53 protein-coding genes (1 of these 53 cut by a window edge) are annotated in these 56848 nt (G+C 67.5%); 21 read left to right on the top strand and 32 right to left on the bottom strand.

Annotation, left to right across the window (positions count from 1 at the left end; translation table 11 throughout):
- Positions 1–222: 222 nt before the first annotated feature.
- The 17 genes from LGM89_RS19025 to LGM89_RS19105 form a co-directional block, all read right to left on the bottom strand.
- Positions 223–870, bottom strand: coding sequence for a glutathione S-transferase family protein (locus LGM89_RS19025; RefSeq protein ID WP_226207722.1), 648 nt, complete (start codon positions 868–870; stop codon positions 223–225).
- Between the two features lie 100 nt (positions 871–970).
- Positions 971–4132: a multidrug efflux RND transporter permease subunit gene (locus LGM89_RS19030; RefSeq protein WP_226273654.1), complete on the bottom strand. Its 3162-nt coding sequence runs from the start codon at positions 4130–4132 to the stop codon at positions 971–973.
- 21 nt (positions 4133–4153) lie between these two features.
- The gene (locus LGM89_RS19035; protein ID WP_226273655.1) at positions 4154–5515 is read right to left on the bottom strand and encodes a metallopeptidase TldD-related protein; all 1362 of its coding nucleotides are present in this window, start codon (positions 5513–5515) and stop codon (positions 4154–4156) included.
- Entirely contained in the window at positions 5515–6966 is a 1452-nt protein-coding gene (locus LGM89_RS19040; RefSeq protein WP_226273656.1) for a TldD/PmbA family protein, read from the bottom strand. The genes LGM89_RS19035 and LGM89_RS19040 overlap by 1 nt, the downstream gene beginning before the upstream one ends.
- Complete coding sequence (locus tag LGM89_RS19045; RefSeq protein WP_226273657.1) at positions 6959–8602, bottom strand: ABC transporter ATP-binding protein; 1644 nt, start codon at positions 8600–8602, stop codon at positions 6959–6961. Before LGM89_RS19045 ends, LGM89_RS19040 begins: the two co-directional genes overlap by 8 nt.
- A complete protein-coding gene (locus LGM89_RS19050; RefSeq protein WP_226273658.1) occupies positions 8602–9714 on the bottom strand; it encodes an ABC transporter permease in 1113 nt (370 codons plus the stop codon). The genes LGM89_RS19045 and LGM89_RS19050 overlap by 1 nt, the downstream gene beginning before the upstream one ends.
- Positions 9668–10717, bottom strand: coding sequence for a microcin C ABC transporter permease YejB (locus LGM89_RS19055; protein ID WP_089494911.1), 1050 nt, complete (start codon positions 10715–10717; stop codon positions 9668–9670). Before LGM89_RS19055 ends, LGM89_RS19050 begins: the two co-directional genes overlap by 47 nt.
- 13 nt (positions 10718–10730) lie before the next feature.
- Positions 10731–12653 carry an extracellular solute-binding protein gene (locus LGM89_RS19060; protein ID WP_226273659.1) on the bottom strand — a complete coding sequence of 641 codons (1923 nt, stop codon included), beginning with the start codon at positions 12651–12653 and terminating at the stop codon, positions 10731–10733.
- A gap of 238 nt (positions 12654–12891) precedes the next feature.
- Positions 12892–15684, bottom strand: a complete 2793-nt coding sequence (locus LGM89_RS19065; protein WP_226273660.1) for a TonB-dependent receptor — start codon at positions 15682–15684, stop codon at positions 12892–12894.
- Between the two features lie 336 nt (positions 15685–16020).
- The gene (locus LGM89_RS19070; RefSeq protein WP_011352155.1) at positions 16021–16596 is read right to left on the bottom strand and encodes a helix-turn-helix domain-containing protein; all 576 of its coding nucleotides are present in this window, start codon (positions 16594–16596) and stop codon (positions 16021–16023) included.
- Positions 16597–16896: 300 nt separating this feature from the next.
- Positions 16897–18087: a tetratricopeptide repeat protein gene (locus tag LGM89_RS19075; protein ID WP_226273661.1), complete on the bottom strand. Its 1191-nt coding sequence runs from the start codon at positions 18085–18087 to the stop codon at positions 16897–16899.
- A gap of 16 nt (positions 18088–18103) precedes the next feature.
- Positions 18104–18535 (bottom strand): ExbD/TolR family protein, encoded by a 432-nt coding sequence (locus LGM89_RS19080; protein WP_089440151.1) that lies wholly within the window; start codon positions 18533–18535, stop codon positions 18104–18106.
- Positions 18536–18759: 224 nt separating this feature from the next.
- Positions 18760–19182, bottom strand: coding sequence for an ExbD/TolR family protein (locus tag LGM89_RS19085; RefSeq protein ID WP_021160935.1), 423 nt, complete (start codon positions 19180–19182; stop codon positions 18760–18762).
- 20 nt (positions 19183–19202) lie between these two features.
- Positions 19203–20117: a MotA/TolQ/ExbB proton channel family protein gene (locus tag LGM89_RS19090; protein ID WP_089456263.1), complete on the bottom strand. Its 915-nt coding sequence runs from the start codon at positions 20115–20117 to the stop codon at positions 19203–19205.
- A gap of 86 nt (positions 20118–20203) precedes the next feature.
- Positions 20204–20902 (bottom strand): energy transducer TonB, encoded by a 699-nt coding sequence (locus tag LGM89_RS19095; RefSeq protein ID WP_089425491.1) that lies wholly within the window; start codon positions 20900–20902, stop codon positions 20204–20206.
- An 823-nt stretch (positions 20903–21725) separates the two neighbouring features.
- Positions 21726–22211, bottom strand: coding sequence for an aminoacyl-tRNA deacylase (locus tag LGM89_RS19100; RefSeq protein WP_031401741.1), 486 nt, complete (start codon positions 22209–22211; stop codon positions 21726–21728).
- A gap of 124 nt (positions 22212–22335) precedes the next feature.
- Entirely contained in the window at positions 22336–23313 is a 978-nt protein-coding gene (locus tag LGM89_RS19105) for a cysteine synthase A (RefSeq protein WP_226273662.1), read from the bottom strand.
- A gap of 143 nt (positions 23314–23456) precedes the next feature.
- Here LGM89_RS19105 and LGM89_RS19110 point away from each other — a divergent pair, with 143 nt between their 5' ends.
- Positions 23457–23945, top strand: a complete 489-nt coding sequence (locus LGM89_RS19110) for an adenosine-specific kinase (protein WP_226207643.1) — start codon at positions 23457–23459, stop codon at positions 23943–23945.
- 223 nt (positions 23946–24168) lie between these two features.
- Positions 24169–24462 carry a YciI-like protein gene (locus tag LGM89_RS19115; RefSeq protein ID WP_089494917.1) on the top strand — a complete coding sequence of 98 codons (294 nt, stop codon included), beginning with the start codon at positions 24169–24171 and terminating at the stop codon, positions 24460–24462.
- Positions 24463–24469: 7 nt separating this feature from the next.
- Here LGM89_RS19115 and corA read toward each other — a convergent pair whose 3' ends face one another.
- Positions 24470–25447: a magnesium/cobalt transporter CorA gene (gene corA, locus LGM89_RS19120; RefSeq protein ID WP_089494918.1), complete on the bottom strand. Its 978-nt coding sequence runs from the start codon at positions 25445–25447 to the stop codon at positions 24470–24472.
- A gap of 178 nt (positions 25448–25625) precedes the next feature.
- Between corA and cydX the strand changes: the two genes are divergently transcribed.
- Positions 25626–25772 carry a cytochrome bd-I oxidase subunit CydX gene (cydX, locus tag LGM89_RS19125; RefSeq protein ID WP_043182986.1) on the top strand — a complete coding sequence of 49 codons (147 nt, stop codon included), beginning with the start codon at positions 25626–25628 and terminating at the stop codon, positions 25770–25772.
- The gene (locus LGM89_RS19130) at positions 25769–26386 is read left to right on the top strand and encodes an AAA family ATPase (protein ID WP_226207644.1); all 618 of its coding nucleotides are present in this window, start codon (positions 25769–25771) and stop codon (positions 26384–26386) included. The genes cydX and LGM89_RS19130 overlap by 4 nt, the downstream gene beginning before the upstream one ends.
- 96 nt (positions 26387–26482) lie before the next feature.
- Here LGM89_RS19130 and LGM89_RS19135 read toward each other — a convergent pair whose 3' ends face one another.
- Positions 26483–27583: a saccharopine dehydrogenase family protein gene (locus LGM89_RS19135; RefSeq protein ID WP_039357959.1), complete on the bottom strand. Its 1101-nt coding sequence runs from the start codon at positions 27581–27583 to the stop codon at positions 26483–26485.
- A gap of 247 nt (positions 27584–27830) precedes the next feature.
- Between LGM89_RS19135 and LGM89_RS19140 the strand changes: the two genes are divergently transcribed.
- The 4 genes from LGM89_RS19140 (at position 27831) to LGM89_RS19155 (ending at position 31260) form a co-directional block, all read left to right on the top strand.
- Entirely contained in the window at positions 27831–28613 is a 783-nt protein-coding gene (locus tag LGM89_RS19140) for a hypothetical protein (RefSeq protein ID WP_089494920.1), read from the top strand.
- Positions 28614–28660: 47 nt separating this feature from the next.
- On the top strand, positions 28661–29107 hold the full coding sequence (locus LGM89_RS19145) for a hypothetical protein (protein WP_226273663.1): 447 nt from the start codon (positions 28661–28663) through the stop codon (positions 29105–29107).
- Between the two features lie 81 nt (positions 29108–29188).
- On the top strand, positions 29189–29854 hold the full coding sequence (locus LGM89_RS19150; protein WP_226273664.1) for a response regulator transcription factor: 666 nt from the start codon (positions 29189–29191) through the stop codon (positions 29852–29854).
- Entirely contained in the window at positions 29830–31260 is a 1431-nt protein-coding gene (locus LGM89_RS19155) for a sensor histidine kinase (RefSeq protein WP_226273665.1), read from the top strand. Before LGM89_RS19150 ends, LGM89_RS19155 begins: the two co-directional genes overlap by 25 nt.
- A 3-nt stretch (positions 31261–31263) precedes the next feature.
- On the opposite strand, the gene LGM89_RS19160 is transcribed toward LGM89_RS19155, so the two are convergent.
- A complete protein-coding gene (locus LGM89_RS19160; protein ID WP_006481526.1) occupies positions 31264–31728 on the bottom strand; it encodes an Lrp/AsnC family transcriptional regulator in 465 nt (154 codons plus the stop codon).
- A gap of 254 nt (positions 31729–31982) precedes the next feature.
- Between LGM89_RS19160 and LGM89_RS19165 the strand changes: the two genes are divergently transcribed.
- Positions 31983–32534 (top strand): Spy/CpxP family protein refolding chaperone, encoded by a 552-nt coding sequence (locus LGM89_RS19165; protein WP_226273666.1) that lies wholly within the window; start codon positions 31983–31985, stop codon positions 32532–32534.
- 135 nt (positions 32535–32669) lie between these two features.
- Positions 32670–33101: a PGDYG domain-containing protein gene (locus LGM89_RS19170; protein ID WP_226273667.1), complete on the top strand. Its 432-nt coding sequence runs from the start codon at positions 32670–32672 to the stop codon at positions 33099–33101.
- A 33-nt stretch (positions 33102–33134) separates the two neighbouring features.
- Here the strand turns inward: LGM89_RS19170 and LGM89_RS19175 are convergent, their stop codons facing one another.
- From LGM89_RS19175 to LGM89_RS19220, 10 genes are all read right to left on the bottom strand, one after another.
- Positions 33135–33497 (bottom strand): DUF3022 domain-containing protein, encoded by a 363-nt coding sequence (locus LGM89_RS19175; RefSeq protein WP_047850836.1) that lies wholly within the window; start codon positions 33495–33497, stop codon positions 33135–33137.
- Positions 33498–33510: 13 nt separating this feature from the next.
- A complete protein-coding gene (locus tag LGM89_RS19180) occupies positions 33511–34302 on the bottom strand; it encodes a YhfC family intramembrane metalloprotease (protein ID WP_226273668.1) in 792 nt (263 codons plus the stop codon).
- Positions 34303–34356: 54 nt separating this feature from the next.
- Positions 34357–35400 (bottom strand): LacI family DNA-binding transcriptional regulator, encoded by a 1044-nt coding sequence (locus LGM89_RS19185; protein WP_226207649.1) that lies wholly within the window; start codon positions 35398–35400, stop codon positions 34357–34359.
- Between the two features lie 109 nt (positions 35401–35509).
- A complete protein-coding gene (locus LGM89_RS19190; RefSeq protein WP_226273669.1) occupies positions 35510–35725 on the bottom strand; it encodes a hypothetical protein in 216 nt (71 codons plus the stop codon).
- A gap of 98 nt (positions 35726–35823) precedes the next feature.
- Positions 35824–36789: an NAD(P)-dependent oxidoreductase gene (locus LGM89_RS19195; protein ID WP_226273670.1), complete on the bottom strand. Its 966-nt coding sequence runs from the start codon at positions 36787–36789 to the stop codon at positions 35824–35826.
- 5 nt (positions 36790–36794) lie between these two features.
- Positions 36795–38075: an MFS transporter gene (locus LGM89_RS19200; protein ID WP_089494927.1), complete on the bottom strand. Its 1281-nt coding sequence runs from the start codon at positions 38073–38075 to the stop codon at positions 36795–36797.
- 261 nt (positions 38076–38336) lie between these two features.
- On the bottom strand, positions 38337–39329 hold the full coding sequence (locus LGM89_RS19205; protein WP_226273671.1) for a sugar kinase: 993 nt from the start codon (positions 39327–39329) through the stop codon (positions 38337–38339).
- A gap of 28 nt (positions 39330–39357) precedes the next feature.
- Entirely contained in the window at positions 39358–40122 is a 765-nt protein-coding gene (locus tag LGM89_RS19210) for a sugar phosphate isomerase/epimerase (RefSeq protein ID WP_226207651.1), read from the bottom strand.
- A gap of 201 nt (positions 40123–40323) precedes the next feature.
- The gene (locus LGM89_RS19215) at positions 40324–40644 is read right to left on the bottom strand and encodes an aminotransferase class V-fold PLP-dependent enzyme (protein ID WP_089494930.1); all 321 of its coding nucleotides are present in this window, start codon (positions 40642–40644) and stop codon (positions 40324–40326) included.
- Positions 40641–41648 carry an iron-containing redox enzyme family protein gene (locus LGM89_RS19220; protein WP_226273672.1) on the bottom strand — a complete coding sequence of 336 codons (1008 nt, stop codon included), beginning with the start codon at positions 41646–41648 and terminating at the stop codon, positions 40641–40643. The genes LGM89_RS19215 and LGM89_RS19220 overlap by 4 nt, the downstream gene beginning before the upstream one ends.
- 350 nt (positions 41649–41998) lie before the next feature.
- On the opposite strand from LGM89_RS19220, the gene LGM89_RS19225 reads away from it, so the two are divergent.
- From LGM89_RS19225 to LGM89_RS19250, 6 genes are all read left to right on the top strand, one after another.
- The gene (locus LGM89_RS19225) at positions 41999–42205 is read left to right on the top strand and encodes a hypothetical protein (protein ID WP_226207652.1); all 207 of its coding nucleotides are present in this window, start codon (positions 41999–42001) and stop codon (positions 42203–42205) included.
- 144 nt (positions 42206–42349) lie between these two features.
- Positions 42350–42529, top strand: a complete 180-nt coding sequence (locus LGM89_RS19230; RefSeq protein ID WP_089494932.1) for a hypothetical protein — start codon at positions 42350–42352, stop codon at positions 42527–42529.
- A gap of 76 nt (positions 42530–42605) precedes the next feature.
- A complete protein-coding gene (locus LGM89_RS19235) occupies positions 42606–43571 on the top strand; it encodes an iron-containing redox enzyme family protein (protein WP_226207653.1) in 966 nt (321 codons plus the stop codon).
- Positions 43572–43608: 37 nt separating this feature from the next.
- A complete protein-coding gene (locus LGM89_RS19240; protein WP_226273673.1) occupies positions 43609–44577 on the top strand; it encodes a hypothetical protein in 969 nt (322 codons plus the stop codon).
- 8 nt (positions 44578–44585) lie between these two features.
- Positions 44586–46073 (top strand): hypothetical protein, encoded by a 1488-nt coding sequence (locus LGM89_RS19245; RefSeq protein WP_226273674.1) that lies wholly within the window; start codon positions 44586–44588, stop codon positions 46071–46073.
- Positions 46074–46110: 37 nt separating this feature from the next.
- On the top strand, positions 46111–47607 hold the full coding sequence (locus tag LGM89_RS19250) for a GMC family oxidoreductase (RefSeq protein ID WP_226273675.1): 1497 nt from the start codon (positions 46111–46113) through the stop codon (positions 47605–47607).
- A 16-nt stretch (positions 47608–47623) separates the two neighbouring features.
- Here the strand turns inward: LGM89_RS19250 and LGM89_RS19255 are convergent, their stop codons facing one another.
- Positions 47624–48517 carry a LysR family transcriptional regulator gene (locus tag LGM89_RS19255; protein ID WP_089494937.1) on the bottom strand — a complete coding sequence of 298 codons (894 nt, stop codon included), beginning with the start codon at positions 48515–48517 and terminating at the stop codon, positions 47624–47626.
- A gap of 112 nt (positions 48518–48629) precedes the next feature.
- Here LGM89_RS19255 and LGM89_RS19260 point away from each other — a divergent pair, with 112 nt between their 5' ends.
- Together LGM89_RS19260 and LGM89_RS19265 are read left to right on the top strand one after the other, a co-directional pair.
- The gene (locus tag LGM89_RS19260; protein WP_226273676.1) at positions 48630–49697 is read left to right on the top strand and encodes a YeiH family protein; all 1068 of its coding nucleotides are present in this window, start codon (positions 48630–48632) and stop codon (positions 49695–49697) included.
- A gap of 103 nt (positions 49698–49800) precedes the next feature.
- Positions 49801–51534: a ClcB-like voltage-gated chloride channel protein gene (locus LGM89_RS19265; protein ID WP_208450617.1), complete on the top strand. Its 1734-nt coding sequence runs from the start codon at positions 49801–49803 to the stop codon at positions 51532–51534.
- Positions 51535–51588: 54 nt separating this feature from the next.
- Here LGM89_RS19265 and LGM89_RS19270 read toward each other — a convergent pair whose 3' ends face one another.
- Positions 51589–52209, bottom strand: coding sequence for a TetR/AcrR family transcriptional regulator (locus tag LGM89_RS19270; RefSeq protein ID WP_089494940.1), 621 nt, complete (start codon positions 52207–52209; stop codon positions 51589–51591).
- Positions 52210–52395: 186 nt separating this feature from the next.
- Between LGM89_RS19270 and LGM89_RS19275 the strand changes: the two genes are divergently transcribed.
- The 3 genes in view from LGM89_RS19275 to LGM89_RS19285 are tightly spaced (at most 2 nt apart) and all read left to right on the top strand, a layout consistent with a single transcriptional unit that may run on beyond the window.
- Positions 52396–53505, top strand: coding sequence for an efflux RND transporter periplasmic adaptor subunit (locus LGM89_RS19275; RefSeq protein WP_089494941.1), 1110 nt, complete (start codon positions 52396–52398; stop codon positions 53503–53505).
- A complete protein-coding gene (locus LGM89_RS19280) occupies positions 53502–56648 on the top strand; it encodes an efflux RND transporter permease subunit (protein WP_226273677.1) in 3147 nt (1048 codons plus the stop codon). The genes LGM89_RS19275 and LGM89_RS19280 overlap by 4 nt, the downstream gene beginning before the upstream one ends.
- Positions 56649–56650: 2 nt before the next feature.
- A protein-coding gene (locus tag LGM89_RS19285; RefSeq protein WP_226273678.1) for an efflux transporter outer membrane subunit crosses the window boundary here: on the top strand, positions 56651–56848 show its 5' portion. Its footprint extends 1377 nt past the window's final position; the window shows 198 of its 1575 coding nt (coding positions 1–198); it begins with the start codon at positions 56651–56653; its stop codon lies beyond the right edge, outside the window.

Here is a 56848-nt window from a genome sequence, read left to right on the forward strand (position 1 = left end):
AGCCATCGCAGCCTCCGGCGCCGGACACCCGGCGACCGAACAGCTTACGCGGCCCGAAAGCGGACATTTCTATGTAGCCAAAAGCGGACATTTCAATCTAGCCACTACAAGCAAATCCGTCGATAATGTTGATTATGTCAAATACTATATTTCAGCCCCAAACCCCACGACAAGCAGCCTTCAACCGACCGCTGCCGCACTTTTGAGCGCGTTCGAAAACGCTCAGGCAACCGGATTCAACCACTCCGTCAGTCCTTCGCGCGCGTTCAACTCGATGAACGTCGGCAACGCGCGAAGCGCGTGGATATAGCGCGCCAGATTCACCCACGTCGTTGCCGGACGCGGCATGTTGCGCGTCCAGCGCATGAGCATCAGCGCCAGGAAGTCGACCGTGCTCAACCGATCGTCGATCAAATACGAGCGGCCATCGGACAGCAGATCGTCGAGATGCGCCATCGCCCCCTCGACTTGCCCCTGCGAAAAAACTTTCACCATGTCAGCGCATCGCGGATCGCCATCCGTCTCCGCATAAAACCAGTTTCGCATCGCCGGCAAGACGGAATTGGCGAGATAGATCATCATCTCCAACCACGCGGCACGTTCAGGCGAGCCCGGATCCGGAGCCAGGCGCGGCTCCGGATGGCGTTCGGCGAGCAGCATCAGCAACGCGGCCGATTCGGTCCGCGGTTTGCCATCGACGACCAGCGTCGGCACTCGGCCCGCGGGATTCAACCGCAGGTACTCGGGCGTATGCTGCGCCCCCGTATCGATATCGACGAGGCGCGTTTCGAACGGCACGCCGAGTTCGATCAACATCCAGTGCACGGCCATGCTTGCCGCGCCGGGCGAGTAATACAGAACGTAGGACATGGTCTGAATTCGTCTCCTTGAATTGAAATGTCGGTGAACCGTCTGCACGGTAATCGCATTTAATCAACACAACGCTCGAAAATCACCTGTCGAAGCGACCTCACTCCCCCACCACCTCCGCCTGACGATCGTCCCGCTTCGCCACCGCCACCCGCCGTCCGCGTCGCCCGACCGACGCCACGACCCGAAACGCCACCGGCGCGAACACGAGCCCGAACACCGTCGCCGCCAGCACACCGCCGAACGCGCCCGTGCCGATCGACCGCCGGCTTTCCGCCCCCGCGCCCGTTGCCAGCACGAGCGGCACGACGCCCAGAAGGAACGCCATCGACGTCATCACGATCGGCCGGAATCGCGCGGCGGCCGCGTCGACCACCGCCTGCCGCAACGGCACGCCCTGCACGACCAGGTCACGCGCGTATTGCACGATCAGGATCGCGTTCTTCGCCGCCAGCCCGACCACGGTAATCATCCCGACCTTGAAATACACGTCGTTCGGCATCCCGCGCGCGAGCGCCGCCGCGATCGCACCCATCATGCCGAGCGGCACGATCGTCAGCACGGACAGCGGAATCGTCCAGCTTTCGTACAGCGCGGCCAGCGCCATGAAAACCGCGAGCACCGACAACCCGACGAGCAGCGGCGTCTGCCGCGCGGCAACCTGCTCCTCGCGCGCCGCATCGACCCAGTCGAAGCCGATCCCGGCCGGCAGCGCAGCGGCAAGCCGCTCCATCTCCGCCATCGCCGCGCCCGAACTCGTGCCGGTCGCCGCCCGGCCGCTGATGTCGAGCGACGGATAGCCGTTGTACCGGTTCAGCATCACCGGCCCGATCGTCCAGTGCGGCGCGGCAATGGCCGACAGCGGCACCATGTCGCCGGTACGGTTCGGCACGGTCAGCGCCATCAGCTGCGTATCGGTCGCGCGTGCAACCGGATCGGCCTCGATGATCACCCGTCGCATCCGGCCCGACGCCGGAAAGTCGTTGATGTAGTTCGAGCCGAACGTGCCGCCCAAGAGCCCCGCGATCCGCTCGAACGGCACGCCGAGCGCGTACGCCTTCGCGCGGTCGACATCGAGCTCGATACGCGGTGCATCCGGCAGGTCTTCGAAATGCACGGCCGAGAGCAATGGACTCGCCTTCGCACGCTCGGCAAGCTGCTCGCGGGCCGCCTTCAACGCATCGAGCCCGACCCCGCCTCGATCCTCGAGCCGGAACGTGAAGCCGTCCGAATGCCCGATGCCGCGCACCGAAGGCGGCAGCGCCGCCTCGACGTCGCCGTCGAGGATCGCACTGAAGCGCCCGTTGAGCCGGTCGCGCAACGCCATCGCATCGACGTCGCGCTTCGCCCAGTCCTTCAGTTCCACGAACGCCATCCCGACGTTCTGTCCGCTACCCACGAAGCTCCAGCCGATCACGCTCGTCACGTTCGCGATCGCCGGCTCCCCGTGCAAGATGGCCTCCACCCGCTCGACGACCGCGAGCGTGCGCGCCTGCGTGGCGCCCGCCGGCAACTGGATCATCACCTGCAGTTGCCCCTGGTCCTCGGTCGGCAGGAAACCGCCCGGCATCATCCAGTACAGCAGCCCGCACCCGATCACGAGCACCACATAGACGGCCACGACCATGCCGGTGCGGCGCACCGCAAACACGGCGACGCGGCGATAACCGGTTTCGGCGCGCGCGAAAGCCGTACCGAACCGGTCGGCCAGACGCGCGCCGATGCCGCGTCGCCGCGCACGGCCGGCGCCGCGATCGTGCCGCGCGACCGGCTTCAGCAGGTTCGCGCACAGCGCGGGCGTGAGCGACAGCGCCATGAACGACGACACCAGCATCGACGCGATCATCGCCACCGCGAACTGCCGGTAGATGCCGCCGACGCTGCCCGGGAAAAACGCCATCGGCACGAATACGGCGGTCAGCACCGCGGTCACGCCGACGATCGCCCCGCCGATCCGCTTCATGGCCCGGCGCGTGGCGTCGCGCGGCGACACGCCCTCTTCCATCACGCGATGCACGCTCTCGACGACGACGATCGCATCGTCGACCAGGATGCCGATCGCCAGCACGAGGCCGAACATCGTGAATACGTTGATCGACAGCCCGAACGCCCACATCGCGACGAACGCACCCATCAGCGTGACCGGAATCACGACGGTCGGCACCAGCGTGTAGCGCAGGTCGCGCAGGAACAGCCACATCACGCAGAACACCAGCACGACGGCCTCGACGAGCGTCAGCACGACTTCGTGGATCGCGATCTTGACGAAGTGCGCGCCGTCGAACGGAATCTCGACCGCGACGCCCGGCGGCAGCGTCCGCGAGAGTTCCGCGAGCCGCGCGCGGATCGCATTCGACGTTTCGAGCGCGTTGCCGCGCGGGCCCAACTGGATGCCGACCGTCGCGGCCGGCCGGCCGTTCAGCCGCGAATAGAACGAATAGTCGTCGCGACCGATCTCGACGCGCGCGACATCGCCAACACGCACCACCGAGCCGTCCTGTTTCGACTTCAGCACGATCCGGCCGAACTCCTCGGGCGACGTGAGCTGGCCCTTGACCACGACCGTCGCGGTGAGCTGCTGGCCGCGCACGAACGGCGCGTCGCCGATCGCACCGGCCGTGACCGTCGCGTTCTGCGCGCTGATCGCCGTGATCACGTCGTCGGCGCCGAGATCGTATTCGCGCAACTTGACCGGATCGAGCCAGACCCGCAGCGCCTCGTCGGCATCCCAAAGCTCGGCCGCGCCCACCCCCGGCGCGCGCTTCAGCTCGCGCAGCACGTAGCGGTTCAGGTAATCGCCGAGCTGCGCGGAATCGCGCGTGCCGTCGGTCGACGTCAGCGTGACGAGCATCAGGAACGTGTTCGCCGCCTTGAACACGCCGATCCCCTGCTGGACGACCTGCTGCGGCAGCCGCGGCTCGACCTGCTTCAACCGGTTGTTGACGTCGACGAGCGCGATGTCCGGATCGGTGCTCGGCGCAAACGTCACGTCGATCTCGAGGTTGCCGTGGCCATCGCTGCTGGTCTCGTAGTACAGCAGCCCGTCGGCGCCATCAAGGCTTTCCTCGATGATGCTGCCGACGTCGGCATCGACCGTCTCGGTCGACGCGCCCGGATAGGACGCGGTGACCACGACCCGCGGCGGCGCCAGGCGCGGATACTGCGCGATCGGCAGTTGTGGAATGGCCAGCACGCCCGCGACGACGATCGCGAGCGCGACGATCCACGCAAAGACGGGACGGTCGATGAAGAATGACGGCATCGGCGAGGGTCCGCGAACGCGCTACAGCGTGAGCTCGAATGAACGCGCGAGCAGCCCCGGCAGCTGCGCGCCTCCGGTGGCGCGCTCGCCGTACGTGTCGTCGCTCGCGAGCAGCGCCGGCACCGCGCCGAGTTGCTCGAGCTCCGACCCGAACAGCCGGTAGAAGCTGTCGTCGAACCGCATCGCATCGACCGGCGCGACGATGCGCCCGCCTTCGACCCAGAAAGTCGCGAACCGCGTCATCCCCGTCATCCGGCACGCGATCGGGTCCGAGAAGTTCAGGTACCAGAGGTTGCCGACGTAGAGCCCCGTGTCGAGCGCGTCCAGCACGTCGGCATCGGCGAGCGTGCCGCCGGCGATCGTCAGCGACTGCGGCGCTTCGCCGTTGTCCGCTCCGTTCGGCGTGCCCCCTTGCTCGCGCGCGGTGCGTGCACAGACGAGCTGCCCGGCGCCCCGCCCTTCGACGACGAGCGGCACGCTGTCGCGCCGGTAGCCATCGGCATTGAACGCCGGCGCGAGGCCCAGCGTGAAATCCTCGGTGATCGACACGCGCGGATCGAGCGCGACCTCGCCGGCGTATAGGCGATGCAGCGGGCTGCGGGCGCTCGTCACCGCGCGCGCCGAAAAGCCGCTCCAGCCGAGCAGGCTCGTCATCTCGTGAATGGCGTCCGGCGCGAAATACGCGCGGTAGCGCCCGGGCGCAAGCGCCTTCGGCGTGCGGCCGAGCACGGGCAGCCGCGCGGCGGCCGCGTCGACCTTCGCCGCGAACGCCGCATCGCGCCAGTCGTCGCCCGCATAGACGGTCTTGATCGCGCGGCCGCTCGGGTCGTACAGCGACCAGCTGAAGTTGAAATTCTCGACCTCGTACCAGCCGCGGCTGCCGGTCGACGACGCGAAGCCGCGCGCCAGCGTGCCGCCCGCGTAAAAGCCGACGAAGTCGAGCCCGCGCGCGCATTCAGCCACGATTCGCGCGAGCCCGTCCACATTCGGCAAGCGCCCGGTGCGGCGCGTTTCCTGCACCCACGACGAGGTATCGAACAGCAGGTGCGGATCGTCCTGCGCATCGCGCAGGCCGTCGCGCAGCACGGCCAGCGCGTCCGCCAGTTCGCGCAGGTCGGCCGCCGGATCGCCGCAGACGGTCAGCGTCGAGTGCGCCTGCCGCGCGCCGTCGATGAGCCGCACGGACAGCCGCCCCTGCGTGACGCGCCCGGTCTGGCGAATCCTGCCGCCATTGAAACGGATGAAGTCGGACGTTTCGCCGGAGAAGCCGAGCAGGATGGTTTCGGTCGGTGCGGTCAGCCGTTGCGTAGCGTCGGCGAGCCGGGCGAAATACGCGTGCCAGTCGATTCCGGCCTGGCGGGCCATCGGATCGAATCCCGTCATCACGCGCCTCCGAAGACGTCGACGCCGGCGAACACGCAGGCCGGCGCGGCGTGGCCGACACGGATGATCTGTGCAGGCTCGCCCTTCCCGCAGTACGGCGTACCGTAGATGCCGAACGTGCCCGCATCGCCGACCGCGCGCAGGCTGCGCCAGAACTGGGCGGAGATGCCGCGGTAGTTCGGGCGCTTGACGACCCGCGTGAGCCGGCCGTTCTCGATCAGTTGCCCGAACTCGCAGCCGAACTGGAATTTGTTGCGGTGGTCGTCGATCGACCAGGACGTGTTGGTGCGCATCAGGATCCCGTGCTCCGTGCCCGCGATCAGCGCATCGAGCGACTGGTCGCCGGGTTCGACGTTCAGGTTCGCCATCCGGTCGATCGGCGCGCGGTTCCAGCTCGACGCGCGCGAGTTGGCGACGCCCGGCAGGCCCGCGCGCTGCTGCGACAGCGCCCCGCCGAGCAGCCGTTCGAGCACGCCGTTGCGGATCAGGTACTGCTTGCGCGCCGGCGTGCCGTCGTCGTCGAATGCGTAGGACGCGGCTTCGGCCGTCGGCTCCGGATCGAACGTGACGTTCAGCAGCGGCGAACCATACTGATAGTGGCCGACCATCTCCGGCCTGACGAAGCTCGATCCGGCGAAGTTGCGCTCGTCGCCGAGAATCCGGTCGAGTTCGAGCGGATGGCCGATCGACTCGTGGATCTGCAGCATCATCTGGTCCGGCATCAGCAGCAGGTCGCGCCGACCGGTCGGGCAGTTCGGCGCGGCGAGCAACTGCAGCGCCTCGTCGGCCACACGCGCGCCGGCGCCGTCGAAGCCGTAGCGCGCCAGCACGTCGATGCCGCCCTGCGCCAGCGTGCCCGATTGGCCGAGCGAGCGCGTCTGCGTGTCGCCGTCGCCATGGGCGACGGCTTGCAGCTCGGGCATCAGGAAGCGGAAGCGCTGGTCGATCCGTACACCGTCGCTCGTCACGTAATACTGCTCGGTGTGCACGATCATCACGCTCGCCGAACGCTCGACGATGCGCGCGCCGAGGTTTGCCGCCGCACATTCGTGCGCGAGACGCTCGATCCATTCCGCGCGCGACGGCAGCGTCGCATCGACATCGGGCGACGCATAGGTGCCGCTCGCCTGCGGACGCGCGGCCTGGCGATGATCGACCAGCGCCCACGGCGCGCTGGCCCGGGCCCGCGCGGTCGCGATGTCGAGCGCTGCCTGCAGCCCGGCCGGGGACAGGTCGGGCGTCGCCGCATAGCCGGCGCCCGTGCCGGCCCAGGCCGTCAGCATCGCACCGCGCTCGCGCGTGCGCGAAAACGGCTGCGCGACGTCGTTGCGCACCGCGTATTCGTCGATCGTCTCGTCGACGATGCGCAGCGACCAGAAATCGGCGTCGCTGCGCAACCCCTGTGCTGCCTGCACGGCTCGGGCGCCCGGCGCCCGGTTCTCGTCAATCATCGGCTCTCTCTTGCCTCTCCTGCGGGCCGCGCTCGGGCGCCAGCATGGACGACGCGAGCAGCGCCCGCGTATACGGATGGGATGGCGCGTGCAGTACGTCGAGCGTCTCGCCCGCCTCGACCACGCGCCCCGCCTTCATCACGATGACCCGGTGGGCCATCGCGCGCATCACCGCCAGATCGTGCGTGATGAACAGGTAGCTGAGTTTGTACTTCTTTTGGAGATTCGTCAGCAGATTCAGCACCTGCTTCTGGATCGACACGTCGAGCGCGCTCGTCGGCTCGTCGAGCACCAGCAGTTCCGGCTCCACCGCCAGCGCCCGCGCGATCGCGATCCGCTGCCGCTGCCCGCCGGAAAACTCGTGCGGATAGCGCAGCATCGCCTCGGGCGGCATGCCCACCTCCTGCAGCAGCGCGGCGATGCGCGCGCGCCGCGCGTCGCCGGCCACCTGCGGCCGGTGCACGGCGAGCCCCTCGCCGACGATCTGCTCGACCGTCATGCGCGGCGACAGCGAGCCGAACGGATCCTGGAACACCACCTGCATGCGCCCGTACAGCGTGCGCCGGCCCTGCGTCGTGCGCAGCGACGCCAGCGGCATCCCGTCGATCTCGATCCCGCCCGACGCCGGCCGCTGCAGCCCGAGCACGGCCGACGCGAGCGTCGATTTCCCCGAGCCCGACTCGCCGACGATCCCGAGCGTTTCGCCGCGCTTCAGGCTCAGCTGCACGTCGTGCACCGCGCGGAACGTCGTCTTGCCGAGCACCGAGCGCCAGCCCTTCGCCGCGATGCGGTAGTCGACGGCGAGGTGCTGCACGTCGAGGATCGTCTGCGCGCCGGCGGCGACCGGCTCGACCGCCCGTTGCGGCGCGCTGTCGAGCAACCGGCGCGTATACGGATGTTGCGGCGCCGCGAACAGTGCGGCGGTCGTGTTGGTCTCCACCAACACGCCCTTCTCCATCACGGCCACACGCTGAGCGAAGCGCCGCACGAGGTTCAGGTCGTGCGTGATCAGCAGCACGGCCATCCCGCGCGCGGCGGCCTCCTGCTCCTGCAGCTCGATCAGCAGGTCGACGATCTGCTGGCGCACCGTCACGTCGAGCGCGGTGGTCGGCTCGTCCGCCAGCAGCAGGCGCGGCCGGCACGCCAGCGCCATCGCGATCATCGCGCGTTGCCGCTGCCCGCCCGACAACTGGTGCGGAAAGCTGTCGATGCGCCGCTCCGGCTCGGGAATCCCGGTGCGCCGCAGCAGCGCGATCCCGCGCTCACGCGCGTCGCCTGGACGCAGCCCCTCGTGCAGCCGCAGGCTCTCGGCGATCTGCTTGCCGATCGTATACAGCGGATTGAGCGCGGTCATCGGCTCCTGGAACACCATCGCGATATCGGCGCCGCGAATCCCTCGCATCTGCTGCTCGCTCTTCGCGAGCAGATCCTCGCCGTCGAACAGCATCCGCCCCGACAGCGTCGCCTGCTGCGCGAGCCGCAGGATCGACAGTGCGGTCACGCTCTTGCCCGACCCCGATTCGCCGACGAGCGCCACGCGCTCGCCGCGGCCGATCGACAGGCTCAGATCCTGTACGGCCGCGCTCGCGCCGAAATGCGCGGAAAACCCGTCGATCTGCAGCAACGGTCTCGTCATCACCGCCCTCCGCCGAATGCCGAACCGCGCGTGCGTGTATCGAGCGCGTTGCGCAGCGCATCGCCCATGAAGGTGAGCAGCAGCAGCGTCACCACCAGCGCCGCGAACGCCGCGATCGAGATCCACCACGCATCGAGGTTGTTCTTGCCCTCCTGCAGCAGCTCGCCGAGGCTCGGCGTCGGCGGCGGCACGCCGAGGCCGAGGAAATCGAGGCTCGTCAGCGACAGGATCGCCGCGCTCATCCGGAACGGCAGGAACGTGATCACCGGCGTGAGGCTGTTCGGCAGCACGTGGCGCCACATGATCTGTGCGTTGGTCAGCCCCATCGTGCGCGCCGCTTTCACATAGTCGAGCGCGCGGTTGCGCAGGAATTCGGCGCGCACGTAGTCGGACAGCACGAGCCAGCCGAACATCGACAGCAGGATGAACAGCAGCCACAGCGACGGCGTGAAGATCGACGCGAAGATGATCAGCAGGTACAGGTCCGGCAACGCGCTCCAGATCTCGATCAGGCGCTGCCCGACCAGGTCGGTGCGGCCGCCGTAGAAGCCTTGCAGCGCGCCCGTCAGCACGCCGACCAGCACGCCCGATACGGTCAGCGCGAACGCCATCAGCACCGACAGCCGGAACCCGTACAGCAGCCGCGCGAGCACGTCGCGGCCGAACTGGTCGGTGCCGAGCCAGTTGCTCGACGACGGCGGCGCCGGATAAGGCCGCGACGCGAAATAGTCGATCGTGTCGTAGCGGTACCGGTTCGGCGGATAGATCGCGAAGTTGCCGTGCGACTCGATCTTCGTGCGGATATACGGATCGAGATAGTTCGTCATCGCGGGAAAGTCGCCGCCGAACGCCGTCTCCGGATAGTCCTTCACGATCGGGAAATAATAGTGCCCGTCGTAGCGCACGATCAGCGGCCGGTCGTTCGACAGCAGGTCCGCACCGAGGCTGAGCGCGAACAGCACCGCGAAGATCACGAGGCTCCAGTAGCCGAGCGGCTGCGCGCGAAAGCGCAGCCACGTGCGCCGCCACGGCGACGGCGAGGCCGCGCACGCGGCGCAGGCCTGGTCAGTGGTCCAGGCGGTTGAACTGGATACGGGGGTCGACGAGGACATAGCAGATATCCGCGATGAGTTTGGTCAGCAGGCCGATCAGCGTGAACAGGAACAGCGAGCCGAGCACGACCGGATAGTCGCGGCGGATCACCGAGTCGTACGACAGTTGCCCCATGCCGTCGAGCGAGAACAGCGTCTCGATCAGCAGGTTGCCGTTCAGGAAGGCGCCGACGAACGCGGCCGGCAGCCCCGTGAGCAACGGGATCGCCGCATTGCGCAGCACGTGCTTCCACAGCACGTCGCGCTCCGGCGCGCCCTTCGCGCGCGCGGTCAGCACGTACTGCCGGCCGATTTCCTCGAGGAACGTGTTCTTGGTCAGGATCGTGACGATCGCGAAGTTGCCGACGACCGACGCCGTCACCGGCATCACGACGTGCCACAGATAGTCGAGCGCCTTGCCGATCAGCGTCAGGTCGTCGAAGTTGTCGGACGTGAGCCCGCGCATCGGGAACACCTGCCAGAACGTGCCGCCGCCGAACAGCATCAGCAGCAGCACGCCGAGCACGAAGCCCGGCACCGCGTAGCCTGCCAGCACCAGCACGCTCGTCACGGTGTCGAACCGCGACCCGTTGCGCACCGCCTTCGCGATGCCGAGCGGCACCGACACCAGGTACGTGAGGATCACCGTCCACATCCCGAGCGTGATCGACACCGGCAGCTTCGAGCGGATCACCGCCCACACGCTGCGGTGCGCGAAATAGGACTGGCCGAGGTCGAACGTCGCATAGCTTTTCAGCATCAGCACGTAGCGTTCGAGCGGCGGCCGGTCGAAGCCGAACTGCTTGCGGATCTGCTCGATCTGCTGCGGGTCGACGCCCTGGCTGCCGTGGTATCCCCCTGCGCCGCCCGCCTCCCCGCCGCGCGCACTGCCGTGGCGCAACTGCGCGAGCACCTGTTCGACCGGGCCGCCCGGCACGAACTGCGTGACCGCGAACGTGATCGTCACCACCCCGATCAGCGTCGGGATCATCAGCAGCAAGCGCCTGAGTATGTATGCCAGCATCGTCGTTCCTCCGTCAGGCGGCCGGCGCGGGTTTCGCCGCCGGTTGCTTCACGTACCAGTAGTCGATGATCCAGTCCTCGTATTGATAGGAGTCCGGCACGATCGCCGGGTGGCCGAGCGTCGCCTTGTACGCGATCCGCGCATTCGGCAGGTAGTACTGCGGGATCAGTGCGTACAGGTTGATCAGCACGCGGTCGAGCGCGTGCGTGGCCGTCTCGAGATCGTCGAGCGTGTCGGCCGCGAGCGCCGCGCGGATCAGCGCATCGACGGCCTTCGATTTCACGCCCGGATAGTTCTCGGAGCCCGGTTGCGACGCGGCCGCGCTGCCGAAGCGGCGCGTCAGCTCCGCGCCCGGAATCGTCACGGGCAGGTAGATGTACGTGGTCATGTCGTACTCGAAATTGTCGAGCCGCTTCAGGTAGAGCGCGCTGTCGATCTCGTGGAGATACGCGTGGATGCCGAGCATCGCGAGCGCCTGCGTGTACGGCAGGATCAGGCGGTCCATGCCGGGCTGGTCGTCGATGATCTCGATCGTCATCGGCGTGCCGTTCGCGTCGCGCAGCGCGCCGTCGCGGTAATGCCAGCCGGCCTGCGCGAGCAGGTCGCGCGCCTCCTTCAGGTTCGCGCGCAGCGAGTTCGGCGGCAGCGTCGACGGCTGCCGGACCATCGGGCCGAACACCTCGGGCGGCAGCGTCGAACGGAACGGTTCGAGCAGCGCCAGCTCCTTCCCGCTCGGCATGCCGGATGCCGCGAACGGGCTCGCCTCCCAGAAGCTGTTGGTACGGCGATACTGCCCGTAGAACATCATCCGGCTCATCCAGTCGAAATCGAACGCCAGCGCGAGCGCATGCCGCACCCGCACGTCCTGGAACATCGGCTTGCGCATGTTCATCAGAAAACCCTGCATCTGCGCGGGGCCGTCGGGAAACTCGCCGCGCGTCAGCATGCCGTTGCGAAAATTCTTGCCGACGTACTTGCGCGCCCACTGCGTCGCGCTGTATTCCATGCGCGCGTCGATGTCGCCGGCCTTGAACGCTTCGAGCGCCGTGTATTGATCCAGGTACAGTTTGAACGACACGTGTGCGAAGCGGAACATGCCGCGTCGCGACGGCAGGTTCGCCGCCCAGTAGTGCGGGTTACGCACGTAGCTGATCTGCTTGTCGTTCCTGCGCTGGTCGATCAGGTACGGGCCGCTCGCGATCGGCGGCACGTTCGCGATCTGGTCGAACGGCGGTCGCGTGCCGTCCGGGCGCTGCCCCCATTTCGGCGAGAACACCGGCAGGTCGCCCGCGATCAGCGCGGCGTCGCGCTCCACGTGCTTGAACTCGAAGCGCACCGTGTGGCCGTCGACCACCACCGCGCGCTTGATGATCGAAAACTGTGCGTTGTACAGCGGCGACGCCTGCGGGCTCGACAGCGTGTCGTACGAATACTTGACGTCGGCGGCGGTGATCGGGTCGCCGTTCGAGAAACGTGCGGCCGGGTTGATGTGAAACGTCGCCGACAGTCCGTCGGGCGCGATGTCGACGTCGTCGGCGATCAGTGCGTATTCGGATGCGAGCTCGTCCCAGCTGCGCTGCATCAGCGTGTCGAACATCAGGTTCTTGATGTCCGGTGCGGGCGCGCCGCGCACGAGGAACGGGTTCAGCGAATCGTAGCTCTGCGCTTCGTCGTAGTTTTCGAACTGGAGCGTGCCGCTGTCCGGCGCATCCGCATTCGCGTAGTCGAAATGCGCGAAGCCCGGCGGATACTTCGGATGGTCGTATTGCGAGATCGCCGGCACGGCGAGCGCGGCCTGCGGCATGACGCCGCCCGACACGAGCCACACGGCGCACGCGAGCAGCGCGGCGCGCGTGGCGGTGCGCATCCGCCCGTGCGTGCGCGTCAGGTGCGAGTGGCGCGGCACGCGTGCCCGTCGCCCATTCAACAGTCTCATGGTCAGTCTGTCCGGAAGCGTGCGGGTGTGAAGCCTGCGCGCGGTCGATGCCCGTGCCGGACGCCGCATACGGCCGCGTCCCGCGGATGGTTCGTGCTGTTCACGATCGGATGAACTGCGCCGCCGCGCGTCCCGGTTGCGGGCCGTCGTGGCGCCAGGCGAAAAAAGGCCGCCCCGAAAAGGGGGTAGTGGACGTGGAGCGGCCTGTCCAAAGCCTGTCAGTGCATCGCGATCGCCGTCAGAACTTGTACGTCGCGCCGACCTGCGCGAACCGGCCGATGTACGAGTACACCGACGTGTCGTACCCGCTCTGGCTCAGCGTGCCGTTCGCGAAGATCGGGTCGTACGGCGGCGTGCGGTTGAAGAGGTTGTCGATACCGCCGTAGATCGTCCAGTTCTTGAAGCCCGTGTACGTCACCATCAGGTTGAACTGGCTGTACGAACCGACCTTGCTCGGCTCGGGCATCAGGTTCTGCGCGTACGGGCCCGTGAACTGCCACGTCAGCGCCGCATCGAACTTCCGGTAGTTCCAGTCCAGCGTCGTGTTGCCGCGCCAGCGCGGGAAGCTGCCGCCGAACGGCTGCGTGATCGTGAAGTTGTTGCCCGCGCCGTTGACCGGCGCGGCGCCCGGGAAGCCGATCTTGTAGCTGTTGACGTAAGCCCAGTCGCCCGACAGCGTAATCGTGCCCCAGCCCTTCAGCGGCAGGCCCTGGCGGAACGTGCCTTCGAAGCCGTTCGTGTCGAGGTAGCCGAGGTTCTGGTACGGAATCACCTTGTACAGCAGCTGGCCGGTCGTCGGGTCGGTCACGACCTGCGATGGCTTGCCCTGGCCGATCACGTTGTCGATGCGGATCTTGTACCAGTCGAAGCCGAGGTCGGTGTAACGGCTCGGCGAGACCTGGAAGCCGATATTGAGGTTGCGCGTGCGTTCCGGCGCGAGGTTCGGATTGCCGACGGTGATCGACGTGTAGTTCTGGCCGGTGGCCGGATCGACCTGGATGCCGAGCGTCTGCGACTTGCTGTCCTCGACGAAGGTCGGCGCGCGGAAGCCGCGGTTGTACGACGTATACAACGTGAGCGCCTTGATCGGCTGGTATCGCAACGCGAAGCGCGGCGAGAAGGCCCCACCCACGTCGGTGTAGTGATCGTAGCGGCCTGCCTGGCTGAACGTCAGGTTCTCGATGATCGGTATGTTGATCTGGTAATAGATGGCCGCGACGTTGCGCTGGCCATCCACCGTCTCGAGGTCCGGCGTGATGACGGCGCCGCTCAGGTACTCGGAGCCCGGCGTCAGCGTTTCGCTCTGGTGCGTGAACTGCGCGCCGAAGCCGATGCCGACGTCACCAGCCGGCAGATGGAACAGGTTCGGCGTCGACAGCGTCGCATCGATCGTGTCGAGCTTCGAGATGCCGAGGTTGTTCGCCTCCTGGAACAGCCCGTTGAACGCGTTCGGCGTCGCGGCCGGGTTCGCGAAATTCAGCGTGCCGTTCTGGTAGATGTTGTTCAGCGCATTCACGTTCAGCTGGTTCGTGAACACGTTCGACACCGTGCTCTGCGAATGGCTGACCGACGTCGCCCAGTCCCAGTCGCCGTACGGCAGCGTGAACGACCCCTTGATGCCGGCGGCCGCCCGCCAGTAGTTGGCCCAGGTCTTTTGCGCGACCGTGTTCGGAAACGCGTAGGTGAGCGGCGTGGCCGCGCCGGTCGTGTTGTACGGGTTGCTGGCCGGCACCGTGTAGTTGAACGGCGACAGCAGCTTCGTCTGCGGATTCCACACGAGCGCCGGGTTCTGCGAGTTGCCGATCACGTTGTTCCACAGGCCGTCGTTGGTCGTGGTCGTGTTGTAGCTCTCCATAAAGTCGGCGAACGCGGTCGTCTTGTCGTCGATTTTGAAGTCACCGTGGAGCTTCGCGTTCAGGCGCTCGGTCATCGGCAGGATCGACGTGCTTTCCGCCGTGTTGTACCCGCAGATGGTGCCCGGCAACCCGGCCGACAGCGAATTCGGCGCGGCCGGATGAACCGAGCCGCCGAACGGACAGCCGCCGTTCAGCGCCTGCGCACTGCCGTCGGGCATGTTCCAGTACGACGGCGCGAGCAGCGAGAAGCCGCCCGGCTTGCCCGTGAAGTCCTGGTTGCGCGTGGAATCACGGTCGGCCAGCGTGAAGCCGTTCGACTTGTAGTAGCTGAGCGCGGCCGTCACGTTGAAGCGGTCGGCGTTCAGGTCGCCGAAGCCGCCGAGCACGCCGAATTTCATCGTGCCGTCGCCGTTGCCGGCGTTGATCGCGCTGCCGAGGCTGCCGTCGAGCTGCAGGCCGCGGAAATTGTGTTTCGTGATGATGTTGACGACACCGCCGATCGCGTCCGAACCGTACTGCGACACGGCGCCCGTCTTCACGATTTCGATCCGCTCGATGTCGTTGAGCGGGATCGTGTTGAGGTCGAAGAACGAATCGACGCTGTTCGAGAAGAATGCATACGGCGCGACGCGCTGGCCATCGACCAACACGAGCGTGTACTTCTCCGAGAGGCCGCGCAGTGCAATGCCGGCCGCGCCGGCCGCGAAGTTGCCCGATTGCCCTTCGCCCCAGCTGTTCGCCGAGTTGGCTGCCGCATCGCGCAGGAAGTCGGCGACGGTCACCGCGCCGCTGGCCTGGATTTCCTTCGGCGTGATCGTCTGCACCTGCTGGAAACCCGTCTTGTCGGCTTGCCGGATCAGCGAGCCCGTCACTTCGAACCGCTTGATCTGCGCGACCTTGCCCTGCCCGTTCGCGGCGGGTGCGGCAGGCGTCGCGTCGGCCGCTGCACCGGGTGCCGCATCGGGCGCCGCGGCGTCCGGTGCCGCGGCGCTGCCCGCCGTGCCGGCCGCCTGTGCAACGGTCACGGGCGCGCCGCTCGCGACCGCATCCGCGATCGCGACGGCGCCCGGCGCCGGCTGGCTCTGGGCGAACGCCGGCGGCGCCAGTACGGCCGTCAACGCGAGTTCCGCCCAGACTATCCTGTTGATGGCCAACGCCAACACTCTCTGCTTCATCTTGTTCCCTCTCGCTCGTAGTAAGACCCCACCTGCTGTGCGCCGGAACCTTGTGAATTCCTTGCGCGTCCTGGGTGCCCGTGTACCGGAACCCGCGATTGCCACGCTATCGACTGCCACGACTCGAACGGATCGGCCTCGTAGCACCAGCGCCATTCGGCATCACCGTCTTTTTCTGTTTTGATTCGTCATACTAAACACCTACATTGAGCGCATTGCCTGCTTCTTCCCGGCTCGACGGGCAGCGGATTCCGTACAACGCGAACCTGTGCATGCGCCGTACCGCGCACCCTCTGCCCTCGACCGGGTACTTCTCCTTCCTGCCGGCCGCTTTCGCTAGAACAGCCTCGGCGTACCGACCCAGACGATCACCGCCTCTTCGTCGGCCGTATTGCGCCACGCATGCGGCATCGTCGATTCGTAATGCGCGGTATCGCCCTCGTTCAGCGTGAACGTGCAATCCTCGAGCGTCAGCGCCACCTGCCCGCGCAACACGTAGACGAACTCCTCGCCCGCGTGCGTCGTCATCTCGGACGACAGCTGCCCCGCCGGCATCCGGACGAGAATCGCGTCGAGCTTGCGGCCGTCCACCAGGTTCGTCAGCCTGGCGAACCGGCTGGCCGAGTTCGTGAACTGGAAATACTGCAGCGCGTTGCCGCGGCATACCGAACGCGCCTCCGTCGGCGTGTCGATGAAGTACTGCATCGTCACGCCCAGCGCCTTCGCGATCCGCACCAGCGACGTGATCGACGGCGTCGCCCGCCCGCGCTCGACCTGCGACAGGAACGGCTTCGAAATGCCGGCGATCGTCGACGTTTCGTCGAGCGTGAGTTTCAGGCGCTGGCGTAGCGCCCGGATCTTGTTGCCGAGCGACATGGCGACGAGCACCGACTCATCAGGGGGCAAAACCATGGAAAGACGGTTCCTCGCAGTCGAAATCGGTTTGATGTCGTCAAGCCTCGACCGATGCCGCGACGCAGCCGGCCCGGCGCGATCCCCCGCCGCACGCTGTCGCGACGTGCAAGCCACGCGCGGTGCGGCAGCGCACCGGCGCCGTGGGGCCGCGCGGCACTGGCCCATTTCATTCGGTTTACTAATTAACAAGGTCTCCCCTTTCCATCGGCTGACATGCCCGTCGTGCATGGGTGCGATCGCGGCGGCACACCGCTTTCCGACCGCTCGCGTTGCGCGCGGCCGTGTACTTCCGTTGCGTTACCGGGAGGCCACCACTGTCCAGAGCCGTGCCAGATCACCGGAACCATCGGTGCCCTTGACCGTGCGCAGCACCTGGACCGCACGCGCCTTCTGGCCGGCCACGTAATACGCCTCGCCGAGCCGCAGCCGCGCCGCGTCGGGATGCTCGAGGCCGCCCTTCGCGATCGCCTGCTCCATCATCGGCAGCCCCTGTTGTGCATGGCCCTCGAAGACGAGGTTCATGCCTGCGTCGATCGGCGCTGCCGGCGTCGTGGCGTCGCCGCCCGATTGCGCGCGCTTCGCCGCAAGCGCCTGCAGCCGCTTCTCGCGATCCGCCTGCGCGTCCTTGCCGAGTACGCCGGATGCGAACCCCTGGTCGATCACCTGCTTGCCCTCGGCGGCCGAGCCCGCCACCAGCGCGAGCTGCGTCATTTCCATGTACGCGTTGGCGGTCGTGAGCGAGCCCGTCGCCCGCCGCAACCGGTAGATGTCGAGGTCGAGCGACGGCAGATACCCGGTATTGCCGCGAATGGCCGTGACCATTTCGTCCCAGTACGCGGGGCTCGGATGATAAGCCACCAGCAGCCCGAGCGCACCGCGATACGCGTTGCCGTCCTTCACTTTCTGCGCGCAGGTCGCCAGCATCTGCAACTGCCCTTCATCCGGTGCGTGTCCGCCATTCGCCTGCGCGTCGGTGCTCGCTTTCAACTGGTTCACGAGCGGAGCGCAATCGTTTGACAGGTAGTAAGACTGCGTGAGCAGCGTGCGCATTTCCGGATCCGAGCCACCCGCCTTCAGGTAGCGCTGCGCGACGCGGATCGCCAGCGGGTAGTTCTTCTGCTGGAAGTAGATGCCGGCGAGCGCCGCCGTAGTCTTCTGCTCGTCGTCGCCCGAGAGCCGCCCCGCGTTCAGCACGCTCTCGTACGCCTGCGCGGCCGTACCCGAGTCACCAGCCGCCATCGCTGCCGCCCCGCGCATTTCTTCCACCACGGTGGTTTCGTACGGCGTCCGGTTCGGCACGGCGGCCGCCTGGGCGATCTTGCCCAGCGCGTCGCGATACTTGTGTGCGCGGTACAGTTCCTGTGCGGCCGCCAACGGTTTCGCCACGTCCGGCCGCAGCGCGTCCGCCGGTAGCGCCGGGCGGCCGAGCAGGGCTGCCGCGCCGAGCGCCGTCACCGCCATCATCCGTTTCCATCGTCGCTGGTTCATCGGCTCGTCCGTGTCGTCATTGCATGAACTGTTCGTTACCGATCAGGCCGATCTTGGTCGCGCCCACGCGTTGCGCGGCGGCGAGCACCGCGGCCACGTCCTTGTACGGCACCAGCTTGTTGGGGCGCAGATGAATCTCCGCCTGTACGGGCTCCGCCGCCACCTGGGTCAGTTTCGACTCGAGCGCCGCGCGGTCCGGCACCGGGGCGCCGTTCCATGTCGTCGTGCCGTCGAAGTCGATATCTATCTGCACGATTTCCGGCGGTGCGGCCGGCGGCGGCGGATTCCCCACCGGCAGGTCCATCTTCACCGAATGCATCTGAATCGGGATCGTGATGATCAGCATGATCAGCAACACCAGCATCACGTCGATCAGCGGCGTGGTGTTGATATCGACCATCACTTCCGGTTCGGCGTTGCTCCCGCCCGAAGGCACATTCATTCCCATCGTCGACTCCTGTCGACCCGCGTTAGCGCTTTAGCGCTTACGTGGGTCCCATGCTTCGCGGTCGACCAGCGTTAGCGCTTTAGCGCTTACGCTGATCCCATGCTTCGCGGTCGATCCACGTTAGCGCTTCAGCGCTTACTTGGATCCCGAGCTTCCCGGTCGACCAGCGTCAGCGCTCCACCACTTGCCGCCAGCCCCATGCTCCCCCCGATTCCGCTGCGCGACTATCCCCCGCGCGCCGGCGGCTCCGTAATGAACGACAGCTTCGCAATCCCCGCGCGCTCGCACATCGTGACCACCCGGCCGATGAACTCATAACGCGTGTTCTGATCGCCCCGCACGTGGACGCTCGGCTGCGGCTGTTGCTGCGACACGTCCTTCAGTTTCGCGAGCAGCGTCTGTGCATCCACCAGCTGCTCGCCCCAGAAGAAATCGCCATCGCGGTTCACCGCGATCTCGATGCTCTTCGGCGTCGTCTGCAGCGGCTGCACCGTCTCCTTCGGCAACTGAAGCTGGATCGTGTGCGTCACGACCGGAATCGTGATCAGGAAGATGATCAGCAACACCAGCATCACGTCGACGAGCGGCGTCGTGTTGATGTTGGCGATCACCTCGTCGCTATCGTCCTGCCCGACGTTCATGGCCATCGCGCGTCTCCGTCAGCCGGTCAGTTCGCGAGCGACGCCGCGGCCGGCGACGACGACGCGCGTGCCGGGCGCCGATTGCCGGCCAGCAGCACGGTATGCAGTTGCGCGCCGAAGTTGCGCACCCGCTCCATCACCGACTTGTTGCGGCGGACCAGGAAGTTGTAGCCGAGTACCGCCGGCACGGCGACGGCGAGGCCGATCGCGGTCATGATGAGCGCCTCGCCCACCGGGCCGGCGACCTTGTCGATCGACGCCTGCCCGGCGATGCCGATGGCCGTCAGCGCGTGATAGATCCCCCAGACGGTGCCGAACAGCCCGACGAACGGCGCGGTGGAGCCCACCGTGGCGAGGAACGCGAGCCCGTCCTGCATCCGGTTCGACACGTTCGTGATCGAGCGCTCGACCGACACGTCGATCCACGTGTTGCGGTCCACCGCTTCCAGCAGCGCGTCTTCATGATGCTCGCCGGCCTCGATCGCCGTTTCGGCGATGAAGCGGAACGGCGACGCCTCGTCGAGCAGCTTGGCGCCCTCGGCCAGCGACGGCGCGGTCCAGAGTTGCGCATCCGCCAGCTTCGCGCGGCGATTGGCGCGCAATTGCTCCAGGAACTTCGTGATCATGATGTACCAGCTGCCCATCGACATGATCACCAGCAGGATCAGCACGAAACGGGCGACGAAATCGCCGTTCTTCCATAGCGCACCGAGCCCGTACGGATTCTCGACCGCTTCCGTCGTGGCCGGCGCGGGCGGCGGAGCCGGCTCGGCGGCGGCCGGAACCGGGGCCGGCGCGGCCGACGGCGCCGCGGCCTGTGCCGATGTGCCGGCTGCGCCGCTCGCCTGCGCGTGGGCGAGCTGTGGTGCAACGAACCCGTCGATTGCGGCGACGGACATCAGGATGCTTGCCGCCAGCGCGGCCAGTGAACGCTTCGTCATACCCCACTCCAGTTAATTCGAAGAACTGAATACTCCAGTTCGAGATGGTTTTTTCCGGCCCGGATCGCACCGGGCCGCCCACTGCATCAATTCAGATTGAACGAGAACGGAACCTGGACCCGCACCGACTGGCCCTGCGCGACGCACTTGAAGCGCTTCACGGTGTTGAAGGCAGCACGATCGAGGATCGGATCAGCCGACTGCGCCACACGCTCGTTCGTGATGTTCCCTTCCGCATCCACGACGAACTCGATCGTCACGTCGCCGGTGATGTTGTTTTCCTGCGCCTCTTTCGGATACTGGATCGACGCGCGAAGCGTGTCCGAATTCGGGCAGACCACCCCCACGTCATGGCTGACGGGCTTGGCCGGCGCGGGAGGCGCCACGACCGGCGCCTGCACGGCCGGTGCGGACGGTACCGGGGCCGACTGGTGCGTGATCGTCGCCTGCGGCGGCGCCTGCACCGGCACTTCCGGCGGCGGGACGAACGGCGGCGGCGGCGGCGCGAATTTCGGCGGCGGGAGCTTGACCACGGGCATCGGCGGTGGCGGCGGCGGCTTGACCGGCTCGATGATGCGGGTTTCGATCGGGTGCTGGATCACCTGCACGACTTTCGTCGCGAGGCCGTTGAGCAGCGCGTAGATCAGCACGGCATGCAGCACCAGGACGATGCCGATGCCGCCGAACCGGCGCACCGGATTCTGTTGCTTCTTGCCGAACTCTCGCGGACGGCCCAGCGTAGCCAGTCCGCTGTTCGACGTAGCCAGACGTTCTTCGACTTTCATGCCCACCATCCATCCCCCAAGCGATTCGCCCAGTATCGGATTGCTGCCGGCGGCAAAGCCAGGTCGGCATCGCCATCGCATCAACCCGAACATTTCATTTCAAATTCAATTAACAATCCGAATTGAAAGAATTCAATTCGAATGCAAATTCATTTTTTCAAGGAATCGTTCCGGCCGGCGCGGCCCGGTTATGCACCGAAAAAAAACGCGCCAGCACGTTCAGGCAATTGTCAGCTGAGCGGGCGGCACCTTACATTTCTTATGACGACCCACCGTTCGTTACACGGTGATGTCAGTGGCGCCGCTCACTTGGGTGCAGACAATAGCAAGGAAAAAATTTTGACGTCAAACTTTATTTGATGCCCGAATACAAAGTTTGGAGGGTTTATTCAAATAATATTCCGGTAAGCACAAATCAAACTTCTATTATAAAAACGGTAATTGAATTGTATGGATATATGCAAAACCGGATATTAATCTGCTTCAGCATAAATATCGGCATATTTCCCGCGCCGCACCAAAATGGCCCGCTCCGGATGCGATCGCCAAGATGCACGCCTCTCCTCATCGGCGTCCCCATCGGTCACCGGATACGCTGATCAACCGCCTCGAGCTGGTCGACGCAGCTTCTTCAGAACGCCCGAAACACTCTGGATATCCGGAAAGTTAGTCTGCAATGCGATACAAATTTCATGATGGATTGGGCACTCGACAAACCGTCGCAAATAATTTCGCATACCGAATTAACTATCGCACGACCACTTACCTCCTCTACACGCGACCCGTCAGACACGCACCGACCGGCGCCCACACACCGCGCGCGTCAGGAGTGCATGCCCTGCATCTTGTGCGAGAAATGCGCGCGCTCGGCCGTCTCCATCAGCATCAGGAATTCGTCCTGCATCATGTGGATCAGCGCTTCGTGGTCGCCGGCCTCGAAATAGACTTCCGGCTGCTGCGCGAGACGTTCCTCGAGAAACGTCTTCATGCCGTACGCCATGCACACCGGCGGCAACGCGCCCATGTCGCAATCCTTGAACAGCTCGCGCAGCTCGACCTCCCGGGCGAGCACGAGATGGCGTCCCGTCTTCACCCAGAGATCCGACAGGCGCACGGCGTGCGTGGTCGGCAATACGGCGGCGACGTAGCCTTCGTCGTCTTCGAGGAGCACGGTTTTCGCGAGGCGATCGCCGGGGATATGCGCGGCGGCGGCCGTCTCCATGCTCGTATGGCTATAGGGGTGGTACACCACTTCGTACCGCGATGACTTCTGACGCAGGCAATCCTGCAGGGTGGCTGACACAGGCATGGCACACCTCGTCTGGGCGAAACGGGCGAACGGCGTTCGCACCGGATTCGTTCAGCATAGGTCGCATTCCGGCGGATGGAAAACCTCACCGCTCCCGCGCTTCGCACCGACTCGACACACGGGTTCAGCCCCCCGGATCCAGTCCCTTTTCACGTAGCCATTCCCGATTGAACAGCCGCGCGCGATAGATGTCGCCACGGTCGCACAGCAAGGTCACGATCGTGTGCCCTGGGCCCATCCGGCGGGCCAGCCAGACCGCCGCCGCGACGTTGATGCCGCTCGATCCGCCGACGTACAGCCCCTCCTCGCGCAGCAGCCGGTAGACCATCGTCACGCACTGCTGATCGTCGATCCGCACGGCATCGTCGATCGGCGTGCCTGCAAGGTTCATCGTGACGCGCGTCGATCCGATGCCTTCCGTGATCGAGCTGCCTTCCGCGCCGAGGTCGCCCGTTTTCACGTAACCGTAAAGCCCGCTGCCGTGCGGGTCGGCCAGCACGATCCGGACGTCCGGCTTCTGCTCTTTCAGATAACGGCTCACGCCGGCCAGCGTGCCGCCCGTCCCGGTCGCGCACACGAACGCATCGATCGTGCCTGCCGTATCGCGCCAGATCTCGGGCCCGGTCGTCTCGTAGTGCGCCTGGCGATTGACGACGTTGTCGAACTGATTGGCCCATACCGCGTTGTCGAGTTCGTCCGCGAGCCGCCCGGCAATCTTCTGATAGTTGTTCGGGTCACGGTAGGGCGCCGCCGGCACCGGGCGCACCTCGGCGCCGAGCGTGCGCAGGATCGCCATCTTGTCCGGCGATTGCGTGTCGGGAATCACGATCACGCAGCGATAGCCGCGCGCCGCGCAGATATGCGCCAGGCCGATGCCGGTGTTGCCCGCCGTGCCCTCGACCACGGTGCCGCCCGGCTGCAGCACGCCACGCCGCTCGGCGTCGCGGATGATGTAGTGTGCCGCGCGGTCCTTCACCGACCCGCCCGGATTCATGAATTCCGCCTTGCCCAGGATCTCGCAGCCCGTCTCGGCGCTGAGCTTCGCCAAGCGAATCAGCGGCGTGCGTCCCACGCAGTCGACGAAACCTTGTCGCACGTCCATGTCGCCCTCCGTTGCCTTCGCGCAGCGCGCGCCACACACAACGAAGGATAGGCCGCCCGCGCCGCTTTCGTCGCCGGCTGCAGCGTACTAAGCTTGAAGCGCCCATTGCGGCCCACGCGCCGCATCGCGAGACGAGGTCCGCCATGCTGCAACTGCAAACCGTTGCCGTCGACAAGCCCGAGACCGTGAACTTCATCCTCGGCCAGTCGCATTTCATCAAGTCCGTCGAGGACATCCACGAGGCGCTCGTCGGCACCGTGCCCGGTATCCGCTTCGGGCTCGCCTTCTGCGAGGCGTCGGGCAAGCGGCTGGTGCGCCACTCCGGCACCGATGCGGCGCTCGTCGACCTCGCCTGCCGCAACGCCAGCGCGATCGGCGCCGGTCACGCGTTCATCGTGTTCCTCGGCGACGGATGCTTCCCGGTCAACGTCCTCAACGCGATCAAGGCCGTGCCGGAGGTCTGCCGGATCTATTGCGCGACCGCGAACCCGACCGACGTGATCGTCGCGGAAACCGCGCAAGGACGCGGGATCGTCGGCGTCGTCGACGGCTTCGGGCCGCTCGGGGTCGAAAATGACGACGACATCCGCTGGCGCAAGGATCTGCTGCGCACGATCGGCTACAAGGCGTAGGGACGCCCCCCGCCGGTGGCCTGTAGACCTGGCTGCATGGAAAGCGCGTTGCCGCCGGGATTCGAAGACGGACAACACTCAGACCGTTAGTTGCATTTATGACCACAAAAGCGCGCCGCCCTCCGCGTCGTGTCGCCGCCGTCCGCCTGCCCTATACTGCCCGCAGCAGACTGACTGACGGCGCGCTGACGCACCGGCCGCCGCGATCCTTTCCGGAGCCGCCATGCATTACCAGTTGACCTACGAACTCGTCGACGATTACCTGTCCCGCCGCGAACCGTTCCGCGCCCAGCACCTCGCGCTTGCGCAGGCTGCGACCGAGCGCGGCGAACTCGTGCTCGCCGGCGCGCTGTCGGACCCGGCCGACCAGGCGGTGCTCGTGTTCGAAGGGGATTCGCCGGAGGCGGCCGAGTCGTTCGCGCGCGCCGATCCGTACGTGCAGAACGGCCTCGTGAAATCGTGGCGCGTGCGGCCGTGGCGCGTCGTGGTCGGCAAGCACGCGCCGCCCCGCACGTAAAGCGGGGCTACAGCCACCCTGCCCGCTTGAAGCGCCACCACAACCCGAAGTCGGCGGCCACCATCACGGCGATACAGCCGTAGAAGCCGTATTTCAGGTGCAGTTCGGGCATGTTCGCGAAGTTCATCCCGTAGATGCCGGCGATCATCGTCGGGATCGCGAACAGCGCGGCGAACGAGCCGAGCCGCTTCGTCACCTCGTTCTCGGCCAGCGAGATCATCCCGAGGTTGACCTGGATCGCCGTGACCACCATCTCGCGCCGCCCTTCGATCGTCTTCACGATCCGCTGCAGATGGTCGTACACGTCGCGAAAGTACGGCTCCATGCCGCTGCAGACTTGCGGGATGCGCCCGCCGGTGAGCTTCGCCAGCGGCTCGAGCAGCGGCGCCGTGTGCTGGTACAGCATCACGAGCCGGCGCTTCAGCGAATAGAGATCCTCGATGATCGCGCGCGACGAGGCGGGCGTGGCCTTCGCGAAGATGCGGTCCTCGAGTTCCTCGAGCTCGGCGCCGAGCGTTTCGAGGATCGGGAAATAGCGGTCGACGACCTGGTCCATCAGCGCGTAGAACACGAATGCCGAACCTTCCTGGAGCAGATGCGGCTCGCGCTCGCAGCGCTTGCGCACGTCGCGAAAATCGTGCTCGGTATGGTTGCGGATCGACAGCACGTAGTTCGGGCCGACGAACACGTTCAACTCGCCGACATTGAATTCTTCGTCGTCGTCCAGCTCGACCGTATGCAGCACCGCGAACAGCGAATCGCCGTACTCCTCGATCTTCGGCCGCTGATGCCCCTTGCGGGCATCCTCGATCGCCAGTTCGTGCAGCCCGAATTCCTCGCCCATCAGGTCGAGTTCCTCGGGCGTCGGATCCTTCAGCGCGACCCACACGAAGCACTCGGGCTTCGACACGTAGTCGCTGATGGCGTCGATATCGATGTCGGCCAGCTTGCGGCCGTCCTGGTATGCAGCACAGTTGATCAGCATGGTGTCCGTGACGTTGCGGTTTGCGCATCAGTTTACCGGTTTGCTGCGCGGGCAACCCGGCTTGCGCGGCTCGGCGATATTGGTCATGATCGGGCTGCGTGCGCCGCAGCATGCGCACCCGGCAGTTCGAACCACCCGCCGCACGGCCGTGCGGCCCAACCGTCAAGGAGACAGACCCATGTGGTATTTCTCGTGGATACTCGGCATCGGCGTGGCGCTCGGCTTCGGCATCATCAACGCGATGTGGCTGGAAGCGGAAGTCTTCTCGCGCGGCGACAAGCGCAACGGCGCGTCGAGCCCGCGCTCGGGAGGCAAGGCTTCGTGACGCATCTGGTGTTCTTCTGCGGTCACGCCGGCACCGGCAAGACCACGCTCGCGAAGCGGCTCATCGGGCCGCTGATGCGCGCGACCGGCGAGGCCTTCTGCCTGCTCGACAAGGACACGCTGTACGGACGCTACAGCTCGGCCGCGATGGGCGCGCTCACCGCGGATCCGAACGATCGCGACAGCCCGCTCTACCTAAAGCACCTGCGCGATCCCGAATATCAAGGGCTGCTCGACACGGCCCGTGAAAATCTCGCGCTCGGCATCGGCGCGCTCGTGGTCGGCCCGCTGTCGCGCGAAGTGCGCGATCGCCGCATTCTCGACCGCGCCTGGCTCGGCATCGCGCCCGACGTCGCGCTGACGGTCGTGTGGGTCCACACGTCGGAAGACGTCGCGCACCAGCGGATCGTCGCGCGCGGCAACCCGAACGACGCATACAAGCTCGCGCACTGGGACGAATACCGGCAACGCCGCTTCGTGCCGACCGGCCACGAATGCGACGGCATCGTGATGTTCGACAACACCGCGCCCTCCGATGCCGACGTCGATGCGCTGCTGTACCGCATCGCGCCGCCTCCGCCTGCTGCCACGATCGTCCCGCCGCTGCCGGCCTGACCGGCCGCTCTTTTTCGTCACCCGCAAAAAACAACGCCGGAAGCGCTGTTGCGCTCCCGGCGTCGTACGGCCCTCGTGCCAGAGGCTGACGGGTGGTCAGGCCACTTCGTGCACGCGCTCCATCGTGCCGCCTTCGTACAGCTTGCCGAAGCGGTTCGACAGGAACGCCTTCAGCGACACCTTTTCCTGCGGGATGAAACCGCTCTGCGGCAGCTTCTTTTCGCGGAACAGATCCAGCACCGCGCACATCGCGCCGGCCGTCGTGATCTGGATCGCGCTCATGTGCATCCCGCACACGTCCTTCGCGAAGATCTTGCGCGTGAACACGTCCTGCACCAGCTGGCCGTCCTTCACGCCCGTCACCGTGATGAACACGAGCACGACGTCCTGCTTCGTCGACGGCACCGCGCGGCGCATGATCGACTTCAGCGTGTCGCGGTCGGTCGACAGGCGCAGGTCTTCCAGCAGGAACTGCACGAGATCGCGGTGGCCCGGATAGCGCACCGACTTGTAGTCGAGCGTCTCGACCTTGCCCGACAGCGTCTCGCACAGCGTGCCGAGGCCGCCGGACGTGTTGAACGCTTCGTATTCGGTGCCGTCGAGCGAGAAGTGCTCGAGGCCTTCGAGCGGCTGCACCCACTGCTTGCGGCCGTCGCGGATCGCTTCGCACGGCTGGCAGTATTCGTTGATCAGGCCGTCGACGCTCCACGTCAGGTTGTACTTCAGCGCGTTGGTCGGATACTCGGGCAGCGCGCCGACGCGCATCTTCACGTCGCGCACTTCGCTGAAGCCGTTCACCAGCTCGTGTGCGGCGAGACCGATGAAGCCCGGTGCGAGGCCGCACTGCGGCATGAATGCACGGTCGGAGCCTTCGGCCAGTTCGCGGATCGCGTGGGTTGCGCGCACGTCTTCGGTCAGGTCGAAGTAGTGAACGCCGGCAGCCTTCGCGGCGGCGGCCACGTTGACCGCGAGGTAGTACGGCAGCGCGTTGACGAGCGCATCGAAGCCCTTCACGGCTTCGCGAATCGCGTTTGCATCGGCCGAATCGACCCGTTGCGTCGCGATGCCTTCGCGCGACAGCTTCGCAAGCGCATCCGCGTCACGGTCGAACGCGACGACTTCGTAGTCGCCCGTTTCACGCAGCATGTGAGCAATGGTGTGGCCGATCAGACCTGCGCCGACGATGGCGATTTTCATGCGCTTATCTCCTGATGATGGGTTGGTGTTGTGAACGGCGTTGAGCCATGAACACAGTGTAGGGACGCTCAAAATCAGTTCCAAGACGAAGAATGATGCGAAACGACCGATAATTTCGACGTTTCGACGACACATTTCGTCTAAACGTCGAAATGACGTTTTTTCCCGCCGCCAGCCCCGCTATGGCTGGCCTAAGTCTTCCGTTTCAGACTGCATGCCGACCACCCGACTTCCAAGGAGGCATCGCATGCAATCCCTGCCCGCTCATCGCACGCCGCACTGGCTGAACAAGGTGCCCGACGTCGCGCTGTCGTTCTGGATCATCAAGATCATGTCGACCACCGTCGGCGAGACCGGCGCGGACTTTCTCGCGGTCAACGCGGGGCTCGGCCAGACCGTCACGCGCGTCGCGATGGCGTCGCTGCTCGCGATCGCGCTGTGGCTGCAGTTGCGCACGCGCCGCTACGTGCCGTGGATCTACTGGCTCACGGTGGTGCTGGTCAGCATCGTCGGCACGCAGATCACCGACCTGCTCACCGACGGCCTGAACGTCAGCCTCTATGCGAGCACCGCCGCGTTTGCCGTCGCGCTCGCCGCGATCTTCTTCGTGTGGCATCGCGTCGAAGGCACGCTGTCGATCGACACGATCGTCACGCCGCGGCGCGAGCTGTTCTACTGGTCGGCGATCCTCTGCACGTTCGCGCTGGGCACCGCCGCAGGCGATCTCGCGACCGAGGCGCTCGGGCTCGGCTTCACGCTCGGCGCGCTGTGCTTCGGCGGCCTGATCGCGGCCGTGTTCGTGATGTGGCGGCTCGGCGCCAATGCGGTACTGGCGTTCTGGATCGCGTACATCCTGACGCGCCCGTTCGGCGCATCGCTCGGCGACCTGCTCACGCAGGCTCGCACCTACGGCGGGCTCGGCTTCGGCGCCGCCTGGACGAGCCTGCTGTTCCTGACCGTGATCGTGCTGCTCGTCGCCGTCGCGCAGTTCGGCAGCGGCCCGCGCACACAGGCCGGCACCACCGAATGACGCCCTTTCCTTTCCGCGCTTTCCATTCATCGAATCGAGGACACGCCATGCGCATCCCCCATCCCGTTTCCCGTCTCGCCGTTGCCGTTGCCGTTGCCACGATTGCCCTGCTGAGCGCCGCCGCCGGCTGCTCGAAGCAGCAGGACGCGAACGCAGCGACGTCGGCGCCGGCCTCCGCCGCCGCATCGCCCGCGGCAGCCCACGCATCGAAGCTTGGCGACCTGTCGCAGTTCCGCACGATCGCCGTCGACGTGAACACGCTCGTCGCCAAGGGCGACCTGCCCGGCGCGAAAACGCGCATCAAGGATCTCGAGATCGCGTGGGACTCGGCCGAAGCCGGCCTCAAGCCGCGCGCCGCCGCCGACTGGCACATGGTCGATCAGGAGATCGACCGCGCACTCTCCGCGCTGCGCGCCGATCATCCGACCCAGGCCGATTCGGCCGCCGCGATGAAGAACCTGCTCGCGACGCTCGACCGGTTCAGCGGCAAATAAGGATCGCCGCGCGCCGCCGCACGTGACGCCCGTGCGGGAATCGCATACGCTGGCGGCGTTTGCGCCGCACGGAGAACACGCATGCGAATACTGCTCGTCGAAGACGACCCGATGATCGGCGAGGCCGTCCATGCCGCGCTGAAGGACGCGTCGTACGCCACCGACTGGGTCACCGACGGCGTGCGCGCGTTGACCGCGTTCGCCGCGCAGCCCTACGACCTGGTCCTGCTCGATCTCGGCCTGCCCGGCCGCGACGGGCTCGACGTGCTGGCCGCCATCCGCGCGAAGGACGCAAGCGCGCCGCTGTTGATCGTCACCGCCCGCGACGGGCTCGACGATCGGCTGGCCGGCCTCGACGGCGGCGCCGACGACTACATCGTGAAGCCGTTTGAGATGGCCGAGCTGCTCGCGCGAATTCGCGTCGCGATCCGGCGCCGGGCCGGTTCGGCCGCGCCGCTGTTGAGCAACGGGATCGTGGCGCTCGACCCGACCACACGCGAGGCCGCCGTCGACGGGCACGCGCCGGTGCCGCTGTCGAATCGCGAGTTCGCGCTGCTGCGCGCGTTGTTGGTGCGCCCGGGCGCGATCCTGTCGCGGCGCGAGCTCGAGGATCGCCTGTACGGCTGGGGCGAGGAAGTCGAAAGCAATGCGGTCGAATTCCTGATCCATTCGCTGCGCCGCAAGCTCGGCAGTACCGTGATCAAGAACGTCAGGGGTGCGGGATGGATGGTTTCAAGAAGCGCCTGAGCGAGTCGATCGGCTTCCGGCTGTCGGTCGCGCTGTCGGCCGCGATCCTGGTCGTCGCGACGGCCGCGGCCGCGTTCGCGTTTTCATCGGCGTTCGACGAAGCGCACGAACTGCAGGACGACGTGCTGCGCGAGGTCGCGACGCTGCTCGACCGCGAGCACGCGTCGTCGCTCCATGCCGACGGCACCGGGCCCGCGCGCGAAAGCGACGAGCTGTCGCGCGTGTTCGTGCAGCCGCTCGGCAGTGCACCGCAACCGCAGCCGGGCAGCGACGGCACGCCGCGGCTCGCGCTGGCGCCGACGCTCGCCGACGGGCTGCATACGGTCGATGCCGGCGGCAGCACGTATCGCGTGATGGTTCGAACCTTCGCGAACGGCGAGCGCATCGCGGTCGCGCAGGAAGCCGGCATGCGCGACGATGTCGCACGCGAAAGCGCGTGGCGCACCGCATTGCCGCTGCTGATCCTCGTCCCGATCCTGCTGCTGCTCGTCGCCGATCTCGTGCGCAAGCTGTTCCGCCCGGTGGCCGCGCTGTCCGCCGGCATCGACGCCCGCGACGAGCACGACCTGCGCCCGGTGCCGGCCGAGCGCGTGCCGGTCGAGGTGCGGCCGTTCGTCGTCGCGATCAACCGGATGCTGGCGCGCGTCGCGCAGTCGGTCGCCGCGCAGCGCCGCTTCGTCGCCGACGCCGCGCACGAACTGCGCTCGCCGCTCACGGCGATGTCGCTGCAGGCCGAGCGCCTCGCCGAGGCCGACCTGCCGGACGATGCGCGCGCACGGCTCGCCGCGCTGCGCGGCGGGCTCGACCGCAGCCGCCACCTGATCGGGCAGCTGCTCGCGCTCGCGCGGGCGCAAAGCGCGCCGGCCGCGCCGCCCGGCGACGTGTCCGTCCATGCGATCTATCGGCGCGTGCTGGAAGACCTGATGCCGCTCGCCGACGCGAAAACCCTCGACATCGGCATCGAGGACGGCCCGGACACGCACGTGCCCGTCGACGAGCTCGAACTCGTGTCGCTCGTGATGAACCTGGTCGACAACGCCATCCGCTACACCCCGCCGGGCGGACGTGTGGACCTGTCGACGCAACGCACGGACACGCACGTGTGCGTGACGATCGCCGACACCGGGCCGGGCATCGCGCCGCACGAACGCGAACGTGTTTTCGACCCGTTCTACCGGGTGCCCGGCAATGCGCAGATCGGCTCCGGGCTCGGCCTGTCGATCGTGAAGATCGTCGCGGACCGGATGGGTGCCGACATTACGCTCGCCTATGCGGATGAAACGGAAGCGCGCGGGTTGCGTATCTCGGTGCGGATTCCGCTCGTGCGGCCGCCCGGCGCGGCGCAGCCCGACAGCCGGGCCGATACCCCGGCGCAACACGCACGACGCGACGCAGGCCGCGCCTGAGCGTCAGCCGCCGATGGTCCCGCGATCGATCTTGCGCGACAGGATGATCGACGTCGTCGTGCGTTCGACGCCTTCGAGCGTGCCGATCTGGTCGAGCAGGTCGTTGAGCCGTTCGGGCGAATCGGCGCGCAGCCACGCGACGTAGTCGTACTCGCCGCTCACCGCGCACAGCAGTTGCACCTCGGGCATCCGGTCGAGCTTGCGCAACACGTCCTTGCCGAACTTCGGCGTGAGGATGATGCCGACGTACGCGTAAATGCTTGCATCGAGCACGTCCTGCCCGAGCCGGACGCTGTAGCCGGCGATCACGTTGGTGCGTTCGAGCCGCGCGATGCGGGCGACGACCGTCGTGCGCGCGACGTCGAGCTGGCGCGCGAGATCCGCGACGCTGGCACGCGCATCGGCCTGCAGCAGCGCGACGAGTTGCCGGTCGAGATCGTCGAGTTGGTCGAGGCGGGGTGGACGCATGAGGCTGGGCCGGGGCACGACGCGCCGGCTGAGTGGAAGGTGACGCGATGATAGCGCCGAACGCCGGCCCGCCCAAACGGCGCCGCCACGATCCGGCCGGATCCTTTCAATTTCGATTCGTATCGGATGTAAGCAAGTGTCGCATTCGCTGCTGCACCGCATTCAACGTGCTACTAATAGCTGGCGACGCGAGAAGCGCGCTTGCGGCACTCGCCGCCGCGCCCGCTCGCAAGACACCACCCGGAGAGCCAACCATGAAGAAAATCTCGCTCACCCTCGCTACGCTCGCCGTTGCAGCCAGCGCGTTCGCGCAAACCCCGGCGCAGCCGCAAGCGCCCGCCCAGGCCCCCGCAACGACGGCCGCGGCGTCGGCCCCGAGCGCCGAGCAGCGCGCGGCGCGCCACGAAGCGCGCGTCGAGCAGCGCATCAAATACCTGCACGACCAGCTGAAGATCACGTCGGCGCAGGAACCCCAGTGGAAGACGTTCGCGGACACGATGCGCGATAACGGCGACACGATGGGCCGCCTCTATCGCGAGCGGATGGCGAAGCACGACGTCTCCGCACTCGACGACATGAAGCAGTACGCGGAACTGTCGCAGGCGAACGCCGACGGCGCGAAGAAGCTCGCCGACGCCTTCGCGCCGCTCTACGAGAGCTTCCCGGCCGACCAGAAGGCGCTGGCCGACACGACGTTCCGCAGCTGGCTGCACCACGGCAGCGAGCACCGCGGCAAGGGCAAGACGAAGGGCACGGATGGCAAGGCGGCAGCCGCGCCGGCCGCCAGCGCACCCGCGCAGCCCTGACGCCCGCCCTGCCGGCGCCGTACCGCCCGTCCGGGCCGAACGGCGCAGCGCCCCTCCAGGCGACCGGCGCGTCACACGGCGCGCCGGATTCGGGATAAGCTCCCGGCTTTTACCGCTTTCCCGCCCTTTCCCGCCATGCTCGAACTCAAGCACCTCGACCTGCGTACCGATCCGCGGGCCCGTCGCGTCGTCAAGGACGAAACCGTCGCCGTTGCCTTCGCGGAGGCCGACGGCGAACTGATGAGCCTCGAAGGCCCGAACCGCTATGCGGCGGGCGACGCGCTGATCACGGGCTCGACCGGCGACCGCTGGGTCGTGTCGCGTGCGCGCTTCGACGCCAAATACCTGCCCGCCGATCCGGCACTCGCACACGGCGCACCGGGCGCCTACCGGAACCGGCCGGCCGTCGTGCTCGCGCGCCGGATGGACGAGCCGTTCACGATCGCCCGCTCGGAAAACGGCGACACGCTGCGTGGCGTCGCCGGCGACTGGGTGATGCAGTACGCGCCCGGCGACTACGGTGTCGTGCAGGCGCAGCGCTTCGCGCAGGTCTACCGCGACGCGTAATGCAGCGCGCCGGCATGGCGCCGGCGCGAACGGTCACGCAAAGTCTTCGTCGAGTACGAGTTCCGCGTCGCGCTCCACGGCCTCGCCGGCCGCGTGACGCTCCTCGAGCGACCCGAGCATCGCTTCCGTATACGCATGCAGCACCGCATGGCTGCGCGCCCGTTGCATCGGCTTGAGCGCCAGGTAGCGCGCGAGCGCGGCCGGCACGATGCGGATATCGAGCGTCATCCGCTTCGGCGCCGAGCCGAAACGCATCGCGAGCCACTGCACGGACAGGAACCGCCCGCGTGCGTCGCTGCTTTCGGCGAAACGCGTCTGCTCCGGAAAGAGATCGCAGATCACGCGTGCGAGCGCGTCGAATTCCGCGCTCTGGCATTCGATCAGATAGTCATCCATCCCGTCTCTCCCGTCAGGCTGCCGATTGCGACGGCCGGCATGCCTTCACCAGCACGACGACCAGGATCGCGGCGAGCACGAAATACGCGGCCTCGACCCCGGCGGCCGGCAGCACGCGCACCTGGTACAGCAACGCCGGCGCGGCCGCGAGCGCGTGCAGCACGATCGCGAGCGGCAACACGCCCGCGCGGCCGGCGCGCACGCCACGCCAGACCAGCACCGACAGCGCGAGCTGCAGCACGAATGCCGTGCAGCGTTCGAGCAGCAACAGCAGCATCGACTGCGCCGACAGCGTCGCGAGCATCACGTGCAGGCGCACGACGGTATCGCCCGGCAGGTCGGCGAGCTGCGTCTCGAGCTGGCCGCGGCTCGCGAGCCACGCGAGATACGACCACTGGCCCCATACGAGTACGCCGACGAACCATGCTTCGGCGCCACCGTGACCGATCCCGTAGCCGATTCCGCGGCTGTCGCCGGCCGACGACGGGCCATAGCGGCGATTCAGGAAACGCATCCCGAGATAGCGGCCGGCTTCCTCGAACACGGCGGTCGCGAGCGCGCTGTACGCGACGAACGCGAGCGGCTGCGTGAGCCAGCCGTCCGGCGGCGTCTGGCTCAGCACGAGCCCGTGGAACGCGCGTTCGAGGATCATCGCGAACAGCGTGAAGACGGCCACACCGACGATCGTGTCGCGGCGGTTCAGCGCCAGCGGCTTGCGCAGGAGTCGGTAGAGGACGAGCGGCAGGAGCGCGATGATCAGCGTGGCGGCGATCAGCACCGCCAGCGTGACGGGAGCGACAGTCATGTATTTCCTTGTTCGGGGCAGCGCACCTGACGCGCTGCGTGCCCCGAATGATACTCAGCTTGCGGTCGACGCGCGCGCAACCAGCTCGCCCGGCAACAGCGAGACGCGTACGTCGCCCGCCGCGCCGTCGATCCGCTCGTGCACGAATTCGACGGCCTTGTAGCCGATTTCGTAGGTCGGCTGGCGGATTGTCGTGATCCCGATCAGCTCGGCCCATTCCGGATCGTCGATCGACAGCAACGCCGCCCGCTGCTGCCATGCGGTGCCGAAACGCGCGCGCAGGTGGCGCGCGATCGCGAGTGCGACCGGCGCGTTCGCGGCGAACAGCACCGCGCGCACGCCACGCCGTGCCGCGTCGTCGATGCGGGCATCGATGTCGGCCAGCGCCGCCGTGACCGCGTCGGGCGCGTCCAGATCGAGCACGACCGTCGACGGCACCGTCAGCCCGCGCGCCGCCAGTGCCGTACGGAACGCGGCCTCGCGCAGGCGCCGCGAGCTGACGCGCTCGAACGGCTGCACGACGAAATGGATCGCGTCGAAGCCGTGTTCGACCAGGTGCGCGAGCGCCGTCTCGATCGCGTCGGCGTTGTCGAGGCCGATCAGGTCGGCCTCGAAGCCTTCGACCGTGCGGTCGACGAGCACGGCCGGGATGCCGGCGCCGCGCAGCGGGCGCAGCACGTCCTCGTCGGCGCCGAGCGCGTTGACGATCAGCCCTTCGACGCGGTAGGTCGTGAGCAGCTGCAGGAAGCGGCGCTCCATCTCGACTTCGTTTGCCGCGTGACAGATCAGCGGCATGTAGCCGAGCGCGTGGCATGCGGCCTCGACGCCCTGCAGCACTTCGACGGTATAGGGATTGGTCAGGTCGGCCGCGAGCATGCCGAGCAGGCGGTTGCGGCCGCGCTTGAGCCCGCGCGCCATCTGGTTCGGCCGGTAATTGAGCCGCGCGATCGCCGCTTCGATCCGCTGGCGCAGATCGGTGGACAGCACGTGCGTCTCGCCGTTCAGGTAGCGCGACACACTGGTCTTGCCCGTGCCGGCCTCGCGCGCGACATCGCTGATCGTCGCCGGACGCGTCGTGGTTGGTTGCGAATCGGTCACTGTCGTGCCTCGCGACGTACGATCCGCGCCGCTTCGTGAGCAGACGGACCTTTGTTGTTGGAAACGTAAGCCACCCGGTGGAATCTCCCTGTCGGTCAGCGTTAGCGCTTTAGCGCTTACGCTGACCCCATGCTTCGCGGTCGGTCAGCGTTAGCCCTTCAGCGCTTACGCCGCCCCCCTGCTTCGCGATGATCGGCACCGGCGCGTCGGCATCCACCCCGGTCACCTGCAACAGCAGTCGGCCGCACCGGATCTGGCGCGGATACCCGTCGCGAAACGCCGCCGGCAGCATTGCCGGGCCGTCGATACGACGCGCGGGGATCATAACGCAGCCAGCCCTCCGGCACCAAGACCATCGACTCTAACGAAGCCGGCGCCCCGCCGGCCGGGGGTCGGCCGGGGTCGCCCCGCTACCGCCGCGGCTCAAGCGCGTGCGCGCGCGTCCGGATTGACGAGATTCGTGCGCAGCGTGCCGGCCAGCGCGCCGACCAGGTTTTCCGCGGCGCAGCGCGCCATCGCGTGGCGCGTCTCGTGCGTCGCCGAGCCGATATGCGGCAGCGCGACGACGTTCTTCATCTGCAGCAGCGGCGAATCCGCCGCCAGCGGCTCCTTCTCGAACACGTCGAGCCCCGCGCCGCGGATCGTGCCCGCGCGCAGCGCATCGATCAGCGCGGCTTCGTCGACTACCGGCCCGCGCGACGCGTTGATCAGGATCGCACCGCGCTTCATCTTCGCGAATTCGGCCGCACCGATCAGGTGGTGCGTTTCCGGCGACAGCGGCACCTGCAGGCACACGAAATCCGATTGCGCGAGCAGTTCGTCGAGCGTGACGCGCCGCGCGCCGTACTGTGACTCGGCTTGCGCATGCGCGGAGCGGTTCGCGTACAGCACCTGCATCCGGAAGCCGAGCGCCGCGCGGCGCGCGACCGCGCCGCCGATCCGCCCGAGTCCGACGATGCCCAGCGTCTTGCCCTGCACGTCGGTGCCGTACAGGTCGGGGCCGATGCTGCGATGCCAGTGGCCGGCCTTCACCCACTCGGCCAGCTCGACCACGCGTCGCGCGGACGCGAGGATCAGCGAGAACACCGTATCGGCGGTCGATTCGGTCAGCACGTCCGGCGTATGCGCGAGCACGATCCCGCGCCGCGTGAGATCCGCGACGTCGAAGTTGTCGTAGCCCACCGAGATCGTCGACCACGCTTTCAGCCGCGGTGCGCGGTCGAGCATCTGCGGCGTGACCTTCAGGCTCGCGCCGATCGCGCCGTCCGCGTCGCGGAGCGCATCGGCGAGGGCGGCGGCGCCGTCGGCCGGCACGACGTCCGCATGCTCGCGCAGGTACGCGAGGACGTCATCGGGCAGCGGCTTGTACGCGACGATACGGGGCTTCATCGGATTCATTTTCCTTGCAGCGGCGTCGCGAGCGGATGCGTATCGCGCGCCTGGGGTTTGACGGACAGCGTGAGGATCACCGCGGCGACGAGCGCGGCGCTCATAAACGCGTACGACGCGACGGGCGAGCCGGTCGCCCCGTTCAGGTAGCCGACGAAGTACGAGCCGACGAACGAACCGAGCGCGCCCATGCTGTTGATCAGCGCCATCGCGCCGCCGGCGACGTTCTTCGGCAGCAGTTCCGGCACGATCGCGAAGAACGGGCCGTACGGCGCGTACATCGCGGCGCCGGCCACGACCAGCAGCGCATACGAGATCCAGAAGTGCGACGAGCCAAGTGCGTACGATGCGGCGAACGCAGCCGCGCCGATCAGCAGGAACGGCCACACGAAACCGCGGCGGGAGCCGACCTTGTCGGACGCCCACGACGCGGCAATCATCGCGATCGTCGCGGCGAGGTACGGCAGCGCCGACAACCAGCCGGTCGCGACCATCCCGAGGTCGGAGCCGTTCTTGACGATCGACGGCAGCCACAGCACGAAGCCGTACACGCCGATGCTCCAGCAGAAATACTGGGCGCACAGCTTGATCACGGCCGGCGAGCGGAACGCTTCGCCATAGTTGCGCACGGGCTTGATCGTTGCCTGCTCGGCCGCGAGCGCGGCGTCGAGGTCGCGCTTTTCCTGCGCGTTGAGCCACGGCGAATCGGCCGGCTTGTCCTGCACGAGGAACCACCAGCACACGGCCCAGAGCACGGCCGGCACGCCTTCGGCGATGAACATGTGGCGCCAGCCGAATTCGTGCACGAGATAGCCCGACACGATCGACATCCACAGCACGGTGACCGGGTTGCCGAGGATCAGGAACGTGTTCGCGCGCGAGCGTTCGTTCTTCGTGAACCAGTTGCTGATGTAGATCAGCATCGCCGGCATCACGGCCGCCTCGACGACGCCGAGCACGAAGCGGATCGCCATCAGCGACGGGATGTTGCTGACCACGCCTGTGAGCGCCGCGCACGCGCCCCACAGGATCAGGCTGACGAACACGAGCTTCTTCACGCTGCGGCGTTCCGCATAGATCGCGCCGGGAATCTGGAAGAAGAAATAGCCGAGGAAGAACAGCGCACCGATCAGCGACGACAGGCCCTTGCTGATCCCGAGGTCCTGGTTGATGCCGGCCGCGGCCGCGAAGCCGTAGTTCGCGCGGTCGAGGTAGGCGAGGCTGTACGTGATGAAGACGATCGGCATGATCGTCCACCAGCGGCGGGCAGCGAGTGTGTTGGCCATCAGAATGTCTCCTGTGTCGATCCACGTTAGCGCTTTAGCGCTTACGTGGATCCCATGCTTCGCGGTCGATCCACGTTAGCGCTTTAGCGCTTACGTGGATCCCATGCTTCGCGGTCGGCCGAAGTTAGCGCTTTTGCGCTTATTCCGGCCCCACGCTTCGCAGTCGACCAGAACAAACGCTTTAGCGCTTACTCCGGCCCCGTACCTTGCCGTGCGCATGCACGACGAAATGAGTCCGCGGATTGTGCCGTGTCCGGCCTCTCATTGCGCGGTGAAGCTTTCCTCTAAGCGATCGGTGCGATTGCTGACGTTTTCGAATCGATCGAGCGCGGCGCGGGTCGGCAACCCTTCCGAGTCGCCGATCACCTGGATCGCGAGCGCACCGATCCGGTTGCCGCGCGCCACCGCCTGCTCGACCGTCCTGCCCTCCAGCAGCGCGCTGACCACGCCGACCGCGAAGCCGTCGCCGGCGCCGACCGTATCGACGACGTTCTGCACGCGCTCGCCCGCCACGGTTCCGTCACGGCCGTCGGCCATCCGGTAGTACGCGCCTTCCGCACCGAGCTTGATCACGACACCGCGCGCGCCCTGTGCAAGATAGAAGCCCGCGATGTCGGCCGGCGTGTCGTGCCCGGTCAGTTGCCGCCCTTCGGCGATGCCCGGCAACACCCAGTCCGCGAGCGACGCGAGCGCGTTCAGCGTCTTCGCCATCACGTCGGCGGACGGCCACAGCGTCGGGCGCAGGTTCGGGTCGAACGAGATCGTCTTGCCGGCCGCGCGCATTTCGCGCGCGAGCTTGAACGCGAGCTCGCACGACGTCGCGGAGATCGCCGGCGCGACGCCCGTCAGGTGCAGGTGGCGCGCGCCGAGCACGTAGTCGGCCACGTAGTCGTCGCACGACAGGTGGCTCGCGGCCGAGCCCTTGCGGAAATATTCGACGGTCGGGTCGCTGCCGTCGTCGTTGCGCGACTTGAGCTGGAAACCGGTCGGGTAACGCGGATCGACGCTCACGCACGACGCGTCGATGCCCTCGCGCGCCAGCGTGTCGAGCACGTAGCCGCCGAACGAATCGCGGCCGACACGGCTCATCCAGCCGACCCGGAAGCCGAGCCGCGACAGGCCGATCGCGACGTTCAGGTCGGCGCCCGCGACCCGCTTCGTGAACTGCGTCGCGTGCGCGAGATGGCCGGGCTCGGTCGCGACGAACATCGCCATCGCTTCGCCGTAGGTCACGACATCGAGTGCTGCTTTCATGAATGTACTCTCCAGGATCCTTCCGCCGTCACGCCGTGGCGAGCCACGCAACGCGCCGGCATGCATCGCCCGCCAGGTCGGCCGCGTCGAACGGGAACTCGATGCCGCGCGGCGCGTGTTGCGGCAGCACCGCGAGCACGCCGGTCACGAGCGGGTCGTTCGGGGCCGGCGCGGTGGCGAAACGGCGCGCGCCCTCGCCCGCGACTGCCTTGCAGTGAATGTATTCCACATGCGGCGCGAGCACTTGCGCGCAATCAAGCGGCGCTTCGCCCGGCCACTGCCAGTTGCCGATGTCGAACGTCATCCCGAGCGCATCGGGCATGCCCGCCGCGGCCAGTGCGTCGAACAGCCCGCGGAACTGCGCGAGCGCGCCACCGGCCGGAAGCTGACCGTTCTCGACCACCACGCGGGCCCGCGCGCCGCGCGACAGCGCGACGATCTCGGCCGCGTGCGCGTCGCCGGCGAAGCCGCCGAGCTGGAATTTCACGAAGCGCGCGCCGAGCGCGTCGGCTTCCGCGAGCGCGCCGCCCAATGCGTCCGCATCGAGCGCGCCCGCTTCCGTGTACAGGTTGGCCGGCGTCGAATAGACCGACCACAACCCGTGGCTGGCCAGTTGCGCGCCAAGCGCGGCCAGCGCGCCGGGCGCAGTGTCGTCTTCCGACGCGAACAGTTCGCGCCGCACCTCGAAACCGGTCGCACCGGATGCCGCCGCGGTCGCGACGAATGCACGGTGGCCCTCCTGTCGCACCCGGTCCATCCCGAATGCGCTCGCCACGATCACGATGTCTGCCATATTGCCCTTCTATTTCCGGAATGGAACCGGTTCCATTCATTTGAGACGGATGGTGCGCCTCGGGCGGGGTCCGCACCATAGTGGAAATCCCTAGCAGGCTGTTCATCGCGGGACGGCCGGCGCCATCACGCTGCGTGGCCGCCGCGGACTGGATCGACGGATACTCGACCGCGCGCACGATGATCCGCCGGGCCGGTGTAGTCATGGCGAAGGCCCGGCGCGCGCGTTGTCCGACCACGCGAAGCCGGCAAGCGCGAGGTTGTTCGCTTCGGTCGCGCCGCTCGTGAACACGATCCATTCGGGCGTGACGCCGACGCGTGCCGCGACGGCCGCCCGCGCGCCGTCGAGCGCATCGCGCGCGAGCCGCCCCTGCCGGTGCGACGCCGACGGGTTGCCGTACACGCCGCGCCAGTACGGCGCCATCGCATCGATCACTTCCGGCGCGACGGGTGTGCGCGCATTGAAGTCGAGGTCGACGAACCGTTCGCCCGCGCCCCGCCCTGTCGCGTCGGCCCCGCTCATAGCGAGAAGAAGTCGACCTTCAGCCGCGGCACGTAGTTCGACATGTCGGTGTAGTACTGGATCACCTGGTCATGGAACTGATCGAACGCGTGCTTCACGTCGTGCATGTGATTGATCGCGACGTGCGCGGCGTCGGCCGACACGTCGGGCGTGCGCGCGAGCGCCTGCTCCAGCAGGCCCGCATGGCCCGCGCCGACGTCGATGCGCATATGGCGCATCAGGCCGTCGAACACGTCCGCGTCGAGCCCGGCGGCGCGCGCGATCTCGCCCCACGCGCCGCGCGCGCCGGCCTCGTCCTCCGGGCTCGCCTCGATCAGCTTCAGGCAGCACAGGTAACCGAGCGACGACGCGCGGCCGACCTCGCACAGCATGTTCACGAGCGACAGCGTACCGATCACGGGATGCGCGTCGCGGATCTGCTCGCGCGGGATGCCGAGCTTCTCGACCGATGCGGCGATCAGCCCGTGATGCGCGTACTCGTCGGCCAGGTAGCCGCACAGCAGCTCGGCCGTCGCCTGGTCGCGGCAGTGCGCGATCGCCGCGCCGACGTGACGCGGCGCGAGCCGCACGAAGTGGTAGGTCTCGAGCAGCAGCCCGGCGATCAGGTCGCGGCCGGCCTCGCCCCGCTCGAGCATGCCGAACAGCCGGTGATAGCCGATCTGCGCGCGCCACATTCGGGCGCTGCGCTCGACCCGCTCGAGAAAGTCCGCCGCGGCGATCGTGGCGGCCGGCCGTTCGCGGCGCAGCAGGCCGAGTTCTTCCAGTTGCCCGACGATCGTCCGCACGCTGCCGAACGACACGTCCGAGCGCTGCGCGATGTCCTCGAGCGTGTGCCGCCCGTCCAGGTAGCGCTTCATGCGCAGGAACGCGTCGCGCGTGCCCTGCACCTGCTCGAGCTCGAAGCGCTCGTCGCCCACGATCATTGCCAGCCGCTCGCCGGCCAGCGCGACGAGCGTGCAATGCCGCAGCCTCGGCCGCGCGCCGGTTTCCGTCGTCTCGCCCATGTCTTGGTCTCCTGGTTCGCTCGACCACCCGTCGATGCATTTTTCGAAACGATCGACGCATGTGCTGATTCAGGGAAAATAATCGCACATGCCATTAAATCGATCTTGAATCGCGCAAACGTTGTACTAGATTATCTCCAGGATTCCGGTAATTCAAGAAATCCGCAGATGCTTAAAATAACTTTCACTTTTACAAGAAGATAAAACGGGGCTCCATTCCAGCGAATCATTCCACCATATTTGAAGATCGGAGATGCCGCCGCTCCGGTGCCGCCTTGGCCGCGGCATGGCTGCGTGCCGCGCTAATGGCGGCTGGGCGCTTGCGCCCGTTCTCATCGTCGGAGGTTGCTATGAGTGAACCGCTTACTGTCATCGTGCCGCGAGGCACCAAGGTCGCCGTCAAGGAGGTCGACGCGTTGCAGACCGTCGACCCGCGCGCCGGCGCCGATCGCCACGCGCTGATCGTCGGCGGCGCGGATCTCAAGGTCGCGATCGCGAAACAGGCGGACGGCTTGCCGCTTTCGGCACGGGCCGCATTCATGACCATGTGCGGATGAATATCGACCAATTAATCATCCGTACAACGGATGAAAGGAAATAAACCAGACATTCTCATTTCGTTCCGGATTTCTCTGCAAATTCTCCAGCCCGATTATTCGAATCAGGCCGGATGCCCTTTCATTTTTCAAACGGTGATCGATATGGCAAATACTCAGCAGGCAACGGTTCATGAAGTGAAAAACGCCGAACCGGGCAAGAACGTGTTCGACGGCCACAAGGTGGATCTCTACATCAATACGGGCACGCTCGGCGGCAAGCACTACCTTGTCACCGTCAACAAGCCCGATGGCACGCCGACGCTGATCGCGATCCACCTGTAATCGCCGCCGCACCGGTTCAGCTAGTTGCGGGGCGAGCCGCACGCCCGCCCCGCGCGCCCACTTCGGGAGCCTCATCATGGAACGGATCGAATCGCCCGCGCCCCGCCCGCGGCTGGTGGCGCCCGTGGCGCTGCGGCACGTCGACGCGCTGCCCGGCAGCCCGCATGCCGCCGTCGCGCTGGCCCGCACGCTTGACCAGTTCGACGGCCGCCACGATCTCGACGAGATCGCGCGCGACGAGCCCGAGCTGCCGCGCGCGCTGCTCGACGAACTGGTCGGCACGCTCGACGAGGCCGGCCTGATCGACGACGACGCGCCGGTCGCGAGCCGCGCGGGCTCGGAAGTGATCCTCGAGATCGAGGATCTCGTCGAGCAGTACTGCGAGCAGACGCTCTACCGCAATCCGTTCTGGCGCGCGTGCCTCGACACGCGCTCGCCGGGCGACCTGCCCGAACGGCTCGCGATCGGCATGGTGATCGAGAACTGGCACTTCCTGTTCCGCGAAAGCTATTTCGATGCGCCCGTGCTGTCCTACGTGCCGAGCACGCCGGTGCGACTGACGCTCAACCGTTTCTTCTCCGAGGAGTACGGGCACGACGAGATCCTGCTGCGCGCACTGAATTTCGCGGGGCTGAGCCGCGCCGACATGCTCGATGCGATCCCGCTGCCCGAGACGATGGGGCTGTGCAACGCGCTCGCGTACTGGTCGCACAGCGATCCGCTGTTCTTCTTCACGACGCTCGGCCTGCTCGAAGGCCAGGGCATGCAGCACGACAGCTTCATCCAGGCGTGCGAGCGCGCGCAACTGCCCGACGGGCTCGTCGGCCCGCTCAAGACACACGCGAACATCAACCTCAACGCCGCGCACGGCAGCCTGACACGCGCGATCTTCCAGGACGTCCCAGTGCTCGACGCCGCCACCGTCGCGCGCGTGAAGGCCCAGCTGCGGCTGTTCGTCGAGCTCTACGACGACTTCTACACGGCCGTCTGGCATTACTACACTTCCGACGCGCCGCTGCTGCGGCGCGTGTCCGACCTGTGAGGCGACCACCATGGACAGCTCGCTAGCAGCTCCTGCGATGCCGAAATTCCGCGGCATCGTCACCTCGCAGCTCACGGATACCGACGCCGTGCTGTGTGCCGGCGCCCGGCAGTGCACGTTCCGCTTCGCGCCGGACGAGGCGACCGACGTCGCACGCCTGATCGGCGACCTGCACGTGGGCGGCCTGACGCCCGAGGAACTGGCCACGCGCTCGCGCCGCATCGCCGACAAGATTCCGCCTCTGCTCGCCGATTTCAACGCGCTGCGCCTGCTGATCGAATCGGATCCGCGCCGCGCCGCGGTCGCGACGAGCGGCGCGCAGCTGTACCGCGACATCCGCCGGATCGCGGATCGCACCGCCGCGCGCAGCGCGCGCTCGGCATTCCTGCGCGCGCTGGTCGAACAGCGCGCGACACGCCGCCAGCTGATCGGCTATGCCCTCGAGTATTACTGGATCGTGCGCGCGGCGCCGGGGCTGATCGGCCCCGCGCTCGGCTGGGCCGCCAGTACCGCGGAGCGCACGCTGCTGCAGGACTTCCTGAAATCGGAGCTCGGCCACGACCGGTTTCTCGCGGCGGCGCTGAAGGCCGCGGGGCTCGCCGATGCCGAGATCGAGCAGCACCAGCCGCTGCCCGCGACGTTTTCGCTCGCGGCCGCGCTCGGCGTGCACGCGCGCCAGCATCCGCTGTCGTTCAAGGCGAGCCTGTTCCTGTTCGAGCGCGCGCAGCCCGCGTTCATCGACGCGTTCGACGCGCGCTGCGTCGCGCTCGGCCTGCCCGATGGGTTCTACCGGCCGCTGCGCGCACACGCGGACCTGAACGACACGTACCGGCACGAGGACATCTCGCGGCAGTTGATGGCGCTCGACACCGCGATCGATCCCGAAGCCTGCACCGTCACCAAGCGCAACGTCTCGCTGATAGTCGAGACGCTGGTGCGCCAGGAACACACCATCCTCGCCTACTACGCAGACGACAGCGCGCCGCTGCCGCGCATCTTCCACTGAGGGCCGCCATGGAGCTCTGGACATTTCAGCGTTATCAGTCGCCGCGCCTCGTCATCGACGCGATCCACCACGAGCCCGGTTCGGCGCTCGTCAGCATGCGCGCGGGCGCCCACGAATACCGGCTGGCGTTCGACGCGAGCGACGCCGCCGACCAGATCGCGGCGCAGCTCCACGGCCTGACCGACACGGCGTCGCCGCTGTGGTCGACGCTGCTCGACAGCGAACCCGACTCCGGCTGGCACGCGCTCGGCACGTTTCTCGACACGCATTCGCTGATTGGCGAGGCCGTCGATACGGCCGCCGATGCGCTCGCCGCGCAGGCCGCGCGGATCGACTCGTGCATCGCGCAGACGGTCGCCGCGAGCCTGGCCGGGCTCGACTCCGCGCGGCGCGATGCGATCGCGCGCGACGCCGCGACGCTGCGGCTGCACCTCGACCGGCCCGCCTCCGCGCGCACGCTGTTCGACGCGCACGACGATCCGTTCGACGCGCAGGTCGAACCCAACTTCCATCTCGCGCTGCTGCGCATCGAGTTCGCATACTTCCACCGCGCGGCGCCGCTCACGCTGGCAGCCGTCGACCTGATGCTCGACGTGTTTTCCGGCACGCCCCGCGCGAGCGCCGCGCAGGATCCGCGGTTCGACACGGCCGGACTGTACGACGAGCACGATCTGATGTCGCATCTGTGGCTCGTCGCGTCGAGCCTCGTCGCCGCGAGCGGCGACGACGCGCAGCGGCTGCCGTGCGCGGACCTGCCGGCCGTGTCGCTGTCGAGCGGGCTCGAGTTCATGCGCCAGACCGAACTGATCACGCGCGAAACGCTGAACCGCTGGGGCGCGAATCCGTACGTGAGCGCGATCGATGCGCTGCACGGCGACTATTCGCCGCTCGTCGCGGGCCCGTTCATCGAGCAGTACCACGTGACGCGGCGCTTCGTCGAAATCATCGCGCCGCTGCTGAGCATGCGGCTCAGCATCCCGCTGCGCGCGATGATGTTCCGCTACTACGGCGAGGAATACGGCCACGAGGCGCTCGAAAGCACGACCTGCGAGGCGCTCGGCGTCGCGCGCCACCTGCTCCCGCAGATCGTGCCGCTGCCGCTGCACTTCGCGTTCGTCGACACGCTCACGCTGCTCGCCGATGCCGATCCGGTGTCGTCGTTCGCCGCGATCATGGTCGTCGAGGGCATCTTCGGCGAGCCGCCGAAGATGTCGCTGCGCCTGATGGCCGCGGTCAAGGACAACGACGCGTTCCACAGCGTATCCAGCGATCACGAGGAGCTGAACGAATCGCTGAACCACAACAGCATCTCCCGCGACATGTTCGAGCGGATCGCCGCGATCGATCCCGCGCGCCAGGCGATCGCGATGCACCGCATCCTGTTCCTGCTCGAACTGAACCACCGCGCGTGGAGCGGCATCGCCGGCTTCTACGGCGCGCAGTCCACGCTCGCGCTGCACGGCCCGTACGGCCGGCTGCTCGACCCGCGCGGCTGACGGCACCGCGCCGGCTCACACGCACCAGGAGAACCCCATGGACGAACACTACGACTACATCGTCATCGGCTCCGGCTCGGCGGGCAGCATCGTCGCCGCGCGACTCGCCGCCAACCCGTCGATCAAGGTGCTGCTGCTCGAGGCCGGGCCGCTCGCGTCGCATTACCCGCCGATCCGCGACCCGAACCAGATCAACTGCCTGTATCGCATCGACGCGATTCACTGGGGCTACAAGAGCGTGCCCCAGACGCGCATGAACGACCGCGTGATGGACGTCTGGCGCGCGAAGGTGACGGGCGGCTGCACCGCGCACAACGACATGGTCTACGTGCGCGGCGCGCCCGCCGACTTCGACCAGTGGGCGAGCCAGTACGGCTGCGCCGGCTGGCGCTACCAGGACGTCGCGCCGCACTTCGAGCAGGTCGAAAGCATGCTGCAGCCGACCACCACGACGCGCAACGCGTTCGGCGAGGCGTTCGTCAGCGCGAGCGAGCAGCTCGGCCACCGCTACAACCCGAACTACAACGACGGGCGTCCGATGGCCGGCGTGTCGCCGCTGCGCTCGACGATCGACACGCGCTTCCAGCGCGTGACGAGCTACCAGCGCTACGTCGAGCCGCTGCTCGCGCGGCAGTCGAACCTGACGCTGGCCGCCGAATCGCTCGTCGAACGGATCGAGTTCAACGGCACGGGGCGCGCCGCCGCGGTGTTCTACATCCGTGGCGGCACGCGCGTGCGCGCGGCGGCCGACCGGGAAATCCTGCTGTGCGCCGGCGCCATCAACTCGCCGCAGATCCTGATGCGCTCGGGCGTCGGCGACGCCGCGCAGTTGCGGCGGCTCGGCATCCCCGTGCAGGCGGACCTGCCGGGCGTCGGCGCGAACCTGATGGACGCGCTGATCTTCCAGGGCATCTGGACGTCGCGGCAGCCGATCCTCGACCAGCCCGTCAACGAGGGCTACGCGATCGTCTGGGCGAACGCGAATGCCGACGGCCAGCCGGCCAATGCGGCCGAGATGATGCGCGGACGCTATACGTGCGGCCAGTCCGAGCAGGAGCTGCGCGGTTTCTATTCGGTCACGGGCGACATGATGCGGCTGCAGAGCCGGGGCCGCGTCGCGCTGCGCTCGGCCGATCCGGCCACCGCGCCGCTGATCGACATGAACTTCCTGTCGGCGCCGGGCGACTTCGAGCAATGCGTGCAGGGCTTCGAGCTGATGCGCTCGCTCGGCAACGCGCCGGGGCTGTCGGCCTGGCGCGGCGAAGAGCAGACGCCCGGGCCGTCGGTACGCACGCCCGCCGAGATCCGCAACTGGATCCTGAGCCATGCGGGCTCGCTCAGCCACCCGGTCGGCACGTGCCGGATGGGCACCGGCAACGACGCGGTGGTCGATCCGCAATTGCGCGTGCGCGGGGTCGAGGGGCTGCGGGTCATCGACGTGTCGATCATGCCGCGCATCACGTCCGGGCACACGCAGGGACCGGCGCTGATGATCGGCGAGAAAGGCGCCGCGCTGGTGCTCGCATACGCGTGACGGCGCGCGCGGCCCGTCACGCGGGCGTCTGCGCGAGGCTCATCGCGAGGAACTGCGCGGCGAGCCGCGACGGCGCGCCGCCATGCGGCACGAGGATCGAGAAGTGCCGCGTGAGCGGCTCGGGCGCGAGCGATCGCATCGCGAGCGCGGCATCGTCGTGACGCAGCGACATCGCCGATACGAACCCGACGCCCATCCCGGCCCGCACGGCTTCCTTCACGGCCTCGACGCCCGCGATCTCGAACGCGACGCGCATCGGCGCCGCGCCTTGCGCGAACGCGCGCTCGACGAGCTGCCGCACGGCGGAACCTGCCTCGCGCAGCACGAGCGGATGGGCCGCCAGCGCGTCGAGCGTGACCCCCGACGCGTATTCGGGCGCCGCCAGCGGATGCCCGGTCGGCACGATCGCCACGATCTCGTCCTCTCGCCACGCGTGCACCGCGGTGCCCGGCGGCAGCGCCTCGCCGGGCGGCCCTTCGATCATCGCGATATCGAGCGACGGCAGCGCCGCGACCACGTCGGCCGTGTTGCCGCTCATCGTCTGGATCGCCACGCGCGGCGCGCGCGGCTGGAACGCCGCGATCAGGTACGGCAGCAGGTAACTCGCGGGCGTCGTGCTCGCGCCGATGCGCAACGTGCCGGCCTCGAGGCCGCGTACCGCGTCACGAAACGCACGCGCCTGCGCAAACGTGTCGCGCTGCGCCTTCGCGTACTGCGCGAGCTGTTCGCCGACGGGGGTCAGGCGGATGCCGCGGCCGTCGCGCTGGTACAGCGGCTCGCCGAATTCGTCCTGTAGCAGCCGCAACTGGCCCGACACGGCCGGCTGCGACAGATGCAGCGCCACGGCGGCGTGGCTGATGTTCAGGTGCTCGGCGACGGCGGCGAACGTTATCAGTTGATCCGGGGTCATGGGGATAAATTATCGGCTTTCCGGATAGTTTACGTCACAAATCACAATTTTTCATATCGATATAACGAAATTAGGATTACACCATCGCCACACGCTCCATCACGGTGCTTCCATGTCCACTGCTCCGAGTCCCCATCTCAGCCCCGCCGCGCCGTCGATGCGCGGCCAGTTGAACGGCGTGCTGTTCGTCGCGCTGTTCGCCGCCGCCGTCACGAGCCTGTCCCAGCTTCCCGCGATCGCGGGGCTCGGCCTGTCGCCGCTGATCGTCGGCATCGTTGCAGGCGCGTTGTACGGCAACGCGCTGCGCGACGGCATGCCGGCCAGCTGGGCGGCCGGCGTCAATTTCTCCGCGCGCAAGCTGCTGCGCATCGCGGTCGCGTTCTTCGGGTTGCGCGTGAGCCTGCAGGAAGTCGCGCAGGTCGGGCTGCCGGGCCTGACGGTGTCGGTGCTGGTCGTCGTCAGCACGCTCGTGATCGGCACCTGGGCCGGCATCAAGATCATGAAGCTCGACCGCGATTCGGCCCTGCTGACCGCCGCCGGCAGCGCGATCTGCGGCGCGGCCGCCGTGCTCGCGTTCGAATCGACGCTGCAGTCGAAGCCGCACCAGAGCGCGATGGCCGTGGGCAGCGTCGTGCTGTTCGGCACGCTGTCGATGTTCCTGTACCCGATCGCGTATCACGCCGGGCTGCTGAACCTCGATCCGGCCGGCCTCGGCCTGTTCTTCGGCGGCACGATCCACGAGGTCGCGCAGGTGGTCGGCGCAGCAAGCGACATCAGCCCGCAGGTCGCGCACATCGCGACGATCGTCAAGATGACCCGCGTGATGCTGCTCGTGCCGGTGCTGCTGGTGCTCGGCGGGTGGCTGGCCCGCTCGGCACGTGCGACCGCCGGCGGCGCGCAAGGCAAGCGCAAGGTGGCCGTGCCCTGGTTCGCGCTCGGTTTCCTCGGTTTCGTGATCGTCAATTCGCTGAACGTGCTGCCCACCGACGTCACCCACACGCTGAACGTGCTCGACACCTTCGCGCTGACGATGGCCATGACCGCGCTCGGCATCGAAACCCGCGTCGCGCAGATCCGCGCAGCCGGCCCCCGGGCGCTGATGACCGGCCTGATCCTGTACGTGTGGCTGATCGCCGGCGGCTACGGGATCACCTGGGCCGTTCAGCACTGGCTTGGCTGAGTTGCCCGCCCGTGACACTTCGCGCGCCGCGCCCGACGGGAGGATCCCGCGGGCGCGGCGCAGTGCTATGCTTCGCGTCGTTTTCCATCGCCCTCTTTCAGCCGTGCTCTCGTTCCTGCTGAAGCTGCGCACTCGCGCCCAAACGCTGTTCCGCCTGTCGGACGCCCATACGATGCTGATCTGGTCGGCCATCGTCGGCGTCGGCGGCGCCTTTGCCACGATGGCGTTCCGCGAAGGCATCGACCTGATGCAGCACCTGATCTCCGGGCAAAGCGGCAGCTTCGTGCAGATGGCCAAGCGCCTGCCGTGGTACGTGCGGTTCTGGATGCCGGCCGCGGGCGGCTTCCTCGCCGGCTGCGTACTGCTGCTCGCGACCCGCGGCGCCAAGCAGGCCGCCAAGACCGACTACATGGAATCGGTCGCGCTCGGCAACGGCATCGTGCCGGTCCGCCAGAGCCTGTGGCGCAGCGTGTCGTCGCTGCTGACGATCGGCAGCGGCGGCTCGATCGGCCGCGAAGGCCCGATGGTGCAGCTCGCGGCGCTCGCCGCGTCGCTGGTCGGCCGCTTCGTGCACTTCGACCCGCCGCGCCTGCGCCTGCTGGTCGCCTGCGGGGCGGCCGCCGGCATCACGTCCGCGTACAACGCGCCGATCGCCGGCGCCTTCTTCGTGTCGGAGATCGTGCTCGGCGGCATCGCGATGGAAAGTCTCGGGCCGATGATCGTCTCGTCGGTCGTCGCGAACATCGTGATGCGCGAATTCGCCGGCTACCGGCCGCCGTACGAGATGCCGGTGTTTCCGGCCGTCACCGGCCCGGAAGTGCTGCTGTTCGTCGTGCTCGGCGCGCTGTGCGGCGTGCTCGCGCCACAGTTCCTGCACCTGCTCGATGCGTCGAAGAACCAGTTCAAGCGGCTGCCCGTGCCGCTGCCCGTGCGGCTCGCGCTCGGCGGCCTCGTCGTCGGCGTGATCTCGGTCTGGGTGCCGGACGTGTGGGGCAACGGCTACAGCGTGGTGAACCTCATCCTCCACTCGCCGTGGACCTGGCAGGCACTCGTCGCGGTGCTCGTGTTCAAGGTGATCGCGACCTCCGCCACCGTCGGCTCCGGCGCGATCGGCGGGGTGTTCACGCCGACGCTGTTCGTCGGCGCGGTGTTCGGCTCGCTGTTCGGGCTCGCGATGCAAGCGGTGTGGCCCGGCCATACGTCGGCGTACTTCGCGTACGCGATCGTCGGGATGGGCGCGTTCCTGACGGGCGCCACGCAGGCGCCGCTGATGGCGATCCTGATGATCTTCGAGATGACGCTCAGCTACCAGGTCGTGCTGCCGCTGCTGGTGTCCTGCGTATTCGCGTACTTCGTCGCGCGCGCGACCGGCACGACGTCGATGTACGAGATCACGCTGCACCACCACCAGGATGCCGAGGAACGCAGCCGGATCCGCACCACGCAGATGCGCGAACTGATCCAGCCCGCGCAGACGGTCGTGCCGCTCACCGCGAGCGTCGCCGACATGACGCGCGTGTTCCTCGAATATCCGGTGAAGTATCTGTACGTGACCGACGACGCCGGGCGCTTTCGCGGCGCGGTCGCGCTGAAGGACATCACGTCGGACCTGCTCGACAAGCGCGACACGGCCGACAAGACGGCCGCGCACTATGTGCACACGCCGTTTCCGCTGCTCACGCCCGACATGCCACTCGCCACCGCGCTCGAACGCTTCATGGCGTTCCAGGGCGAACGCCTGCCGGTGATCGAAAGCGAAGCCGAGCCGACGCTCGCCGGGGTCGTCTACAAGACGTCGCTGCTCGATGCGTACCGGCGAATGACCGGCGAACGCTGACCGGCCGGTTCGCCGCCGGCAGCGTGACGAAGGGGGTTCGAGGCCGGGGCCCGCTCAGTCCGGCGCGCGCCCGAGCACCACGCGCGCGAAGAATCCCGCCAGCACCGACTCGGCCACCTCGGCCGACACGTGCTGCGGATCGGCCGAGTAGTACGACTGCACGCCATCGCACAGGCACATCAGCCCGAACGCCAGCGTCTCCGCTGGCAGCAGCAGCGGCGTGCCCGCGCGTTCGGAGAAGCGCCGGATGAACTCCGCCATCTGCAGGCGCTTGCCATGCAGGAACTGGTTGAAGCGCACGCGGAATTTCGCGTCGCGCGCGGCCTGCAGCTTCGCCTCGCCCCACAGCAGCGAATATTCGTCGTCCTGAAACAGCGTCCGGTAATACGCGAGCGACATCGACTCCATCTGCTCGCGCGTTCCGCCCCCGTCGAAGATCGCCTGGAAATCGGCCTGCACCTCCGCGTGATCGCGCTCCAGCAATGCCAGCAACAGGTCGGACTTGCTGCGGAAATTCGAGTAGAACGCGCCGCGCGTATAGCCGGCCGCGGCCGCGATGTCTTCGACGCTCGCGGCGACAAAGCCTTTCTTCAGAAAAATACGGTGTGCGGCAATCAGCAGACGTTCGCGCGTCTGGTCCCTGCTCTGCTCGCGAGTTAAGCGCTGAGGTTTCATGGCGCGCAGTCTAGCACCCTTTCCCTTACGGATTCATCTTTGCATTCAGATACAGGTGTGTATTAGAATTCGCCACAGTTTCTGAAAGATGGTGTCCGCACGCCCGTGCCGGCGCCGCTCGGGGCAAGCGCCCGCCGCGCTTGCCGGCTTCGTTCCGCTCTCGCTCTCACCTCATCTGGGGGTTTCGTGAATCGCTCCGGTTCCCGCGTCGCGCTGCTGGTCGGCGCCGCGCTCGTCGTCGCCGCCTGTCATCCGAAAGAATCCGCGTCGCCCGCCCCGCGCCCCGTCGTCGCGCTGCCCGCCCATGCCGACGACGCTGCCGTCGCACGCACGCTCCCCGGCGAGATCCAGCCGCGCTACGCCACCCCGCTGTCGTTCCGCATCGCCGGCAAGATCATCGAGCGCAAGGTGCGCCTCGGCGATACGGTCAAGGTCGGCCAGGTCGTCGCGCTGCTCGATCCGTCCGACGTCGAGAAGAATGCCGCGAGCGCGCAGGCGCAACTCGATGCCGCGACGCACAGCCTCGCGTTCGCGAAGCAGCAGCTCGACCGCGATCGCGCGCAGGCGCGCGAGAACCTGATCGCGACCGCGCAGCTCGAGCAGACCGAGAACAGCTACACGTCGGCGCTCGCGCAGCGCGAGCAGGCGCAGCAGCAGCTCGCGCTCGCGAAGAACCAGCTCCGCTACGCGACGCTCGTCGCCGATCACGCGGGCTATATCACCGCCGAACAGGCCGACACCGGCCAGAACGTGTCGGCCGGCCAGGCCGTCTACCAGCTCGCGTGGTCCGGCGACGTCGACGTCGTCAGCGACGTGCCCGAGGCCGCGCTTGCATCGCTCACGCCGGGCCACGCGGCCACCGTCACGCTGCCGTCGCTGCCGGGCCGCCCGTTCGCCGCGAAAGTGCGCGAAATCGCACCGGCCGCCGATCCGCAAAGCCGCACGTATCGCGTGAAGCTCACGCTCGCCGCGCCCGACCCGGCGATTCGGCTCGGGATGACGGCCAGCGTCGCGTTCGACGGCGCACCGGCCGCCGGCGACGCGCAGTCGATCACGCTGCCCGCGACCGCGCTGTTCCACGACGGCCCGCAACCGGCCGTGTGGGTCGTGCGCACGAAGGACGACACGCTCGAGCTGCGCCGCGTCGACGTCGCGCGCTTCAACGAGCGCACGGTAACGGTGTCGCACGGGCTGCAGCCCGGCGAGCGCGTCGTGCTGCAGGGTGTGCATACGGTCAGCGCGGGCGAGAAGGTCCGCGCGATCGCGCCGCTGCATCCGGAGGACTTCGCATCGTGAGCGTTTCCTACGAAGAAGGCCGCTTCAACCTGTCGGCGTGGGCGCTGCGCCACCAGGCGCTGGTCGTCTACCTGATCGCGCTCGCGACGCTCGCGGGCATGCTTGCCTACACCCGCCTCGCGCAATCCGAAGACCCGCCGTTCACGTTCCGCGTGATGGTGATCCGCACGTTCTGGCCCGGCGCGACCGCGCGGCAGGTGCAGGAACAGGTCACCGACCGGATCGGCCGCAAGCTGCAGGAAACGCCGGCCATCGACTTCCTGCGCAGCTATTCGCGCCCCGGCGAATCGCTGATCTTCTTCACGATGAAGGATTCGGCGCCGGTAAAGGACGTGCCGGAAACCTGGTACCAGATCCGCAAGAAGGTCGGCGACATCGGCTATACGCTGCCGCCCGGCGTGCAGGGCCCGTTCTTCAACGACGAATTCGGCGACGTCTACACCAACATCTGGACGCTCGAAGGCGACGGCTTCACGCCCGCGCAGCTCCACGATTACGCCGACCAGTTGCGCACCGTGCTGCTGCGCGTGCCGGGCGTCGGCAAGGTCGACTATTTCGGCGACCCCGACCAGCGGATCTTCATCGAGGTCGACAACGCACAGCTCACGCGCCTCGGCATCTCGCCGCAGCAGCTCGGGCAGGCGATCAACGCGCAGAACGACATCTCGTCGGCCGGCACGCTGACGACCGCCGACGATCGCGTGTTCGTGCGGCCGAGCGGCCAGTTCGACAACGTCGACGCGATCGCCGACACGCTGATCCGCATCAACGGCCGCACGTTCCGGCTCGGCGATCTCGCGACGGTGAAACGCGGCTACGACGATCCGGCCGTCACGCAGATGCGCGCGGGCGGCAAGGCGGTGCTCGGCATCGGCGTCACGATGCAGCCGGGCGGCGACGTGATCCGGCTCGGCAAGGCGCTCGACGCCGAATCGAAGGACCTGCAGGCGCAACTGCCGGCCGGCCTCAAGCTGACGCTGGTATCGAGCATGCCGCATGCGGTCGCGCATTCGGTCGACGACTTCCTCGAAGCCGTCGCCGAAGCCGTCGCGATCGTGCTGGTCGTGAGCCTCGTGTCGCTCGGCCTGCGCACCGGGATGGTGGTCGTGATCTCGATTCCGGTCGTGCTCGCGGTCACCGCCCTCTTCATGTACCTGTTCGACATCGGGCTGCACAAGGTGTCGCTCGGCACGCTCGTGCTCGCGCTCGGGCTGCTGGTCGACGACGCGATCATCGCGGTCGAGATGATGGCCGTGAAGCTCGAACAGGGCTACACCCGTGCCCGCGCCGCCGCGTTCGCCTATACGAGCACCGCGTTCCCGATGCTGACGGGCACGCTCGTCACCGTGTCGGGTTTCCTGCCGATCGCGCTCGCGAAATCGAGCACCGGCGAATACACGCGCTCGATCTTCGAGGTGTCGGCGATCGCCCTGATCGCATCGTGGTTCGCGGCGGTCGTGCTGATCCCGCTGCTCGGCTTCCACCTGCTGCCCGAGCGCAAGCGGCAGGCACATGAAGCGCACCTGCCCGACGACCACGAGCACGACATCTACGACACGCGCTTCTACCGGCGGCTGCGCGGCTGGATCGACTGGTGCATCGAACGGCGCTTCGTCGTGCTGCTGATCACGGGTGCGCTCTTCGTCGTCGCGCTGATGGGCTTCACGCTCGTGCCGCAGCAGTTCTTCCCGAGCTCCGACCGCCCCGAGCTGCTGGTCGACCTGCGGCTGCCCGAAGGCGCGTCGTTCGCGGCGACGCTGCGCGAGACCGAACGGCTCGAGAAAGCGATCGACAAGCGCCCCGAGATCGATCATTCGGTGAACTTCGTCGGCAGCGGCGCGCCGCGCTTCTACCTGCCGCTCGACCAGCAGCTTCAGCTGCCGAACTTCGCGCAGTTCGTGATCACCGCGAAATCGGTGAAGGACCGCGAGAAGCTCGCGACCTGGCTCGAAACCACGTTGCGCGAGCAGTTCCCGGCCGTGCGTTCGCGGCTGTCGCGGCTCGAGAACGGCCCGCCGGTCGGCTATCCGGTGCAGTTCCGCGTGAGCGGCGACAGCATCGCGACGGTGCGCTCGATCGCCGAGAAGGTCGCGGCGACGATGCGCGGCGACGCACGCACGGTCAACGTGCAGTTCGACTGGGACGAGCCGGCCGAGCGCTCGGTGCGCTTCGAGATCGACCAGAAGAAGGCGCGCGAGCTGAACGTCACGTCGCAGGACGTGTCGAGCTTCCTCGCGATGACGCTGTCCGGCACGACCGTCACGCAGTACCGCGAGCGCGACAAGCTGATCGCGGTCGACCTGCGCGCGCCGCGGGCGGATCGCGTCGATCCGGGCAAGCTCGCCGGCCTCGCGCTGCCGACCCCGAACGGCCCCGTGCCGCTCGGCTCGCTCGGCCGCTTCAAGCCGACGCTCGAATACGGCGTCGTGTGGGAACGCGACCGCCAGCCGACCATCACCGTGCAGTCGGACGTGCGCGCCGGCGCGCAGGGCATCGACGTCACCCATGCGGTCGACGCGAAGCTGAACACGTTGCGCGCGCAACTGCCGGTCGGCTATCAGATCAACATCGGCGGCTCGGTCGAGGAAAGCGCGAAGGCGCAGAAGTCGATCAACGCGCAGATGCCGCTGATGGCGATCGCCGTGTTCACGCTGCTGATGATCCAGCTGCAGAGCTTCTCGCGCGTGCTCATGGTCGTGCTGACCGCGCCGCTCGGGCTGATCGGCGTGGTCGCGACGCTGCTGCTGTTCGGCCAGCCGTTCGGCTTCGTCGCGATGCTCGGCGTGATCGCGATGTTCGGGATCATCATGCGCAACTCGGTGATCCTCGTCGACCAGATCGAGCAGGACATCGCAGCCGGCCACGGCCGCGTCGACGCGATCATCGGCGCAACCGTGCGGCGCTTCCGCCCGATCACGCTGACGGCCGCGGCCGCCGTGCTCGCGCTGATCCCGCTGCTGCGCTCGAACTTCTTCGGGCCGATGGCGACCGCGCTGATGGGCGGCATCACGAGCGCGACCGTGCTGACGCTGTTCTACCTGCCCGCGCTGTATGCGACGTGGTTCCGCGTGAAGCACGACGAACGCGACCCGCAGGACGGCCCGCCGCCTGGCGGCACGCCTGCCGCGCCGTCGGGAGCCTGACCATGGATCGATCGATGAACCTGAAAACCCAAGCCGTGCGGGCACTTGCGGTGGCGAGCCTCGCCGGCCCGCTCGCGGGCTGCGCGTGGTTCGCGCCGAGCGGCGAGCCGCCCGCGATGCCGTCGCCCGCGCACTACGGCGCCACGCCGCAAGTGCAGCAGACCGTGTCCGCGCAAGGCGTCACGCAGCAGTTCGAGGTC

Source organism: Burkholderia sp. AU31624 (assembly GCF_020420065.1).
GTDB lineage: Bacteria > Pseudomonadota > Gammaproteobacteria > Burkholderiales > Burkholderiaceae > Burkholderia.

What these genes read in the sequence shown, in the direction of transcription:
- LGM89_RS19165 (WP_226273666.1), top strand. Translation starts at nt 31,983, where the DNA reads ATGAAGAAAATCTCGCTCACCCTCGCTACGCTCGCCGTTGCAGCCAGC.
- LGM89_RS19190 (WP_226273669.1), bottom strand. Translation starts at nt 35,725, where the DNA reads ATGATCCCCGCGCGTCGTATCGACGGCCCGGCAATGCTGCCGGCGGCG.
- LGM89_RS19215 (WP_089494930.1), bottom strand. Translation starts at nt 40,644, where the DNA reads ATGAGCGGGGCCGACGCGACAGGGCGGGGCGCGGGCGAACGGTTCGTC.
- LGM89_RS19230 (WP_089494932.1), top strand. Translation starts at nt 42,350, where the DNA reads ATGGCAAATACTCAGCAGGCAACGGTTCATGAAGTGAAAAACGCCGAA.
- LGM89_RS19240 (WP_226273673.1), top strand. Translation starts at nt 43,609, where the DNA reads ATGCCGAAATTCCGCGGCATCGTCACCTCGCAGCTCACGGATACCGAC.
- LGM89_RS19115 (WP_089494917.1), top strand. Translation starts at nt 24,169, where the DNA reads ATGCATTACCAGTTGACCTACGAACTCGTCGACGATTACCTGTCCCGC.
- LGM89_RS19250 (WP_226273675.1), top strand. Translation starts at nt 46,111, where the DNA reads ATGGACGAACACTACGACTACATCGTCATCGGCTCCGGCTCGGCGGGC.
- LGM89_RS19095 (WP_089425491.1), bottom strand. Translation starts at nt 20,902, where the DNA reads ATGAAAGTCGAAGAACGTCTGGCTACGTCGAACAGCGGACTGGCTACG.
- LGM89_RS19025 (WP_226207722.1), bottom strand. Translation starts at nt 870, where the DNA reads ATGTCCTACGTTCTGTATTACTCGCCCGGCGCGGCAAGCATGGCCGTG.
- LGM89_RS19150 (WP_226273664.1), top strand. Translation starts at nt 29,189, where the DNA reads ATGCGAATACTGCTCGTCGAAGACGACCCGATGATCGGCGAGGCCGTC.
- LGM89_RS19040 (WP_226273656.1), bottom strand. Translation starts at nt 6,966, where the DNA reads ATGATTGACGAGAACCGGGCGCCGGGCGCCCGAGCCGTGCAGGCAGCA.
- LGM89_RS19180 (WP_226273668.1), bottom strand. Translation starts at nt 34,302, where the DNA reads ATGACTGTCGCTCCCGTCACGCTGGCGGTGCTGATCGCCGCCACGCTG.
- cydX (WP_043182986.1), top strand. Translation starts at nt 25,626, where the DNA reads ATGTGGTATTTCTCGTGGATACTCGGCATCGGCGTGGCGCTCGGCTTC.
- LGM89_RS19175 (WP_047850836.1), bottom strand. Translation starts at nt 33,497, where the DNA reads ATGGATGACTATCTGATCGAATGCCAGAGCGCGGAATTCGACGCGCTC.
- LGM89_RS19235 (WP_226207653.1), top strand. Translation starts at nt 42,606, where the DNA reads ATGGAACGGATCGAATCGCCCGCGCCCCGCCCGCGGCTGGTGGCGCCC.
- LGM89_RS19155 (WP_226273665.1), top strand. Translation starts at nt 29,830, where the DNA reads ATGGATGGTTTCAAGAAGCGCCTGAGCGAGTCGATCGGCTTCCGGCTG.
- LGM89_RS19055 (WP_089494911.1), bottom strand. Translation starts at nt 10,717, where the DNA reads ATGCTGGCATACATACTCAGGCGCTTGCTGCTGATGATCCCGACGCTG.
- LGM89_RS19050 (WP_226273658.1), bottom strand. Translation starts at nt 9,714, where the DNA reads ATGTCCTCGTCGACCCCCGTATCCAGTTCAACCGCCTGGACCACTGAC.
- LGM89_RS19085 (WP_021160935.1), bottom strand. Translation starts at nt 19,182, where the DNA reads ATGGCCATGAACGTCGGGCAGGACGATAGCGACGAGGTGATCGCCAAC.
- LGM89_RS19070 (WP_011352155.1), bottom strand. Translation starts at nt 16,596, where the DNA reads ATGGTTTTGCCCCCTGATGAGTCGGTGCTCGTCGCCATGTCGCTCGGC.
- LGM89_RS19245 (WP_226273674.1), top strand. Translation starts at nt 44,586, where the DNA reads ATGGAGCTCTGGACATTTCAGCGTTATCAGTCGCCGCGCCTCGTCATC.
- LGM89_RS19195 (WP_226273670.1), bottom strand. Translation starts at nt 36,789, where the DNA reads ATGAAGCCCCGTATCGTCGCGTACAAGCCGCTGCCCGATGACGTCCTC.
- corA (WP_089494918.1), bottom strand. Translation starts at nt 25,447, where the DNA reads ATGCTGATCAACTGTGCTGCATACCAGGACGGCCGCAAGCTGGCCGAC.
- LGM89_RS19090 (WP_089456263.1), bottom strand. Translation starts at nt 20,117, where the DNA reads ATGACGAAGCGTTCACTGGCCGCGCTGGCGGCAAGCATCCTGATGTCC.
- LGM89_RS19135 (WP_039357959.1), bottom strand. Translation starts at nt 27,583, where the DNA reads ATGAAAATCGCCATCGTCGGCGCAGGTCTGATCGGCCACACCATTGCT.
- LGM89_RS19220 (WP_226273672.1), bottom strand. Translation starts at nt 41,648, where the DNA reads ATGGGCGAGACGACGGAAACCGGCGCGCGGCCGAGGCTGCGGCATTGC.
- LGM89_RS19100 (WP_031401741.1), bottom strand. Translation starts at nt 22,211, where the DNA reads ATGCCTGTGTCAGCCACCCTGCAGGATTGCCTGCGTCAGAAGTCATCG.
- LGM89_RS19145 (WP_226273663.1), top strand. Translation starts at nt 28,661, where the DNA reads ATGCGCATCCCCCATCCCGTTTCCCGTCTCGCCGTTGCCGTTGCCGTT.
- LGM89_RS19065 (WP_226273660.1), bottom strand. Translation starts at nt 15,684, where the DNA reads ATGAAGCAGAGAGTGTTGGCGTTGGCCATCAACAGGATAGTCTGGGCG.
- LGM89_RS19075 (WP_226273661.1), bottom strand. Translation starts at nt 18,087, where the DNA reads ATGAACCAGCGACGATGGAAACGGATGATGGCGGTGACGGCGCTCGGC.
- LGM89_RS19045 (WP_226273657.1), bottom strand. Translation starts at nt 8,602, where the DNA reads ATGACGAGACCGTTGCTGCAGATCGACGGGTTTTCCGCGCATTTCGGC.
- LGM89_RS19270 (WP_089494940.1), bottom strand. Translation starts at nt 52,209, where the DNA reads ATGAAACCTCAGCGCTTAACTCGCGAGCAGAGCAGGGACCAGACGCGC.
- LGM89_RS19255 (WP_089494937.1), bottom strand. Translation starts at nt 48,517, where the DNA reads ATGACCCCGGATCAACTGATAACGTTCGCCGCCGTCGCCGAGCACCTG.
- LGM89_RS19110 (WP_226207643.1), top strand. Translation starts at nt 23,457, where the DNA reads ATGCTGCAACTGCAAACCGTTGCCGTCGACAAGCCCGAGACCGTGAAC.
- LGM89_RS19060 (WP_226273659.1), bottom strand. Translation starts at nt 12,653, where the DNA reads ATGAGACTGTTGAATGGGCGACGGGCACGCGTGCCGCGCCACTCGCAC.
- LGM89_RS19140 (WP_089494920.1), top strand. Translation starts at nt 27,831, where the DNA reads ATGCAATCCCTGCCCGCTCATCGCACGCCGCACTGGCTGAACAAGGTG.
- LGM89_RS19205 (WP_226273671.1), bottom strand. Translation starts at nt 39,329, where the DNA reads ATGAAAGCAGCACTCGATGTCGTGACCTACGGCGAAGCGATGGCGATG.
- LGM89_RS19030 (WP_226273654.1), bottom strand. Translation starts at nt 4,132, where the DNA reads ATGCCGTCATTCTTCATCGACCGTCCCGTCTTTGCGTGGATCGTCGCG.
- LGM89_RS19260 (WP_226273676.1), top strand. Translation starts at nt 48,630, where the DNA reads ATGTCCACTGCTCCGAGTCCCCATCTCAGCCCCGCCGCGCCGTCGATG.
- LGM89_RS19080 (WP_089440151.1), bottom strand. Translation starts at nt 18,535, where the DNA reads ATGGGAATGAATGTGCCTTCGGGCGGGAGCAACGCCGAACCGGAAGTG.
- LGM89_RS19160 (WP_006481526.1), bottom strand. Translation starts at nt 31,728, where the DNA reads ATGCGTCCACCCCGCCTCGACCAACTCGACGATCTCGACCGGCAACTC.
- LGM89_RS19035 (WP_226273655.1), bottom strand. Translation starts at nt 5,515, where the DNA reads ATGACGGGATTCGATCCGATGGCCCGCCAGGCCGGAATCGACTGGCAC.
- LGM89_RS19210 (WP_226207651.1), bottom strand. Translation starts at nt 40,122, where the DNA reads ATGGCAGACATCGTGATCGTGGCGAGCGCATTCGGGATGGACCGGGTG.
- LGM89_RS19200 (WP_089494927.1), bottom strand. Translation starts at nt 38,075, where the DNA reads ATGGCCAACACACTCGCTGCCCGCCGCTGGTGGACGATCATGCCGATC.
- LGM89_RS19170 (WP_226273667.1), top strand. Translation starts at nt 32,670, where the DNA reads ATGCTCGAACTCAAGCACCTCGACCTGCGTACCGATCCGCGGGCCCGT.
- LGM89_RS19225 (WP_226207652.1), top strand. Translation starts at nt 41,999, where the DNA reads ATGAGTGAACCGCTTACTGTCATCGTGCCGCGAGGCACCAAGGTCGCC.
- LGM89_RS19105 (WP_226273662.1), bottom strand. Translation starts at nt 23,313, where the DNA reads ATGGACGTGCGACAAGGTTTCGTCGACTGCGTGGGACGCACGCCGCTG.